The following is a 56,262-nucleotide window of genomic DNA, read 5'->3' as shown; positions in this document are numbered from 1 at the left end:
CGGCCCGCCGCGCGTCATCTCAACGAGACTTTTCTCTTAGGATGACTGCACCGGACAGGCCGAGTGAGTGCGCCCACGCACCCGCCGCCCCCTACCCCGAGGAGACGCCCATGCCCCCGAACGACGCCGCCGCCCAGCACCTGGGCAGCGCCTATGTGTTGGACGCACGCATCGGCGCGGGCGCGCAAGGGGATGTGTGGCTCGCCCACCGCAACGACGCCCCCGGTATTCCGTTGGCGGTCAAGCTGCTGCGCGCCGACCTGCTGGAGGACGCCGACGTCGTCGAGCGTTTCATCCGAGAGCGCGCCACCCTGATGCGGGTGTCTTCCCCCTACGTCGTGGGCGTGCAGGACATGGTGATCGAGGGCAGCCGCTTCGCCATCGTCATGGACTATGTGGGCGGCGGCACCCTGCGGGGTCTGCTCAATGAGCAAGGGGTGCTGCCACCCGCCGAGGTGGCTCGGGTTGGGGCTATGCTCGCGAGCGGACTGGCCGTCGTTCACGATGCCGGCATCGTCCACCGTGACATAAAGCCCGCCAACGTGCTGATCTCCCCACCGGGCGGGAGTGCCGATCCGGCCGACGGCGATGACACCGTGGTCGGGCAGGGCGCCTGGACGCCCCGACTCGCGGACTTCGGGGTCGCCCGCATCTGTGACACGGTCGCCTCCTCCCACGCCACCGGCGCCATCGGCACCCCGCTGTACATGGCCCCCGAGATCCTCGACCCCGCCGCCCCCACGCCGGCCGCCGACGTCTACTCCCTCGGCGTGCTGTTGTACGAGGCCGCCTGCGGCATCACCCCGTTCGTCGGTGCCCCCTCCCAGGTGCTCGCGCAGCACGCCCGCCGTGCCCCCGGCCGCCCCGACGGCGTGCCCGATGCCCTGTGGAGTGTGCTGGAGCGCATGCTCGCCAAGCAGCCGGCCGCCCGTCCCAGCGCCCGCGAGATCGCCGCCGCACTGCGAATGGCCGCTCCCGCGCTGGCGGGCTGCGCCCCCGCTCGCCGCCTGACTGTGCCCCCGCCGTCCGCTCCCGCGGCCGCGCCCTACCTGTGGGCTGACGACGCACTGCCCGGTTCGGCGACGGCTCCGACTGAGGCGGACCCGGTCGCGCCCGAGGCCGGGACTCCTCCCACCGCCTCGCTGGCGCTGCCGCCGACGGCGGTCGCCGCGGGCGAGCCCACACGCGTGTCCGCCGCACCCGCCGCAGCTGAGGCCGGTGCGCAGTCCCGGTTCTCCGGCGCCCCGCAGCCGCCCGCCCCGCCGGCCGACTGGGCGCCCCCGAATGTTGGAGCCGTGTCCCGACCGGAGCCACGCAGCCGCCGCACCAGGCGCGCACTTTTCGGTGCTATCGCCGCGGTCGTCGTGCTCGCCGTCGCCGTCGGCGGGGTGATCGTCTGGCGACACCGGACCGTGGGCGCGCCCGGTCCCACCGCCGTCGCCGCACTGCCCGCACAGGCCGACACGATCGAGCTGCAGCGAATCACCGATGTGGATGAGTACCGCCTTGCGCCCGATCACGGCGCCCTGGCGGCGGAGACCAGCTACAAGCACTGGTCGCTGTACGACCTTGACGCCGCAGGCCGGGCCCCGGTCTGGTCCGGCGACTGCGACTCGGCGGGCTTCTGGACCAGCGAGACCTTCCTGTGCGTCCAGGACGACGCCGGGCAGCTGATCGGCCTGGACGGCACCGAGACCGGCGGTGTCCTCGCGTTCGACGAGCGCAAGCAGCTGGGAACCACCGGAAGCGCCGCCATTGTGCTCGACGGCAGCTACTCCGGCTCGCTCGTGGCCATGGACGCAGACGGCGAGCAGGTGTGGCGCCGCGACGGAGGATTCCGTGAGGCACGCATAGGCGCGGGCTTCATCGTCACCTACGAGACCAGCTCCGAGCGGCTGCTCGTGCTCTCCGCGGAAACCGGGGAGGTACTCCTGTCCGAGGCGGCCGAGGACGCTCCCGACTTCGACTCCTACCTGCCCGGCGGCATCGGCATCGACGCGGGCACGCAGGCCTTCTACAAGGTCGATGGCGAGGCGGTGACCGTCTACGACGCCACCGGCACCGAGGTCGGTACCGTGGACGGGGCCGGTACCCGCTCGGATTGGGTGCTCTCCGATGCCGTGAGTGCCGAGCAGCTGGTGGAGCTGCTGCGCAGCGTTGCCGCTGACAGCTCGGTGCATGTGCGCGGCCGAAACGCCGAGGCCGGATTCACCCTCAATACGATCGCCTGTACCGTCACCGGCCCGGATGGGGCGAGCTATGACGTTCCGGAGCGCACCGACGGGGAGGCCTGCGTCATCACCCCGGAGGGGCTCATCGGCAAGGACGAAGGCGTGCTATTCACCATGGGGCAGCCCTCCTCGCGCACAGACGCCACCGGAGACAACGTGATCGCCTACGACCTCGACGACGGCGAGCAGCTCTGGCAGGCGGCCGGCACCCTGGCGGGCGTGCTCCCGGCGTCGGACAACGCCGCCGGCAAGGCCGCCGGGGCCCCGCGCATGCTGGTGGCCGAGGGAGACGACTTGGTCATCCACGCCGTCGTGGGCAAGTAAGCCGAGGCCGGCCGCCGCCGGCTAGGCCCGTGCCACCGGGATGTCGGTCAGGCGCGCGGCCAGATTCTTGCCGGGCAGGTCCAGGGTGACGGTATCGGCGCCGGGGTAGGGCCAGACGACGGGCAGGCGGGTGGCCTCACCGCTCACAATGGTGTACACGCTCCGATTTGTCACCGGGACGTACTCGCCATCGGCATCCAGGTAGTTGGCCGCCAGGTAGCGCGTACCGCCCTGCAGGAGCGTGGGATTGTGGACTCCGGTGAAGGACGCCGGCCAGTGCAGGATCTGCAGCTCGCTGGGCAGGGCGAACAGGCTCACGGTGATGCTGACGTCCTCCTGCGCGCTGAGCAGCAGTGCGCCGGTCACATAGTCGCCTACACGCGTCACCGACTCCATCGACAGGTGGACGGTCTGGTCATTGATGCGCACATCCACGCCGTCGGCGCCCGTGCCCACGGGGCCGACGGAACGGGGCATCTGCCCGGAAGTCGCCGTGGAGGCCTGGTCCGGCGGGGGAGTAGCCGCCGACAGGGCCGTGGCCTCTGCCGGGTTCTTCGGCGTCATCACCACCTCGACTCTGCGGTTGGCGGCGCGTGCCTCGTCGGAGGTTCCCTCCGCGCGGGGGTCGGACTCGCCCTTGCCGGTGACGGTGGTGTCCCAATTGGACAGATCCGTGAGTTCTCCGAGCCGGTCGGTGACCGCTTGGGCACGCTGCTCGGACAGGGTCTGGTTGTAGTCCTCCTCGTCGACGTCGTCGGTGTGCCCCGTAACCGACAGCTCCCCGCCGGACGGGTAGCGATTCAGCTGCTCGACCACCTTCGCCAGCACCTCGTCCGCCTGTGCCGACAGCTCGGTGGAGTCGGAGCCGAAGGTAACGTCGCCGGAGACCGTCACCGTCGTTGAGTCCTCGTCGGAATCGGTGTCATAGGAGCCGTCGGTGGCGACCAGTAGTGAGCTGAGCTGGTAGGGGCCCGGGTCGGCCTCACGGTCGATCTCCGCCACGCTGAGCAGCTCTCCCGCCTCGAAGCCGGCGCTATCGGGGCTGACCACGGGGACGCCCACCGCCACGCCGACGCTGGGGAGGAACAGCTCAACGGTCTCGACGCCGTCGTCGACCGCCTCAAAAACCGGGAACAGTTCCACCGTGGACGTTCGGGAAATGGTGTCGAACAACCCGTCCGAACGCTCGCCGAGCTCGGGGAACACGAGTGACTGGCGCAGTGAGAGCAGACGCATGCCGCGCATGGTGTAGTGGGAGGACCCGCCGAAGACGGAGGAGATAGTCAGCTCGTCGTCGGAGTCGGTGGACACTTCCACGCGCACCAGCGTGTATCCGTCCTGCACCGTGGCGGGACCGACCCGGAAGGTTGCCGCCACACCGTCGAGCGCGGACTCCAGGGCGACGGCGCCGGAGGCGTCGGGGGTCGGCACCGGGGGCGCACTGACCGCGGGGGAGGCTGCGGGATCGGCAGGATCGTCGGTTGACTTCACTACCCGTTGGAGCGGATTGCCGGAGCAGGCGGCCAAGCCGAGGCCGGCTGCGCCCAGCGGCAGGAGGGACAGCAGGGTGCGGCGTGGGAGGCGAGTGGTGCCGGGGGTTTGAGGACGGGATAGGGAGGTGCGCATGAGTGTGCCTTTCTGAGCGTCTTGCGATGCGTCTGTCTTGACGCGGAGACGCTATTGCTGCGTTCGCACGTAACGCGATGGGCAGAACTCAACGACTCCCCGGGTGTACCCGGGTGGCCCGCCGACCATGCCCGGGCGGGTGGGGACTGCTCCCCATGGCAGCTACGTGACGTGGTCGTTAAGTTCAAGGCATCCTGTTCCCGACTCGAAAGCGCATACCGTGCCCAAGCGCAGTCATCTCACCGTCCCGGCTCCAACGTGTCCGACGTCGAAGACGGACGCCCGCGCGAACGGTCGCGCTTCAGGGCAGATCCGGGGCGTATCCAGGGGCATGAGCCCCTGGGGAAAGGGGTCATTCCTGCCTAGCCTGACGGCGGGCGTGTGGATCTGCAGCCTCCCTGGGGCAGAACGCGCGTCCGGGGAGAGCACGCAACGAGCCTCCTCATATGTGCGTCGGAGGAAGGCATGGGACAGGACAACACGTTGTCGGCCGGCAACCTGGCAACGGTCGCGGCGCTTGGGACCGCAGGGATCACGGCACTTCCCCACCTACCCCTGCCGCTGGATGGATCGATTCACCTGGATTCGTTGCTTACCGTGCGGATCCTGCTGCTCGCGGACACGGCGTGGGCACTCGCCGCGAGCATTATCGGAGGGCTGCTGCTCGAACGGCGGGGCAGTGTTGAGCGTGGTCTCAGAGTTGCACACGTGGTTGCCTATGCATTCTTCATCCCGGCAGGAGTTGTCTGCGTACATGTGTTTGCGGGGTATGCCTTTGACGCTGCGCTGGCCCAGACACTCCTCGCGGTTGTCGTCGGGGTGCTGCTGTCCTTGCTGCGTGGCGGAAGCAACACGATGCCGCAGGGCGGCCGGAGCTGGGGTGACCGGGGCGAGAAGCTCGGCGGTGGTCTGCGCTACTGACATCCGCTTCGCGATGTGGCAACCATCTCGTGATTATTTCTTTACGTCCGGGCGGCTAAGCGGATACCGTGACTCACGTGTCCGTTGCGTAGCTGTGACATGGCACCTCGTTGTTCCCGCCCTAGCACACCCCGAGGGGGCCCGCCCGTGATTCTGGTTTCCGCCGTCGCCATCGGTGAACCGGCCGCCGAGAACTGTCGAGTGCTGTCATCGTTAGACGAATCCGTCGACGCGATCTCCGCAGGCGCGGGCGACACACTACTCGTATGCTCCCCCGAGGCAGCGGCCCGGCCATCGTTGATGGCGCGTGAAGTGTTGGCACGTGGCGACGTAGCTCTAGTCACGCTCGCGGGATCGCGCACGCAGCAGGCCCTCCTGGTGCGTGCCCTGAGCTTTCTTTCCCCTTCTTCCTACGGTGTGGCCGGGCCGGTTGTGGACACCGTGCGGGCACAGCTCAAGACCAGGGCGGCCATGTCCTCTGTTACGCGCCTGTCGCAGGCGCGACCGAGCCTGATGCAGCATATCCGTAGCTTCTTCCCGGGTGCCTCCTTCGACGTGGACCTGGTCGGCGGCGGCGTCGATTCCGTCAAACCAATCAAGTGGAACGTACAGGGTGCCGGGGATATCTGCTGGGCAGCGTGCTCGGACTTGGGTGACCTCGCTGTCTCTCTGGTGGGCGGACAGCCCACGATGCTGCTGCCGCCCGCGGACGACTCCCCTTACGGGGCCCGCAAGTGGGCCGAGGTGTCCACCATTGACGACCTGCGACTAGCAGTCAATCGCGCACTGACCGCTGTGCGCACAACGAGCTGCCGTAGCTGCGGCAGAACCATTCCGACGACTGGATGCCCGTTCTGCGGGACCTGGATCCGACCGAACACCCCTGCTTCAACCCCTACTGCTGAGAGGCGAATCCCATGAACCCACGTCAGCGACGCGGAGTACTGCTGCTTCTGGTCACTCTCCTAGGCGCGGCGCTCACCTTCATCGGCGTCGCGGCCTACGTCAGTTCGGTCTCCTCGCAGGTGGGGCCGATGACGCAGGTGCTCGAACTGACCACGGACGTCGAGGCCATGCACCAGATCACGGAGAGTGATGTGGAAGTGGTTGAGGTTCCGCAGCGGTGGGCGCCGGACAATGCGGTGTCCTCCTATGGGCAGGTCGAGGGCTTGGTCACGGTCGGGGCATACGCCACCGGGTCGGTCCTACAGACGGGAATGCTCACCGAACCGCCCGGGCTGGCCGAGGGCAACCGGGAGGTGGCCATCATGGTCGACGCCGAGACTGGCGTCGCCGGACGCATCTCCTCCGGCGACTACGTGGACATCATCGCCACGGTCGAGAACCAGGAGACCAAGGAGCGCACCGCACAGGTGGTGGTGCAGAACGCACTCATTATCAACGTGGGAGTAGCTACGACGGTTGAGTCGGAGGACTCCTCCGGAGCCTTCTCCGAGAGCCAGGCAGTGCCCGTCACCTTCGCACTGTCCACCACGGACAGCCTCAAGGTCGCCTACGCCGAGAGCTTCGCCGTCAAGCTCCGCCTGGCGCTGCGCGGAACCGGAGACAGCGCGCCTCTCACAGACGACCAGGCCACCTACTCCGACCCCGTATCCGCTCCAGCCCAGGCGGCGACGGACCCCAACACTTCAACGATTGAAGGAAACCAGTCATGACCCAGGCCCTACTGATCAGCTCGGACACGCAGACTCCGGCAGCGGTGACGGCCGTATTGGAGGAGCTGGACGGGTTCTCAACGCCAATCGTGCTCGTCTCCGTAGCCCAGGCCCGGTTGGAGTTCCAGCGCAGGGACATCGACCTGGTGCTGGTGGATGAGTCCGTAGAGGACGGACAGGGACTCGCGGCGGTCCGTGAGCTGGCGACACTTGAGCCGCTGATCCCGATCTGCCTGCTGACGACCCGAATGGACGCCGATTCGGTGCTACGCGCCGTCGATGCCGGCGTCAGGGCGGTGCTCCCGCTGCCCCCGTCGGTGGAACGCTATGCGGAACGACTGCGCTCGCTTTCGGCCTGGACCCGTGCCGCGCATGGATACGTGGAGCAGGAGCGCGAGTCACTGGGGCGTCCTGTTGGCCGTGTGGTGGCGCTTATCGGCGCCAAGGGCGGCGTGGGCACCTCCATGATCGCCCTGTCCGCCGCCAAAGCCGCCGCGGGCAGGGGCCGCACGGTCTTGCTGGACCTGGACCTGCGGGGAGGCGACCTCGCCTCCTACTGCGGCATCCGGGTGCGGCACTCGGTGGTGGACCTGGTCTCCGTCGCCGCAGAGCTCGGCGGCCGCGAAGTCTCCGAGGTCGCCTATCCGGTCAGATCCGGCATTGAGTTGCTACCCGCGCCCGAGCACGGCGAGATGGGCGAGGAGATGACCGAGGCCGCCGCCCGGCAGATCGTGCAGGCGCTGCGCTATCAATACGACCACGTGGTCATCGACTGCGGCTCCCGACTGGACGAGGGCACCGCGGGCGCCATGGAGCTGGCCGACACGATCGTGGTGGTGACCACTCCGGAGGTGCCGGCACTGCGCGCGGTACGCCGCTTCAAGGAAACACTCGAACGGCTGGAACTCGCTCGCAGCACACCGCTGCAGGTGGTGCTCAACCGGACCTCGCGTAACAACGAGATTCAGCCCGCCGGTGCCGCAAAGCTAATGGACGCGCCCTTGCTCGGAACCCTGCCGGAGAGCGCGCAGCGCCTGGAACCGGCACTGAACACGGGAACACTGCTGGACCTGGACCTGCCGGTTTTCACAGAGATCGGTCAGGCGGTCGCGGAATTGCTCAACCCGGTTGCCGTACTTGCGGCAGAACCGGTTGGCGCGGCTGCCGTACCCGATTCGCAAACCGGGGCTGCCGGGCTGCCACCGGCCTTCGCGCCCGGAGCGGCAGCTCCGCCGGCGGCTCCCCCACCGCCCTCGCCGTCGCCAGCAGCACCCGTGCCCCAGGGACGTCGCGCCAGGCGTGCGGCGGAGGAGAATGATCACGGTCGAGGCATGAGGCTGCCGTCCATCGGGGGGAGGCGTCGGAGTGCGGAACCCGAATCGGGGGAGCGGGGTGCTACCGCGGTGGAGTTCGCCGGTGCTTTCATCATCGCCCTGGGCGTGTTCTTCCTGTGCTTCGAGCTGCTGCTGTTCGGGGGCGTATCCCTCGTGGCACACAACTCCGCGCAGGAGGCGGCGCGCAACTACGCCGTCGGCATGTCGCATCAGCAGGTTATGGCGGCGGTATCGGAACGGATGCCGGGATCACTCGCCTCTGGGCTGAGCGTGTCCAGCTCGGGTTCCGATGTGCGAGTCAGCATCGAGATTCCCGGAATGATCCCCGGCATTGGCCCGGCAGTAGCAACCGCGCACGTGGAACGGGAGAGGTGAACGACGATGACAATGACAATGCCACGCTGGACCATGCAGATGATTCGGCGGTTGCGCAGGCGTGACGAGGGGCAGTCAGCCCTTGAGCTGGCTGCATTCATCCCAATTGTGTTGATCGTCCTGATCGTTCTCAGTCAGGGGATCGCGGCGATGATGGCGGCCTCGCACGTCCGTGACGCGGCCAGGGACGGCGCCCGCGCCGCTGAGCGGGGAGACTCCGTGTACGCCGCTGTAACCGCATCCATGCCGGACTCGATCGAGCTCGACTCGGTCAGCTCCTGCGGCCGAGGCTGCGTGAAAGTCGCGGGAAGGGCGCCGATCGGCATCCTAGGGGTAGTGGACATAACCCACATTAACCTCAGTTCCGAGGCCACCTTCCGCCAGCGGGAGGGATCGTCGTGGCGCTGAGAGACCGCGTGGCCCCCGAGGCCCTTACCGATGAGAACAACGAACTCGTCAAGCGCTTCCGTGCCCGGCTCCTCGAAGAGATCAACATCGAGGAGATCGCCAGTCTGGAGATGCCGCAGAAACGCGCGCGCCTGGAGCGCGTGTTGGCCCGCATTCTTTCGGTCGAGGGGCCGGTCATGTCCACCCGGAACCGTGCCCGCCTTATTCAGCGGATCGTCGATGACACGGTGGGCCTGGGTGTACTTGAGCCGTTGATCGCAGACGACTCGATTACGGAGATCATGGTCAACGGCGTCCACGACCTGTTCGTTGAACGGAACGGGCGCATTGAGCGGATTCCCGCGGCTTTTACCTCGGAGGAGGAGCTGTACCAGACCATTGACCGGATCGTCTCCACGGTCAACCGCCGGGTGGATGAGTCCAGCCCCATGGTGGATGCCCGCCTGGTCGGCGGTGAGCGCGTCAACGTGATCATTCCGCCGCTCGCGCTGGACGGCCCCACCATGACGATTCGTCGCTTCCCCCGCCCGTTCCGCATGCCCGACCTGGTGGCCCGGGCATCACTGCCGCAGGAGGCGGCAGAACTGCTGAACATGATGGTGCGGGCACGGCTGAATATCCTGGTGTCCGGCGGTACCGGCACGGGGAAGACCACCTTCCTCAACGCCCTTTCGGGCCTGATTCCGGACCGGGAGCGCATCATCACGATCGAGGATTCGGCCGAGCTGTCCCTCCAGCAGAGCCACGTGGTCAGGCTGGAGGCGCGCCCCGCCAACTCCGAGGGCAAGGGGCAGGTCACCATCCGTGACCTGGTACGCAACTCGTTGCGTATGCGTCCGGACCGGATTGTGGTTGGTGAGGTTCGTGGCGGTGAGACCATGGACATGCTCCAGGCCATGAACACCGGTCATGAGGGCTCACTTACCACCGTGCACGCCAACTCCGCACGCGATGCCTTGAGCCGTCTGGAGACGCTTGCCAGCATGTCTGACCTGGAGCTGCCCGTGGAAACGGTCAGGGACCAGATCAACAGCGCCATAGACGTGATCATCCAGCTGGAACGGGATACCACTGGGGCGCGCCGGGTGCGGCAGATAGAGGTGGTTACCTCCGAGCACCGCGACAATTACGCCACTCAGCCGATTATGCGTTACACCGAGACCCGCTCCCAGGGCGGCGTGTTCCGTTTCGAAGCACTGCCTGAGGAGACGGAGACACGCCTGTCGCTGTTGGGAGAACCCCTGCCCGAGGCCTTCGCCGGAGGCACCCTATGACACCGTCGGTACGCGTCATTCTGCTGGTGCTCGTAGCCACCCTGGTGTTTGGCGTCTGGGGAACCACCGTGCTCCTGGACGAGTCCGGGCGCCGCCGGGCCCTGTGGGAGGAAACGGTCGGTGCGCGCGCCACGGGTTCGGAACGGATCAAGCTGATCGAGCGTCGGCTGATCGCTCGTGGTCCGCTGGGGGCGCTGGCACGCAGTATGACAACGGCGGGTGTGAACTGGTCGCCCTTGCTCACGGTTTCCGCGATCGCCGGAGCGATGTTGGCAGTAATGATCGGTGGGCGCCCACTGCTGGGACGTGTTGCCAGCACCGTTCTGGCGCTCATGCTCCCCCTGCTGTTCTGGCAGTGGCTTAGCCGGCGGCGCGCCAAGCGTAAGGAGGACTTCATCGCACAGCTTCCCGAGTTGGCGCGAGTGGTTGCCAACGGCAACTCGGCGGGTCTATCCATCGGGCGCTGCCTGGCGATGGCCGGGCGGGAGCTCGCCGAGCCCGCCGGCGCGGAGATGCGTCAGGTCGCCCAGCGCCTGGACCTTGGCGTGAGCCTGGATCAGGCGTTGCACGAATTGGCTGAACGACTGCCGTCGCGGGAGATCGACGTGCTGGTGCGTACGATCGTGATCCAGTCCCGTACGGGCGGCGCGTTGAGCGCGGCACTGACTGACATCTCCCAGACCCTGGAGGATCGCAAGGAGTTGCGACGCGAGGTCAGCACCGTGATCCTGGGATCATCGGTAGCCGGATATGCGGTGATGGGGATCGGTGTGGGCGCAATTGTGCTGCTGAACATGATCCAACCCGGGCTCCTTGACGAAATGGCGGGGAGCATGGTGGGGCGCGTCATCATGCTGGTGGCGGCGGCCTTCTTCGCGGTGGGATTCGTGCTCATGCGAGCCGTATCGCGGGTGGAGGTATAGGCATGGCTGCGTTGTTTGGAATGCTCGCTGCCACGATGGTGCTGTTGGGAGCCCAAGGGATACGCATGGCGCGTGCGTCTTTGGTGGATGACTTGCTGGCCTCCGGCGAGCAGGCGTCAGCCGAGGTGGCACAGCGCACGGGGCCGTTCACCAGGACTGTGGACCTGTTGGGCCGCGTGACCCAGAGCCTACTGCTCGATTTGTACGGCACGGAGCGGATCAAGCGTTTGGCATGGCAGCTGCGCGCCGCCGGTCAGCCGGCAGATGTCACGGCGCAGACCTTCATTCAGCGCGAGGCCGGCTTCGCCAGCCTGGGCCTGGTGCTCATGGTGCTGGCCGTGCTGAATGGTCAGACATTCATTGGCGTGGTGCTAGGTACGCTGTTCGTATGCTGGATGCACACCTGGCTGCTGCTCACCTTGCGGCGCCGTCAGCAGCGGATTGAGCGTGACCTGCCCGATTTCCTGGATGTGTTCGCCGTGACCGTGTCGGCTGGCCTGCCCTTCCGCGTGGCGCTGCAGCGCGTGGCCGAACAGCACAGCGGGGCGCTGGCTGAGGAGATGCGTCTGACTCTGCGGGAGATGCAACTCGGGGTGCCCCGCCGGCAGGCGCTTGAGGGGCTACGTGACCGTACCCGCTCAGAGAACGTTGCCTCGTTCGTCACCGCACTGCTGCAGTCCGAGGAATTGGGCACGCCGCTAGAAGAGGCTTTGCGGCAAATCTCCCAAGAAGTGCGTCGCGAACGGGGACAGCAGGTACGCAGACAGGCGGCTAAGTCTCAGCCCAAGGTGTCCCTGGTGGTCACCATCTGCATCGTGCCAGGAGCCATTGTGCTTATCGTTGGGGGAATGCTCATCAGCAATATGGATTCGATTTCAGGACTGTTCAATGGGTGAGAATAAGCTGCTCGCCGAGGCGGCGTTGGCGCCTACTGTGCGTGTACTCAGCGATATCAGGTTGGTGTTGTTGCTACTAGTTGCGGCGGTCTGCGCACTGGACTGGACGGTTGTGGTGATCACCCTCTGTGCGGTGCCGTGCAGTTGCGCTCTCTTGTTCCGATGGGGGCGAACAACTAGGCGCATCGTAGGTAGCGTGTACTTCGTTGCATGGGATGGGATCACGGCACTCACGCTGCTGGTAGTTGGGTTCCAATATTCGGGTACACCTGCCGCACTCGCGCTTGGCTACTTACAGGTAACCGCATTCTTGATGGGAATGATCGCCGGTGATAGAGCGCTGGCGGCCTGGTGTGCGTTAGTTACTGTAGGTGCGACTGAGTTAATTCATTACATTCCCCAACTTATAATTATGACGGTCGTTGCCGCAGGTGCCGCTGTGGCGCTTGCCTTGCTGGGGCGCAGACAGACGCAGCAGGTCGGCAGGGTTGAGGCTCTGGCCGCGGACGCGGTGGAGGCGAGGTCTCGGCAGTCAGCTGCGGAGGAGCGCTTAGTACTAGCACGGGATCTGCATGACACGGTGGCGAAATCGGCTGCCGGGGTGCGTATGTTGGCTGAGGCGCTGGTCAATGACCTTGGAGTGGAGAACTCTGCCTATGCGCGCGACGCGAAAGACTTGTTCGACGCAGCAGATTCTTTGAGCTTGGAGGCCCGTTCGGTCCTCGACGAGCTCCGGTCGACGCCGGTGGGAGACATCCGGGAGCAACTGCGCCAGGATGCGGAGACTTGGGGCAAACGCGTCGGCACAGAAGTCTTGATAGATGTTTCTGGTTATGAGGTTGCCAGTGACGCTGAGTTGACTTGGCAGACCCAAAGGGTTCTGGGCGAGCTGCTGGCAAATGTGGAGAAGCATGCAGAGGCTACGAGGGTACACGTGCGGATCGTTGGCGGGGAATCACTTCATCTCACTGTTGACGATAACGGCGTTGGATTGCCCAGGAGGATACTAGAGGATCAATCCAACCTGCGAGGCTCGGGGCACTATGGGTTGTGCGGCGTACGCGAGCGTCTTGCTGCTCTCGGCGGTCGGCTGGAGTTGTCGGTGAGTCCAGATGGTGGCACACGCGCTATCGCGACAGTTCCCCGTGCCTCTGCGTCTAAGAAGATTGGATCGGTAGTAAGGATCTTAGCGTGAAGTTACTGGTCGTTGATGACAACACGATTGTCCGTTTGGGGCTGCGGCGTGTGCTAGAACACGTCGCAGGGGTCGATGAGGTAGCGGAAGCCTCAGACGGTTTGGAGGCTATCGAAAAGGCGCGCAGCTTTGGCCCCGACGTGGTGTTACTCGATGTGCGCATGCCGGGTATGGGTGGCCTGGAGGCTCTGCCCGAACTTGCTGAACGTGCCAGTGTGATCATGATGACCTCGGATGACGATGCCGAGACCATCGCCTCCGCGATAAAGGGAGGTGCCAAGGGGTACCTCATCCATGGAAACTTGGGCGTGGATGAGGTCGCGGGAGCGATTGCTACATGCAGCGGCGGTGGAACGGTGCTCGGGCCGGGCGTTGCCGACAAGCTGACCGTGCAAGTGGCAAGTGTGGGGGACAAGGCACGTCCAAATCCGCTGACTGCGCGTCTGACCGAGCGTGAGGCGGAGGTGCTGGATGCTGCCGCGCGAGGCATGAGCAACCAGGACATCGCCAAGGAGCAGTTCCTGTCGGCTCGAACGGTAAAGAACTATATGAACTCCGCGTATGCGAAGCTGGGGGTCCACAGTCGGGCGGAAGCGGTTCTGCTATGGAAGGAGGCGGAGGACTCATGAACTGGGGACGCAGGTAGGGGCAGTGTTCGGGGCATATGCCCCTATTCGAGGGGCGCCCAGCGCCCGTAGTGTTGACAACGTCAACGGGAACGAGTCCCGGAGTCAACGATCCGAGTTGATGCCTCGGTCTTCTTCAACAGGAGGATACATCATGTCGAATTCAGTTCTCGCCGCTCAGGTCCGTGCTCGTATGTGGCTCGATGATGTCAAGAGGCGTGTCGCGGAATCCGAGGTCGGACAGGGCGCGGCGGAGTACGCCGGAGTGATTGTCGTGGCAGTGATTCTGGTCACGGCTATCATTACTGCGCTGGACAACTACGATCTCGGAGAAAAGATCAAGGGGCAGCTCGACAAGATTTTCGAGGGCCGCTGAGGTCATGTCGACCTCCGGTCTTCTGGGCCGCATGTGTTTGGGCCTGCACGCAGCTGTCGCGCGTGTAGGCCCAAACGCGTGCGGGGTTGCCAGAGAATTAGTTAGTGGCCATGCGCGCGTGAGTGGATTATGTATGCGGTAGGTGGTAGTATTCATGATGGCGCAGTCAGCTAACGAGCGAAAGGGCCGATTGATGATAAAAACAAGTAGACGATTTGCTTTGTTGGCGCCGATCATGTTGGCTAGCCAAGCAGCTGTCTCCGCATGCTCGGACCAAGAATCCCCTGAATCGCGACCATCTACAGAGGCGGGTCAGGCTACAACGTCTACGCCAATTGGCTCTGAGAATAGCGTCGTCCTCAAGTGGGCATGGGAAGCAGTGTCGCTGATTGCTGAGGTGGGTCCTGCGGTGGTGCAGGATGGTTACACGGTGGTGCGATTGGTTGTCGGTACTGACTCTGACGAAAGTGTGCACATCGGGCGCGCGCTCGATGACGGCGGAAGATATACGTATTCGATGTCGGGGCTCAGGCTCATGGTTTTGGAAAGAGCTTTAGTCTTTCCCGAAGTGAATACGAGCACTAAGTTCAGTCACGTAGATATCGCAGAAGATGCCGACCTTGAGTTGTTTCCGGTGTTTGGGGGCGTGCCGGATGGTTTGAGTTCGGTGGATGTGTTTTTGCCGAATGTGGGTGTGGCGCTTGGGGTGCCGGTGGTTGGTGCGGATGAGGCTGGGTTTGATGTGGATGCGGCGTTGGCGGCCGCTGAGTTTGATGAGAGTGTTGAGTCTGGTCCGTTTGAGTTGAATTCGGTGGTTGTGGCGGCGGATGGTTCGTCGGATACGGCCAGTGATGATGTGTCGACGACGGTGAATGTGTCGGGTGACGTGTTGTTTGCGGACGATTCGGCGGAGTTGTCCGATGAGGCGGATGAGGTGCTTGGGGCTGTGGTGGAGCAGCTGGAGCTCTACCCCTCGGGCGGATCGCTGGCGATTACGGGTCATACGGATGATGTGAACACCGATGAGCACAATCAGGATTTGTCGGAGCGGCGGGCGCAGTCGGTGTCGGATCGTCTGGGTGGGCTGGCGGACTTGTCTGGTTGGGATGTGTCGGTGTCGGGTAAGGGTGAGTCTGAGCCGCGGGTGCCGAATGACTCGGATGAGAATCGGCAGTTGAACCGGCGGGTGGAGGTGCTGCTGACTCCCGCCGACCCCGACGAGGCGACCGGTGTGGCTGGTGGTTCGTCTGCCGACTCGGGTGACATGCCGGAGGCGGCCGGGCCGGTTGGTCGTGGTCCGGACGGGGTGGATATCGAGGTTGACGGGGTGCCGGCCCGTATCTCCCTGGACAGCGTCACCAGGGTCGGCGAATACCTGGTCGGTAACGTCGTTTTGAGCGCATCAGAGGGGCTGACCGCTAAGGCACACCGGTTCGTACTGCCGCGCGAGCTCCAGTCTGTTCGTTGGCAAGCGTTGTGGCAGGGTGCGTACAATTTGACTCTGTTGGATGGAGACAAACGCTATCTTCTGGTCGATTACCTTAGTTCGAGTAGCGAGTATTTTACTCCCTTGACTGTCCCAATCGTGTATGACTTAGTCGCTGGTGACTCGAGGTCACTTCCTGTGGTATGGCCCGACTGTGGGGGAGACAAGGTTGTGCTTGATGTGCCCGGAGAAAACGTCCGAGTACGTCTAACGGACATTCCGGTGGTTGACGCGTGATCTGCGAGGGTGTTTATATGCTCGTAGGCTATCGTATGGATGCCTTCCATTTAAATGCGCGAAGATTCGTGTCATGTTTGCGCTGTCGTTTGCGTCGAAACGAATGTGGCGCGATTAATGTTTTCCTAGTAGGTGCACTGGCCGTGATGCTCGCCGTCGGTATGATTATCATCATTCCGCTGGGTGATGCGATTGCGGACCGCCGGAATGCCAATACTGCATCAGACGCGGCGGCGCTGGCGGCGGCCGGTTACTGCGCGGACCGGATCGAAGCTACTTATGAGGATGCACTGCTCGCCACGGATGCGGAAACGTTCTGGAGCTACTTCGGCAAACCGGTCTTTTCCTACTGCTCGGGTGCTTCCACGCAGGCGAGCCAGTACGCGAGCAGCAACGATGCCACCTTGACGTCCTATAACCAGTTGTCAGGTCTGCGTTTCCAGGCATCGGTGCGCATGGACGACGAGATCGCCGAGACCGGCCTGCAGTCCACCTCTACCGCCACCGCCGAGATGAACTTCGAGCAGGGCGTATGCGTGTCTGGAGGCTTACTGGGTGTGTCGTTCGATGGCGCCTGCTACACCCGGCCTGGCGTGGGCTTCGGACTGGACACGAACACTCCGAAAGAGACAGCGGATTCTGAGGACGACGAGGACACTGACGAGGATTCCTTCGACCTGACCGACGACCTGGTCGATTCGGCCGTAGTCAGCACCAAGCTCGTTTCGTCGAGATGAAGCGCCTTCTGCCCAAGCTCCCCAAACATATACGTGCCGAGCGCGGCCTTGGCGGGTACCGGGGAATGATCGCCGTCGTCGCCTTGATCGGCCTCGTTGCGATACTTGCGACAACCGGCACGCTGCAGCGTGGACTGTGCGTGATCGATTCCGATACGTGTAAGACCGTGCCATCCGGCGATGCTACCCCGTCATTTTTCGACACCGGCGCGCTCCCCGCCGCATCTGACGAACGCGCCGTGTTTTTGGGTGCCGGGCTCGATTCGGTCCCGCCCGGCAGCCATAATAGCGTCGCGGGCAGAACAGCGGCGGTTCCGGCGGGTTCATCGCAGTCGCTGACACAGCTTTGGTCGACCTCGGCCGATACTGCGCAGAGTGGGTTCAGCGACGATTCCATGCTGATTGCGCTCGACGACCTTCCATGCGGCACGTCCACTTCCGGACCCTGCGACGTCTGGGAAGGACTGCAGAGCGACTCCACGGCCGATCGGACCCAGGGGGCCGAGCGGCTGTCACTGCTCGGGCTGGACCCCTTCGTCGGAATCGAGTCCGAAACCAGAACACTCGACCTGACATTGTCTAACAGCTTCCTTGCACAGGACGAATCAAGCGACGCCCCGATCTTCTACCGCCACTCGCAGCGCCTGCGCGATGGGGCCACAAGCGAATCCTGGGCGTGGCAGCAGTCCACGGACACCGTTGCCCGCGTGAGCGTCGAGCGCTCTCGAGGCGGTCTCCTCCACTCCGTCACTATCATCGGTGCGAGTTCGGAGAGCGACGACCAAGTCAAGTGGACCACGATCAGTATCCCTGTCACCGACTCCAGCCGGGAAGCGCTGGACCAGTGGGTCTCCACCTTCACCGTCGACGGCCCGAGTCTTCCCGACGAGTTGTGGGAGAGCACCGCATCGGTGGACGCGGATGACGAGATCTTGCTCCGCCTGGTGCACACCACGGGCCAGGTGACGCGTGAGACTCTCTCCGCCGGAGGGGAATTCTCGGGCGTCACCCCGCAGCTTCTCCGCGACGACCCGGAGCATACCGACGCCGACTTGACGGTCACCGCCACCGAGAGGCTCGGTGACCTTGATGCACTTGGGCGCCGTGAGTTCGTGTCCAAGGAGGAACGGTGAACAGACACTCCACGCAGGGGCTCCTGGCGCAACTCGCCGGCATTGTCATCGTGACCACGCCGCTGAGCGCGTGCTCTGGTGGCGGCACCGCCCTGCCGGATACGACTCCCGTCCCCGTGGAGACGGTGCTGACCCAGACTGCGAACGCGAACGGCGTCGCCTTGCAACTCCCCAGTACGTGGGTGACCCACTCACACGCCGAGGATATGACGGACGACGGCACCGACGATGATCCCTGGGCACTCCACATGACCGATCCCGACGGAGACGCCGAGCCGGTTCTGGCCATTAGCGACGCCCTCCCCACCACCAGCGCCGAGCAGGCCTACCAAGCAGGTTCGGCGCTGCTGTCCTCCAGCATCACGGGCTATCAACCGACCGGAGCGTTTACCTTCCCCGAGTCCATAAACTCCGCCGAACCGCAGGATCCGGGCACGCCCGGGGCGGAGGCGACGCCGGAGGAAGACGCAGCAACATCCGCGCCGACGATCGACCAGGCGAGCACGATTGCGGGCACGATCGCACGGATCACCTTCACCTACGAACGAGCGGACGCTGACGCCAGCGGGGCCGCCTGGATCGTGCCCGGGAGCGGCGGTTACATCGTCGTCGTGCTCCTCGCCGACGACGATGCGATCCGTGCCGCAGTAGAGGCATCGCTGACAGAGGACGACGCATGAACCGCTCCTCGCATACCCCTGGATTCAGCCGCCGCCACGCCGTCGGGCTGTTTGCGATGGCGCCGCTGATCGGGATGACCGCATGCTCGGGTTCCTCGGTGATGCCCTCAGGCTGGGAACGTGCCGTCGTCTCCGGAGCCTATGTTCCGGTGCGCAAGAACTGGCAGCACACAGCGGTCCCCAAAGGCATCGGCCTGTTCTCCGACATGTGGCAGGAAACGGCGGCACCCGCACACGTTCTCGCCGTCGGCGTGCCGTCAGCCGGGCTTGATCCACAGGGACTGATGGCCGAGGCCGAATCTGCGCTACGCAGTGGCCTGCCCGGCTTCCGGGTGACCAGCCAACCAGCATCGGCCGAACGCGACGGCACGCAGATACTGTACGAGGACTTTGCCACCACTTTCAGCGGCGCAACCACAGGAAGAATCTGGTTACTGACGGATGAACGGACCTCCGTCGCCGTAATGCTTACGGCGGAGACCCTCGATAAGAGCTACCGCGACGTGGTGGATACCGAGCTTTCGCTACTCCCCAACGACTTGCCCGCCGTCGACAGCGGTTGGGCCAGGGTGGGACGGGGCGCTACGAGTTTCGCCGTGCCGGGCAGCTGGAAGGTTACCGGAGCCCCAGCCGGATCTACGCGCTGGACCGACAGCTGGGCCGATGCCGACCTGGATGGTGCCGCACGAGTGCGGGTGCTACTCGCGTCCGACACGGGCGAGCCCGGCGTGGTCGATGCGCTCGCCCAAATCGAGTCCGACGCGGTAGCGGGTGCGCTGCCTAGATACGCGCGGCTGTCGGAGCCCGTGGAACTTGCCCTCGACGGCCAGGAGGACGCCTCCGGTACTCGCGTGGACTTCGCCTACGGTAACGGCAGAAACTCCCGCGGAAGTCTTTGGGTACTGAAAGTTGCGGATACGGTCAGTGCGATTCAACTGGCTTTCTCAGGGGCCGCCGATGAAAGCATCGTCGCCGGGATGGAGCGGAGCATATGGCTGAACGCAGACTGACGGCCTTTTGCCTGCCACGACGACGGCTGCTCCACGTAGTCGGCGCAGCTGCCTTCGGGGCTGCAGGAACGCTTGCCTCGTGCTCGCCGGATCCTTCATCAGAAGAATCAGGTGGAGGAGTCCGCCTCGCCCAGGCCGGCGATACAAGCTCCGCAGACGCGCCAGGCGTCACCGCCGCGCCCATGACGGTTTCTGGCCAGACGGTAGAACCCGTGACCGGTATACAGCTGACGCTGCCCGGGGAAGCGCAGGCCCTGAAGCCCGAGCGGGTAGGTGACGGTCGAGCCCAGGTCACCTACGTGTGGACAGGCGAGGACGACTGGGGCTATCTGGTGGTCGAGGGACCGCACTCATTTGGCGCCGACGACCAATCAGCCGCGAAGAATGCGGCCAATGCCGAGCGGCAGCGTCTGATAGCGGCGCTCATCACGCCATCCGAGCCGAAGACGCTCGAATGGGACGGCATCACCCAATGCGTGCAGATGACCTGGAACCAGCGCACCGTGCCTCCGGGCTGGTCGCAGGAAACGTCGGTGGACGCAATCGCCCTGTTCTGTGTGGCGGAAGAAGACCGGGCGTACACGGTGGTGGCGTACGGGGCGAGGGGAGCGTTGGAGAACGCGTACGCCTATGCGGCGCTGTGCAGCGCAATGGTGCTGGGGCGCGATGAGGGCTCGGAGGGCTAGGTTGGGGCGTAGACGGGGCGTTCGCCCCTAGTTGTGTGGCATGCAAGAACGTAGCCTGTCTTCCAGTTACATGAATCAACCATGTAAGGGAGTAAAATGACCCCGTTGCGTCGAAAACTAAGAAAAGCATCAGAATTAGGGGCCACGACCGCGGAGTATGCCGGGGTCATAGTTGCGGCCGTGACATTGGTGCTCGCATTGATTGTAGCTGCGACCCCTATTGGGGAGAAACTCACATGTGAGATCGGGTCCGCTCTCGACAAAGTCGTCGGCGGTGAAGGCTATGCCTGCGAGAGTGCTTCAGGTGCGAACAGCCAATACGAAGTTGATCCGTCGGAAATCGCGAAGAGTAGTACTGAAAGAACTAAATCAACAAAAGCTGGTGCGGCGGGAAAGGTCGGGCCTGGTGAGCTAAGTGTCGAGGGAACAGATAGTGTATCCGCAACCAAGACTGAGTACTACGACGGTACGGGCTCGCGCTCTATGCGTACGAGTCAGGAACTCAGTGGCGAATATAGCCTAGGTACCGGTTCGGGAAGCGGTGATGGTGACGCGGGTGATGATCCGTTCTCCGCAGAGGTAGAGCTCAATGGCGGAATTGCCGTGAGTCGAACCGAAGAAAAGACATGGAACTGCGGAGGCGAGGGTGAGCGTTCATGTGAAGACTTTGATGATGCCAACGCGGATGCGGTCGAGGATCAGCTAAACAATCAAGGTATCAGTCGGCTAGGGAATCACGGCAGAGAGATCGACGAAGACCCCGATGCCACGTCTACGTCGTGGAACGTCAAATTGACTTTGGGAGGCAAGGCGTCTGCAACCGCTGACGGGGTTGGCGCTAGCGTGGATATATCCGGTGAAGTAGCGTATACGCGTACGGATTCCGTTGAGAAGGACGGAGACGGCGAGGGGGACGACGCGCATGAAACCTCACATCGCTTCGCATACAAAGGCGAGTATGGTGCGGGGCTTGACGTGGAAAGTGCCTTCGGATTGTCTAACGGAGAAAGCAATAGCTATGCGGGCAGCTATGAGGTCACTTATGATGAAGACGGAAAGCTGAAGACTATTACTTTCACTAGTATTGTTGAAGGGACGCGATCCGGAGGTGTGAGCGCGGAGGATAGTGGGATTAGCGCGGGCGCTGATGGGGAGGCTACGCAAACGTCGACCGTGACTACCACGTTGGATGTCTCGTCCTTGAGTGAATCGGATCGGAAGATTGCTGAGGAGTATGCGAGTTCATCGTTAACGAACGGGGCACTGACGGTGCCGGAGTCGGCCTTGAATCCGAGTCAACCGTCGGATAACGATTTCGATAATCTTCTTTACGAACGTGCAAAAGTGACCCGAATTACCGAGGAAGGGGCAAAGATTACGGAAAGTGGTGGCTTCGACCTTTGGGTGGTAAACTACGAGCGGTCGGAAGAGATCAGTGCAAGCAACACGACGCGCGTCGAAGTCCTTGGTGAGCCGGGGGCTGACGGGGCTCGAAACTACAAGGAGAGTGAACTTCCATGATGGGATGCGCAAGGCGACAAGTCTGTCGCTCGGCGGCTGTTGTGTCAATGATTGCGCCCATGATGCTTGCTGCTACTAGTTGTTCGCCGGGAAACAGTAGTGAGTCCACTGTCGAAGCGAATGCGAGTGCGACGGTGTCTGCGACTGAAACTACGGAAGCGGATGGTGTAAGCGTTGCGGTCGCCGAGGCGGCCCCGGGCCTGACGATCGAGATAGCCGCGGACGCATACACTGCGCCACCGGACACGTATAGTGACGGTCGTCGCGGAGTTACTTATCATGTGGATAATGAAGCCGTGTCTTACACGGTGATAGTGGAGCATTATGAGCCGGGAGGTAAAACTGCCAGTGAGGTTTTGGAGTCTGAGCTTGGTGCATTCGAGTTGCAGGGCGCATCTGCTGGCGTGACACAGAGTGATGTTGCAGTTGAAGGTAGCGAAGCGGCGTATCGACTCGATTGGACGCAAAGTGCGGAGGTGCCTTGGTCCGCGGAGGATGACACAGAGATTGATGTACAGTGTTCCGGTGTGATATTCGACGGACAGGATGGCTATAGCTATGCCGTGTACGTCTATGCAGAAGTTTCTGACGAGGCATCGCTAGCCGCAGTTGCCGACGTCATCGACTCGATCGAAGTGACTCAGCCGTGAAGCGTCGTGCAGCGATTCTCGGGGGCGTGCTGCCGGCCGCGCTCATGCTGTCGGCGTGCGGCAGTAATGGCGGGGGAGGCGCGGCGAGCTCAGCGACTCCCGTGGAAGACGTTCCGCAGCCCGCCAAGCCCATGGCAGGACCTACTGACGACCCCTCGGCCTGGACCGGCATCGAGGCTGCCGACGGCCTGAGCCTTGCAATTCCCGTCGCGTTTGAGGGGCCGGTCACGCACGACGATTGGGGCTCATACACCGACTCCTACGACCTGAACGACGCTTCGGGTACGATGCTTCAGCGGGTGATGCTCGGCGTCGTTGGCGAGGCGACGAGTGCCGACGGCATACGGCAAATGGCTACGTTTACCAACAAGTTTTTGATCGCCGACTATGAGGAGATCAACCGAATCAGCTGGCAGCAGGACGAGAACACGGCGATAGATCGGGTCACCTTCAGATGGGGTGATGACGCCAGCGGCGCCGGCACCTGCTGGTTGGTCGCCAGCAAAGGCATCGTGGCGTTCGTGACGTTATACGGGGAATACTTCGATGACGGGCTGCGTAACGGCATTGAGGAGTCCCTTACCTTTGCTCAGGAGGAATCATGAGCCGGTTGGTTGGGCGCCGTGGCGGTTTGAAGGTCATGGGTGTGGGGGGAGTCGTAACACTGCTGGCTGCCTGCTCCAAGAATGAAAGTGATGCCATGCAGGGATGGGAAACCACCGACGTAGACGGGCTGTCGTTGTTGGTGCGCTCCGACTGGACTCGTGGAGACGTCGAAGGTGAGGTCTGGACGGCGCGCTGGGATAGCGAGGATGGGCAGAATCGACTCCTGGTCGCCAGCGACTTAGAGGCGGACGACGCCTATGCGGCCATCGAGATTGCAATGGATGCGGCTCGCTCCGCCACCCGGGGCTACGCTCCCGTCGGGACTCGTACCGCTGAACGCGTCGGTGATTTGGTCGTCGTCCGTCAGGACTATCGGACCACTTGGCCCCTTGACGGGGACGGGACCGTCTGGTGCATCAGCTCGGGGAACCGGCATGCGTTGGTGGATCTGGCCGGGTCCGGCGTGTCCGCGGAAGAGCGCGACGGCGTCGGCGCGAGTTTTTCGGTCAGTGACTCGTTCGCGCAGGAAGCGAGTGCCGCACCGACGTCGGCGGCGCTGCAGGACGCTCCCGAAGGCACGGCACTGCTGGAGCGCTCGGGCGTGAGACTGGCGGTGCCCGTGGGCTGGTACGACACCGATGGCATTGAGGGCTCCGAGCGGTGGACAGTGGGTTGGGCAATGATCGACGACGATGAGATCATCCAGGCGCGCTTGTTGGTCGCCCCGAGCATGCCGCAAGACTCGGTTTCACTGGCCCTGGCGCAGATCGAAGTCGATCATCAAGCCGGATCCCTGGACGGGTACACCATGCGTTCGCGCACGCCGTTGACGCTCACCGGTATGACAGAGGCGGTGCGCACTGACTTCGTCTCGGGTGATGCTGGCGAGGACCAGGGGTGCCTGTGGGTCTTCACGGATGGGACGACTGTTGCCGCCGTCCAGTACAACTGCCTGGGGCAACTTGACACCTCGGTCCGCGACGCCGTCGAAAGCACATTGGCGTTCGTGACCGCGTGAGAGCGCGCAAACGAGTGGTGTTGTAGGGACGCTGCTGTCGCAATCAGCGACGACGCTCGGTGCCGACGACGGTTCCGCGCCTAATGTTGAGCTTCGCGGCCATGCCTGCCGGCAACTCGACGGTGGCGTGCGCGGTCAGACGGGGCAGGCAGAGTCGGCGCGGTGGTGTGGTGGTGACAGCAACAACGCGCCCGTGGCGCCCCACGTATACCAGGTCCAGGGCGTAACGCATGCCGAAGGTGTGCACCCAGTTGCACGCTCTGAGCCACAGCGCACCATCGAGGCTATCCGTGCCTAGCAGGCCGGTGTTGCGTTCCTTGCGGTTACTGGCAACCCAGGTCTGCGTGGGTGTTGTATCCCCGTCCACCGTCAGCACGTGCTTGGGGGTGTTGGTGGCCCAGACGGGATGAGATGAAGTCATGCGGTTACGGTCTCATAACCGCCGGGTGTTGTCATGCTCCGGCTTCAAACGCGTGACTGGGGTCAGAGGTGTCGAGGGCAGGCGGTGCCCGGGTATACCCGGTTAGTCGCGTTGGGCTCCCCAAGGCGTAGGGGTGATCATCTTGTTACGCTTGACGGGTTCCGGATCGGCGAAGGCTTCGGCTTGCGGTTTGTAGGAGTGGTGTTCGTGATGCTGTGTCGGCGTGAGGTGTTGACTGGTTCTGCGTCGTTGGCGGTGGCGGCGGTGCTCGCCGCCTGCGCAGGAGGCAGTGGTGGAGGTGGCGGGGCGGTTTCGTCTACCTTCCCAGCCGACACGGAAAGCGCATCGACGGCGCCCGTGAACTCAGACCCGGTGGTGCTGAAGTCGGTGTGGAAGGGTGAGTCTTTGACGACGCGTGTGGGGCCGGCGGTGGTGCAGGGCGGCTACACGGTGGTTAGAGTGAACATTTCCGCGGATTCTTCTGGGAGTGTTTCTATCGGTTCGATGTTTGGTGCCGGGGTGGATATGTTCACGATGGCTGCGGCCAGGTTAACTTCGCTTCGAGATAAAGTGGCGTATGTTGATGTTCAGCCTTACGTAGATGGACTCACTCGCAGTATTGAGGCGGGGTCTTCCCATGAGTTGTACGCGGTGTTTGGTGCTGTGCCGGATGGTATGGAGTCGGTCGAGTTGTTCTTGCCGAATGTGGGTGTGGCTTTGGGCGTGCCGGTGGTGGATGCGGCTTCCGCTGGCTTTGATGTTGAGGGTGCGTTGGCGGGCGCGAAGATTGATGAGGGTATTCATTCGGGTCCGTTTGAGTTGAAGTCATTGGTGGTGGCTGCGGATGGTTCGTCAGATACGGAGTCGGATGATGCGTCGACGACAGTGAATGTGTCGGGGGACGTGTTGTTCGCGACGGATTCGGCGGATCTGAGCGACGCGGCTGATGAGGTGTTGGTGTCGGTGGTGGAGCAGTTGGAACTCTACCCCTCGGGCGGATCGCTGGCGGTTACGGGGCATACGGATGATGTGAACACCGATGAGCATAATCAGGATTTGTCTGAGCGACGGGCCAAGGCCGTGTCGGATCGTCTGGGAGAACTGGCCGACCTGTCGGGCTGGGAGGTGTCCGTAGCGGGGAAGGGTGAGTTGGAGCCGCGGGTCGATAATGATTCGGACGAGAATCGACAGTTGAACCGGCGGGTGGAGATCCTGATGACACCCTCTGACCCGGACGAGGTCACTGCCGCAGACACCACTTCGGCAGGTGGGGCGGGTGATATGCCTGAGCCCAAGGGGCCGGTTGGGCGGGGTCCGGACGGCGTGGACATTGAAATCGATGGCGTACCCGCCCGTATCTCCCTTGAGAGTGTCGCCAGGCATGAGGGATACCTGATCGGTACGGTCAAGATCTCATCTGAGCAAGAGGTGAGCGTTCCAGTGTTCTTGATGCAGATTCCTGATGATTTGCGTATGCTCAGGATGTGGTCGTCTTATGCGACTTCAGGCTGCACGCTTTTGAAGGGCGGCTCCCGGTATCTGGTTGTCGACTTCACGGACTCCAAAGAAGAAAACAGGGTGTTGGGCGGCATGCTCCAGGACAACTTGTCTGAGGATGATGTGCGCAGTATTCCGGTGGTATGGCCGGACACGGGTGAGGATACGGTGACCATGGACATGATTGGTGAGGATGACGCCTTCGGCCAGCATCTGGCGGTGCGCTTGACCGACATCCCCGTCGTCGACGCCTGAGCGGGTCGGCGCCTGCCACGTTCGGCGTCGGCGTGACCAAGAGCACCGTGGGCCATCGTCGTCGGGCTTGCGGCGCGTGGGGTGGCGGCGTGTATTGTCAACTCCGCCAAAGACCGCAGGTCTCCCGCGCAAGCGGGGCCAAGTCCGCGCCACGCGGAGCCAGCGCAGGTGAGAACGAGCCCAACGGCTATCGGTGCACTCCGAGTGCCGTGACGAGCCCCGTGCCCACCGGCGCGGGGCTTTTTCAGTGCCGGAACCTGTGGCAGACCACGGAAGGAGGGCCCATGGCAAGGCCTGAGAAGGACGCGGCTGTTGCACAGCTGGCGGACAAGTTCCGTGAGGCCAACGCCGTTCTGCTCACCGAGTACCGTGGGCTGAGCGTCGCCGACCTCAAGGAACTGCGCCGCTCGCTCGCCGGCAACGCCGAATACACCGTGGCGAAGAACACGCTGGCATCCATCGCCGCCCGTCGCGTCGGACTGGAAGCGATTGTGGACGATCTGAAGGGCCCCACTGCCCTGACGTTCGTGACCGGGGAGCCGGTTGAGGCCGCCAAAGCCCTGCGTGACTTCGCCAAGGACAACAAGAACCTCATCATCAAGTCCGGCGTCATGGACGGCAACGCCCTGACCGCCGACGAGATCGACCGGCTCGCTTCGCTCGAGTCCCGCGAGGTCCTGCTGGCCAAGGCTGCGGGCGCTATCAAGGCGTCCCTGTCCAAGGCCGCGTACCTGTTCGCTGCGCCCGCCTCCAAGGCGGTCCGCACCGTCGACGCCCTGCGCGAGAAGCAGGAATCCGCGGCCTGAGCCGCGTCCACCACCAACCCAAAACCGCCCTGCGCACAGACACGGCGCAGGACCCCTTTTCCAGGAAGGAACGCCCATCATGGCGAAGCTGACCACCGACGAGCTCATCGAGGCCTTCAAGGAGCTCTCCCTCATCGAGCTGTCCGATTTCGTTAAGGCCTTCGAGGAGACCTTCGACGTTACCGCCGCTGCCCCGGCCGCTGCCGTCGTTGCTGCCGCCCCCGGTGCCGCTGCCGGCGGTGCCGCCGAGGAGGAGAAGACCGAGTTCGACGTCATCCTCGAGTCCGCTGGCGACAAGAAGATCCAGGTCATCAAGGAGGTGCGCGCCCTGACCTCCCTCGGCCTGAAGGAGGCCAAGGACCTCGTCGAGGCCGCCCCCAAGGCCATCCTCGAGGGCGCCGCCAAGGACGCTGCCGAGAAGGCCAAGGCTCAGCTCGAGGACGCCGGCGCCACCGTCACCCTCAAGTGAGCTCGTCCCCGACGGCGTCGGCACCTCGCCGACGCCGGGGGATCACATAAACACCGGCGTCGCCCCGACCACCCATTCGTGGTCGGGGCGACGCCGTATCACGCCCGCGACGGGCCTGGCAGTGCAGCTGCTGCGGCTGGTTTGCGGGGCCGTAGGCAGGGTCGGTGCTGGGAGAGCTGTGCCGCCGGGGGAGTGGGGCAGTATGCGGGATTGTGGCGGGAATCGCAAGAAGGAACGCCGCCTCGGCGTGGATTGGCGCGGCGTGACCGTGTAGGCTAGCTCTTCGCGTACCTTGTGTGTACTGGCCTCAGTGGTACTGCCCACGAGCCGGCCCGACCAGCCGGCGGACCCGAGAGGGGAACGTGGGGGAGCTGTCGGGGCCGCACGCAGGCGTGCGCAGAGTGATCCCCGAGATGAGGGAAGGATCCCCTTTGGCTGCCTCGCGCACCTCTGCACCAACCGCCGCTGACATCGCTGCGCGTACCGCGTCGCGTCGAATCAATTTCGCCAAGATTGCCGAGCCGATGCAGGCTCCGAATCTTCTGGGCCTGCAGACCGAGAGCTTTGACTGGCTCGTGGGCAACGAGAAGTGGCGTGCCCGAGTGGACGCCGCCAACGCCGCCCAGCCGGGCTCGCTGCCGGAAACCTCCGGGCTGGAAGAGATCTTCGACGAGATCTCGCCGATTGAGGACTTCGGCGAGACCATGGCCCTGTCCTTCCACGACCACCGCTTCGAAGAGCCGAAGTACACGGCCGAGGAATGTCAGGAGAAGGACCTGACCTACTCCGCCCCGCTGTACGTGGTGGCGGACTTCGAGAACTTCACCACCGGCGAGATCAAGTCTCAGACGGTCTTCATGGGCGACTTCCCGCTCATGACCGACAAGGGCACCTTCATCGTCAATGGCTCGGAGCGCGTCGTCGTCTCCCAGCTGGTCCGCTCCCCGGGCGTGTACTTCGAGCGCACCACCGAGAAGGCCTCGGACAAGTACGTCTACAACGTCAAGTTCATCCCCTCGCGCGGCGCCTGGCTGGAGTTCGAGGTCGACAAGAACGACCGCGTCGCCGTGCGCATCGACCGCAAGCGCAAGCAGGACATCGCCGTCTTCCTGCTGGCCCTGGGCCTGGACGAGGCCGAGATCCGCGAGGAGTTCAAGGACTACCCGGCGCTGACCACCGCCCTGGATGAGGACCGCAAGGTCACCACCCAGGACGAGGCCCTACTGGACATCTACAAGAAGATCCGTCCCGGTGAGCCGCCCAGCGTCGAGGCCGGCCGTACCCTGCTGGAGAACTTCTACTTCAACGCCAAGCGCTACGACCTGGCCAAGGTCGGCCGTTACAAGATCAACAAGAAGCTCGGCCTGACCGCGGACCTGAACGAGTCCGTGCTGCGCATCGAGGACATCGTCGCCGCCATCAAGTACCTGCTCGCGCTGCACGCCGGCGCCGAGACGGTCGAGGGTGTGCGCGACGGGGAGATCGTGGACATCGCCGTCGAGTACGACGACATCGACCACCTCGGCAACCGCCGCATCCGCGCCGTCGGCGAGCTCATCCAGTCGCAGGTGCGCACCGGCATGAGCCGCATGGAGCGGCAGGTGCGCGAGCGCATGACTACTCAGGACGTCGAGGCCATCACCCCGAATACCCTGATCAACATTCGGCCCGTCACGGCCGCGATCAAGGAGTTCTTCGGCACCAGCCAGCTGTCCCAGTTCATGGACCAGAACAACCCGCTGGCCGGCCTGACCCACAAGCGGCGTCTGTCCGCGCTCGGCCCCGGCGGTCTGTCCCGGGAGCGCGCCTCCATGGAGGTGCGCGACGTGCACACCTCCCACTACGGGCGCATGTGCCCCATCGAGTCTCCCGAGGGTCCGAACATCGGTCTGATCGGCTCGCTGGCCACCTTCGGACGCATCAACCCCTTCGGCTTCATCGAGACCCCCTACCGGGTGGTGCGCGACGGCCAGGTCACCGATGAGATCCACTACCTCACCGCCGACGACGAGGACCGCCACGTCATCGCCCAGGCGAACGTGGAGCTCACCGCCGACGAGCACTTCGCCGAGGACCACGTGCTGTGCCGCGTGACCGGTGGCGAGCCGGCCCTGGTGCCGGCCTCCCAGGTGGACCTCATGGACGTGTCCCCGCGGCAGATGGTCTCCGTGGGTACTTCGCTGATCCCGTTCCTCGAGCACGACGACGCCAACCGCGCCCTCATGGGCGCCAACATGCAGCGCCAGGCCGTGCCGCTGATCCGCCCCGACGCCCCGCTGGTGGGCACCGGCATGGAACGGCGCACCGCCGTCGACGCCGGTGATGTACTGGTCGCCTCCAAGGGCGGCGTGGTCACCGAGGTGTGCGCCGACTTCGTGCGCGTGGCCAACGACGACGGCACCGAGACCGTCTACAAGGTCGCCAAGTTCCGCCGCTCCAACCAGGGCAACTGCTACAACCAGCGCGTGGTCGCCTCCGAGGGCGAGCGCGTGGAGGTCGGCAGCGTGCTCGCGGACGGCCCCGCCACCGACGACGGCGACCTGGCCCTGGGCCAGAACCTCCTGGTCGCCTTCATGACCTGGGAGGGCCTGAACTACGAGGACGCCATCATCGTCTCCCAGCGCGTGGTCGCCGAGGACCTGCTCACCTCGATCCACATCGAGGAGCACGAGGTCGACGCGCGCGACACCAAGCTGGGCGCCGAGGAGATCACCCGCGACATCCCCAACGTCTCCGAGGAGGCGCTGGCCAACCTGGACGAGCGCGGTATTATCCGCATCGGTGCCGAGGTCCGCAGTGGCGACATCCTGGTCGGCAAGGTCACCCCGAAGGGTGAGACCGAGCTGACCAGTGAGGAGCGGCTGCTGCGCGCCATCTTCGGTGAGAAGGCCCGCGAGGTGCGCGACACCTCCCTGCGTGTGCCCCACGGCGAGTACGGCATCGTCACCGGCGTGCGCGAGTTCGACGCCTCCTCCGAGGACGCCGAACTGCCCGCCGGCGTGAACCGGATGGTGCGCGTGTACATCGCTCAGCGCCGCAAGATCACCGTCGGTGACAAGCTCTCGGGCCGCCACGGCAACAAGGGCGTCATCTCGAAGATCCTGCCCGTGGAGGACATGCCCTTCCTCGCCGACGGCACCCCGGTGGACGTCATCCTCAACCCGCTGGGCGTGCCCAGCCGTATGAACGTCGGTCAGGTCCTCGAGCTGCACCTGGGCTGGGTCGCCTCCCGCGGCTGGGACGCCTCCGCCGCCCGCGAGGCCGGCGAGGCCTGGGCCGAGCGCCTGCCCGAGAACGGCGTGTCCGCCGAGCCCGGTACGCCCGTGGCCACCCCGGTGTTCGACGGTGTGCGCGACGACGAGATCATGGGTCTGCTCGACTCCACCCTGCCCAACCGGGACGGCCTCCAGCTGGTTCAGCCCGACGGCAAGGCGCGGCTGTTCGACGGCCGCTCCGGAGAGCCCTTCCCGTACCCGGTGTCGGTCGGCTACATGTACATCCTCAAGCTGCACCACCTGGTGGACGACAAGATTCACGCCCGCTCCACCGGCCCGTACTCGATGATCACCCAGCAGCCGCTGGGCGGTAAGGCGCAGTTCGGTGGCCAGCGCTTCGGCGAGATGGAGGTGTGGGCCATGGAGGCGTACGGCGCCGCCCACGCCCTCCAGGAGCTGCTGACCGTCAAGTCCGATGACGTCAACGGGCGCGTGAAGGTCTACGAGGCCATCGTCAAAGGCGAGGACATCCCCGAGCCCGGCATCCCCGAGTCCTTCAAGGTGCTCATGAAGGAGATGCAGTCGCTGTGCCTGAACGTTGAGGCCCTGGACGCCGCCGGCAATGTCATCGGCCTGGATGACACCGACGACGACGGCCGGCGCGCCTCCGAGGAGCTCGGCTTCGACCTGGGTCGCCGTCCTGGCGGAAGCGCCATGGCGGTGGACGAGATCTAACCCCAACGCCCCGGGAGGGCGGGCGCCCAGCGCGCCGGCCTCCCGGGCCAACGGGCCCGGTGCCGCCGTGGAAACGCGGCACCGGGAACCCTTAAGACTTTTGAGCTGACCACTCTGAATCGGAAGTAGGAACTGTGCTCGACGCCAACGTGTTCGACAGGATCCAGCTCGGCCTTGCCACCGCCGAGGACATCAAGTCCTGGTCGCATGGCGAGGTCAAGAAGCCCGAGACCATCAACTACCGCACCCTCAAGCCGGAGAAGGACGGACTCTTCTGCGAGAAGATCTTCGGCCCCACCCGTGACTGGGAGTGCGCCTGCGGCAAGTACAAGCGCGTGCGCTACAAGGGCATCGTCTGCGAGCGCTGTGGAGTTGAGGTGACTCGCTCCAAGGTGCGCCGCGAGCGCATGGCCCACATCAAGCTGGCCGCGCCCGTCACCCACATCTGGTACTTCAAGGGCGTCCCCTCGCGCCTGGGATACCTGCTCAACCTGGCACCCAAGGACCTGGAGAAGGTCATCTACTTCGCTGCCCACATGGTCACCGAGGTGGATGAGGAGGCCCGCCACGACGACCTGCCCTCGCTGCGCAACGAGTTCGAGGTCAAGAAGCAGCACGTGGAGGAGGCCGGCCAGGCCGACATCGAGGCCCGCCAGCGGCGTCTGGAGGAGGACCTCGCCCAGCTCGAGGCGGAGGGCGCCGAGCAGGCGCAGCGGGACAAGGCCCGCAAGACCGCCGAGCGCGAGATGGCCTCCCTGCGCCGCAAGAACACCCGCACCCTGGAGCACATGGACAAGGTGTGGGACCGCTTCGTGTCCCTCAAGGTCGGCGACCTCGAGGGCGACGAGGTCCTGTACCGGGACATGGCCGCCGACTACGGCATCTACTTCAAGGGCGCCATGGGCGCAGAGGCCATCCAGGACCGCCTGCGCAACTTCGACCTGGAGGCGGAGGCCGCCGCCCTGAACGAGATTGTCGACAGCGGCACCGGCCAGCGTAAGACCCGCGCCATCAAGCGGCTGAAGGTCATTAACGCCTTCCGCATGACCGGCACCGCCCCCGAGGCCATGGTGCTGGACAACATCCCGGTGATTCCCCCGGACCTGCGCCCCATGGTGCAGCTGGACGGTGGCCGCTTCGCGACCTCCGACCTCAACGACCTGTACCGCCGCGTCATCAACCGCAACAACCGCCTCAAGCGGCTGATGGACCTGGGCGCCCCGACGATCATCGTCAACAACGAGAAGCGCATGCTGCAGGACGCCGTCGACGCCCTGTTCGACAACGGCCGCCGCGGCCGCCCCGTCACCGGTGTGGGCAACCGCCCGCTGAAGTCTCTGTCCGACATGCTTAAGGGCAAGCAGGGGCGCTTCCGTCAGAACCTGCTGGGCAAGCGTGTGGACTACTCGGGCCGCTCCGTCATCGTCGTCGGCCCGCAGCTGAAGCTGCACCAGTGTGGTCTTCCCAGCCAGATGGCCCTTGAGCTGTTCAAGCCCTTCGTCATGAAGCGGCTGGTGGAGCTCAAGGAGGCGCAGAACGTCAAGGCCGCCAAGCGGATGGTTGAGCGCGCCAACCCGAAGGTCTGGGACGTGCTGGCCGAGGTCATCCGCGAGCACCCGGTCCTGCTCAACCGCGCCCCCACGCTGCACCGCCTGGGCATCCAGGCCTTCGAGCCGCAGCTGATCGAGGGCAAGGCCATCCAGCTGCACCCGCTGGTGTGCGGTGCCTTCAACGCCGACTTTGACGGCGACCAGATGGCCGTGCACCTGCCGCTGGGCGCCGAGGCGCAGGCCGAGGCCCGCATCCTGATGCTCTCGAGCAACAACATCCTCAAGCCCTCGGACGGTCGCCCCGTGACCATGCCCTCCCAGGACATGATCATCGGCACCTACTACCTCACCCAGGAGCCGGACCCGGCCGTGGCGGTGGAGACCGACGAGCACGGCGAGCCGATCGTCCCGGCCTTCTCCTCCTACGCGGAGGCGGTCATGGCCTACGACTTCGGCAAGCTGGATGTGAACGCCACCTGCGACATCCGCTTCGAGGAGGGCATCACCGCTCCCGAGGGCTGGCAGCCGCCCGAGAACTGGAGCGAGGGCGACCCGATCACCCTGCGCACCTCCTTCGGCCGCGCCCTGTTCAACACCGCCCTGCCCGAGTCCTTCCCCTACGTCAACTACACCGTTGACAAGAAGAAGCTGGGCAACATCATCAACACGCTGGCGGAGTCCTACCCGCGCGTGGAGGTGGCCGCCTGCCTGGACGAGTTGAAGGCCAACGGCTTCCACTGGTCCACCTGGTCCGGCATCACCGTGGCCTTCGCCGACGTGGTCTCGCCGCCCTCCAAGCCGGAGATCCTCGCCCGCTACGAGGCCGAGGCCGCCGAGATCGAGGAGCAGTTCGAGCTCGGTGCCCTCACCGAGGACGACCGCTACAAGTCGTTGATCGACATCTGGACCAAGGCCACCGACGAGGTCGCCGAGGCCATGCGCGCCAACTTCCCCGAGCGCAACACCGTCTACCAGATGGTGGCGTCCGGTGGCCGCGGTAACTGGGACCAGATTCGCCAGCTGGCCGGCATGCGCGGCCTGGTGGCAGACCCCAAGCAGCGCCTCATCGAGCGGCCGATCGAGTCCAACTACCGGGAGGGCCTGTCCGTCCTGGAGTACTTCATCGCCACCCACGGCGCCCGCAAGGGTCTGGCCGACACGGCTCTGCGCACCGCCGACTCCGGCTACCTGACCCGGCGTCTGGTCGACGTCTCCCAGGACGTGATCGTCCGCGAGGACGACTGCGGCACCCGCAAGGGTCTGACCAAGCGGCTGTTCACCTGGAAGGAGGTCGACGGCGAGCGCGTCAAGGAGGTCTCCGACATCCTGGAGACCACCGTGTTCGGCACCACGCTCGCCCGCGACGCCGTGGACGCCGACGGCAACGTCGTGATCGAGGCCGGTACCGACCTGGGCGACGCCAACATCCGCGCGGCCATCGACGCCGGCATCGAGCAGGTCGTGTGCCGCTCCGTGCTGACCTGCGACTCCGCCGTCGGCACCTGTGCCGCCTGCTACGGTCGCTCCCTGGCCACCGGCAAGCGCGTCGACATCGGTGAGGCGGTCGGCATCATCGCCGCCCAGTCCATCGGTGAGCCCGGCACGCAGCTGACCATGCGTACCTTCCACACCGGTGGTGCGGCCGGCGCCGCCGACATCACCCAGGGTCTGCCCCGTGTTCAGGAGCTCTTCGAGGCCCGCACCCCCAAGGGTGAGGCCGCGGTGGCCGAGGCCGCCGGCACCCTCAAGATTGAGGACGACGCCGACGGCAAGCGGCTGGTCATCACCCGCGACGACGGCGAGGAGGACCTGGTGGTCCCCGTCTCCCGCCGCCAGCGGCTACTGATTACCGACGGCGACCACGTGGAGCCGGGCGACGCCCTCACCGAGGGGCCGATCGACCCCAAGAAGCTGCTGCGCCTGCGCAGCGTCGGCGCCACCCAGCGCCACCTGGTGGACGAGGTGCAGGAGGTCTACCGCTCCCAGGGCGTGGACATCCACTCCAAGCACATCGAGGTCATCGTGCGGCAGATGCTGCGTCGCGTGACCGTGCTGGACGCCGGTGACACCAACCTGCTGCAGGGCGACCTGGTGGACGTCTCGCGCTACCGCGAGGAGAACCGCCGGGTCATGGCGGAGGGCGGCAAGACCGCCTCCGCGCGCACCGAGCTGATGGGTATCACCAAGGCATCGCTGGCCACCGACTCCTGGCTGAGCGCCGCCTCCTTCCAGGAGACCACGCGTGTGCTCACCGAGGCCGCCATGAGCGGCAAGTCGGACCCGCTGCTGGGTCTGAAGGAGAACGTCATCCTGGGCAAGCTGATCCCCGCCGGCACCGGTCTGGCCCGCTACTCGGACATCGAGGTGGAGCCGACCGAGGAGGTCAAGGCGGAGGTCTTCTCCCGGGCCGGCTACGCCGGCGGCGACGGCTTCTCCGCGGGCGACTCGGTGGCGCTGGACGACTTCTCCTTCGGCGGTGACTTCCGCGCGGACTTCTCCGACGACTTCCGCACCGGATTCAACACCTCCTCGGAGGACATTCAGTTCTGACGCGTGGCGGTCGCCTTCCGGCCGCGCAGCGCTGACCGACTACGACGGCGGCCCGCACCCTCCACTCCGGAGGGTGCGGGCCGTCTCGCTCTTCGCACGTCAATTGCGATGCGCATCACGTCGTGGCAAGGTGTGCGGCGTCCAGCCCTCCCTATTCCCAAAGGGATGCCATGAGCGACCAACACAATCTACCGAGTCCCGGCCCACATCCTGAGAGCGGCCCCGGTGGGGTAGCGCCTGCTGCGAAAACCTCCAGCTCACCTGCGGGCGCTCCGCCGCCGGTTGCGCCCAGCCCAACTGGCCTTGAAGCCGGCCCGCAGCCGGACGCCACGATGCCGTTCCCGGCGCCCCCGGTAGCCGCACAGGATGCGCCCGTGCCATCTCAGCCGGCGCCGGCCCCGACCCAGCCGGTACCCGGGCAGCCGGACGTGCCGGTGCAGTCGACGGCCACCGTGTGGCCCGCTCAGGGAATGCTGCCGCCGCCGGCGCCTAATCCCGCAACTCCCAGCCCGGTGGCAGCCGCCATGCACACGCTCACCCGCAAGCCCGCGCTCACGACGGTAGGCCTCACCCTCGCAGTGGTGTTCGGAGTTGCGCTGGGCTCGGCGATACTGCTCATGACCTCGCTGGAGCTGCTCGGGCAGCACAACGTGCCGACTTCCTTCGGGTTGTTCGTGGTCGCCATGGGCTTCAGCCTCGGGGGAGGCCTGCAGGCGACGATCTCCCCGCAGCTGCTGGGGAGTGACGCATATGTATCTGCCAACGTGGGGCTCACGGCACTGCCGCTGGGAACACTGCTGGCAATCGCCGTCGGCGTGTATTTGCTGGCCCGGCGGCGCGCGCCCGTAGACGAGTCCGCGGCGCCCCTCGGCGCGATGGCGCTACGTGCCGCCGTCGAGGCGGCCGTGGCCGCACTCTTGGCATGCCTGCTCACCGCCCTGGGCTCCTACGACCCGGCGGGAACGGGCGAAGCGGTTGTGCGCGCGTCGGCCGCTTCATCCCTACTGATGACTTGGGTGATCGTCTTTGCCGCGCTGATGCTCGCACGTGCGGGGGTACAGCTCACCTCCCGGGTCCCGGCCCGGTTGCGCCAGGTACTGCGCGAACTCGGCGCGCTGGCAACGATTATCGGCGTGGTGCTCGGCGTGGTCAGCATCGTTGTCGCTGTGTTTGCGGCGTTCAAGAACGACGCCGGCGGTGCTATTCCCCTGCTGCCCGTTCTGGTCGGCAACCTGATCGTCTACGCCCTCACCCTCGGCACCCTGGGTGGCATCGCCGGCTCCTTCTCTGCTCCTTTCCTGCAGGAATTCGGCGTCGGTGACGTTCCCTACCCGTCGGGCAGCGCCTCTGCCTGGGACATCATGGGCTCCTGGTCGATCCTGCTGTACGTCGCCGTGCTGTTGGTTGTCGTGGCCGGCGCGGCGCGTGTCGGAGTGCGCCGGCCGCGGCTGGCTGCGGCGGACCCGGCCCGGACCTGGCAGCTGCCGGTCGCCACGCTGGCAGCAGGACTGATCGTGCTGCACCTGCTCGCGCCAGTACGCCTCTCGGGGCGTCTGCTGGGGCAACAGGCCACGGCCAGTTTCGGTCCGGCCTGGTGGTCGAGCCTGACGCTAGCGCTCTTCGCGCTGATCGTCTCGGCGCTGGCGGAAGTACTGCCGACCTGGCTGTACGCCAACGCCAACTCCTTCCTGCGGCTGTGTGCAGGCGCTCCGGCGGTCGGATACTGGGTGACCGGCCAGGCGCAGCCGGCCCCGAAGCAGTCATTCGCGGCGTCTACCGCCGTCCCGCCTGCGCCTGCATTTACGCCGGCGCCCGCCCCGGCGCCGGATGAATACGTCGCCCTCTACGCCGCGCAGCCCCACGCGACTTCGGCACCGACGTCGGCCCCTGCTGCGCCCGCACCCCCTGCGGCATACGCGCCATCGGCCCCAGCGGCGTCGGCCGCATCTGCGCCCGCGGCCATGTCGGCCAATGCGGCGGGAACCCCCGCGCCGCCACTGCCCGCACCGCAACCGATGGACCCGGCGGCCAGGCGACGGTTGAAGCGTGTGGCCGGCGCGGTGGTCGCCTGCCTGGTTCTCGTCGGCGCGGGCGCTATCGCGGTGCACGTGGTCAACGCGCGGCGCGGGCCGGAGCAGGCGGTCGAGGCGTACCTGGCGCTGCTCGCCGACGGCCACGCCGACGCGGCTACCGCCATGGTGGATCCTGGCGTCCCGAACAACCAGCGGCTGCTGCTGACCGACGAAGTACTCGGCGCCGCAACCTCCCGCATCGAGGTGGTGGATGTGGCGGCGCCGTCGGATACCGATACCTACACGAGCGCGGGAACGCGGGACTCGGTCACCGTGACCGCAACGCTCTCCCTGGACGGCAAGCGCCTCGACGTGCCCATCGTGGTCAAGGCCGGCGACAAGGAGTACGGGGTGCTGAACACCTGGAGGATCGACACCCCGCTCGTTCAGGAAGTCACGCTGTCCTCCTATACGCTCGGCGCCGTCACCGTCGGCGGCACGGAGGTGCCGCTGGAGGCCAGCGAGTACGGGGACGGCTCCGCCACTCAGTACATCTACCTCGGCATCTACGACGTCGGGGTCGGCACAGACATATCTGAGTACCTCACGGCCGACACCACCGAGCTGAACATCAACTCCACGTCCAGCAGCGCTATCCAGGTGGAGGGCGAGGCTACCGAGACGCTGGAGAACCTGGTGCTCGACGCAGTCAACTCGCAGGCGACCGAGTGCGTCACTCCGCCCGGCAACCTGGAGGATGTCTGCCCCTACCCGCTGCAGTCCACCAGGCTGGACTCCCTGGAGGTGACCACCGAGGCGACGGAGGCGACGGTGAACGGCACCTCGTTCGAGAGCGGGCCGGTCACGTTCACCACGCGTGACGATCCGAGCGACTGGAATGAGGACCCGGACTTCGAGGACTGGGAGTACACCTTCTCGGGCTCCCTCGAATGGCCCGATGACGGCGGTGAGCCGACGATCGCCATCACCGGATCGAGCGCGTACTGGTACTGAGCGGAGCGTGTCTAAACGCACCCTCGCGACGACGCTGCGGATCGGTACCGTTTTGGGTGTACCTGTCCGCAGCGTCATCGCTAAGGAGAGCCGCCCGTGACCACGCCATCCGCACCCGAGTACCCGCCCGATCCGTCTTCATCACACAGCGCGACTAGGCGCGTAAGCGCGTTTGGGCGCAACGGCAGGGACGACCGGCTGGACCGCGACGCCGTCGACGCTCGGTGGCAGGATGCCCAGCCCACGCAGGCAGTCAACACCACCACCGGTCTGGGCGACGGCGTCCCCACCACCGCCCTACCCGAGTCGTATGCACCCGCCGACTACGACTACGCAGACACCGACTATGCGCCCTACGACGCGGAACCCGCCCCGACCATGGCGCTGCCGACCGGTGCAGGCCATGCGGCGTCGCCAACGCAGCCCGCGTATGCGCCCGCCTCGGCGTACGCGCAACCGGGCGCACCCATGCGGCTGCCGGCGGCTCCAGTCCGACGACACACGGCGGCCACCCCACTGGGGACGATCCTGGTGCTGCTCGCCTCTGCGCTGCTCGGCTGGGGCATTTACACGCTGCTCACCTCCGTGGACGTCATCGCCGTAGCACAGAGCATGGGCAGCCCCATCGACACCACCGCTGCCGGCGCCTTCGCGGTTGGGGGAGTGCTGGCTTTCATCGCCTTCATCGTCGCCATCGTGGCCGTGGTCCGGGCGCGCCCGAAGACGGCCGCGGTGCTCCTGCTGCTGGCGTCCGTGGTGCTGCCCACGGCGGCGACGGTGGGCGGCGCCTATTACGGGGCGAAGGTGCTGGAACAGCAGATCGCGGCACAGGCGCAGGCCTATGCCGAGTCGGTGGACGTTGACCAGATAGACGTGCTCATCAACGAGGTCGAGTCCCTGGGGGTGGATATTCCCGGCAAGGGCGAGGTCCTGGACATCCTCCGTTCCGCCAAGGGCGAGTAGTGGGAGCGCTCAGGTGGGGCGGGGATCGCGGATGTGGAAATAGGTTGTATGAGGCCTTGTCTCTCAAAATAAAAAGATGTCATTATTAACGCATGGCTACGATCACTCGCGAAGGCGTCCAGGTGCACACCGCCGGCATACTCCCCGCCGTGGGCGCCAAGGCTCCGGACTTCGAGCTGGTGGGCGCGGACCTGAGTCCGGTCACGTCGGCGCAGTTCGCCGGCCGCCGCGTGGTGCTGAACATCTTCCCGTCGGTGGACACCGGCATCTGCGCCACCTCGGTGCGCCAGTTCAATCAGCTCGCCGCCGGCCTGGAGAACACCACTGTCGTGTGCGTTTCGGCTGACCTGCCCTATGCGGCCGCACGCTTCTGCGGCGCCGAGGGCCTGGACCAGGTCGTGACGGGTTCCACGTTCCGCTCCAGCTTCGGCGATGACTACGGAGTCGTGCTGGTAGATGGCCCTACGGCCGGATTGATGTCCCGTGCCGTCGTGGTGATCGACACCGACGGCACCGTCCTGTACACCGAGCAGGTGCCGGAGATTCGGCAGGAGCCCGACTACGACGCCGCCATCGCTGCGCTCGTATAGCCCTGCGAGCCGCGGTATATAGCCCAGCCAGCCGGTATGCGTGTGTGGGGCAGGCGGCGGCCCGGCATGCGGCTGGCTGTGCCGAGGCCGGGGGAGTTCTCTCTGCTACGCCATTTCGGTGTTGGGTACGCCCCTTAGGGGTTTGCTGAAGGCTTTTGAGGCGTTCAGCAGACCGTTAAGGGGCGTTGTGGACGGTGAACTGGCGTAGTAAACGGGTTCTTTGTGTTTGTGGGTGTGGTGGTTCGGGCCGGCGGTCGCGGTGTGGAGGTCGTATTCAGGCGCGGGAGGACGACGTCGGGATGGCGAGGTCGTTCTCGGGTAAGCGAGGACGTGTTCGGGCGTGGGAGGTCGTGTTTGGGAGGTCGTTGTCGGGCTGATTAGGTCGTGTTCGGGTTGACAAGGTCGTTCTCGGCAGGTGCCGGTTTGCCGAATACGTCCTCGTCGTCCCCAAACCCTCCACATTCGGGAGGGTTTCGGGCTGACGAGGACGTATTGGCCGGACACAGGACGTTCTCGGGTTGATGAGGTCGTGTTCGGGTTGATGAGGACGTCGTCGGCGCCGTTGCGCGTGCGGACGGTTCGTGCGTTTGGGTGACGGTTCGTCAGGTAGCAGCAACGGTTCGGCATGAACGGCGACGGTTCGTGCATCTACCCCACGAAGCGTCGCAGGAAGTGCCGAATCGTCGACCGTAACGCACGAACCGTCAGGCAAACACACGAACCGTCGGGTGAAGGCGCGCGCCGCATCACCGGAACCCGCACGCATCGCCCTTCACCCGGCGAACCGCCACCTGTCGGCCCGCCACGTCCCCAAACTTGAAGAGCCGGTCATAGCGACCGGTCTCGTTGGGGTGTACGTGGCCAGGAACACCCCGACGCCGTCTGGCGTGCGGTGTCATGCCCGGGTAATGTGCCCCACTGGTGCCCGCGTGCGGGCCACCGTTCTCCATTCCGTTCCCAGCCACTCGGAGCTCAGGCTCCGGTCGGTGACGCGGGTCTGCCGCGGCGGGAACCGACGGGCCCCGTCACGGGGCTCCGGACGCATCGCCGTCGGCCGGGCCGACGCCGAGCGGGCCGGCCCTCACCGTGGCGCAGTGCGCCGTCGCGGGGGAGCGGGTCGGCACGTGGGCAGCGACAGCCCGCAAGCACTTCAAGATGGAGAATCAGTAGTGCCCACGATTCAGCAGCTGGTCCGCAAGGGCCGCTCGACCAAGCGCGCGGCGTCCAAGACGCCGGCGCTCAAGTCCAGTCCGCAGCGCCGTGGCGTATGCACCCGTGTGTACACCACGACCCCGAAGAAGCCGAACTCCGCCCTGCGTAAGGTCGCCCGTGTGCGCCTTTCCACCGGTATCGAGGTTACGGCCTACATCCCCGGTGAGGGGCACAACCTCCAGGAGCACTCGATCGTGCTCGTCCGCGGTGGTCGTGTGAAGGACCTTCCCGGTGTCCGCTACCACATCGTGCGCGGCTCCCTCGACACCCAGGGTGTCAAGGGCCGCCAGCAGGCACGCTCCAAGTACGGCGCCAAGAAGGAGAAGAACTAATGCCTCGTAAGGGTCCCGCACCCCGGCGCCCGCTGGCCGTCGACCCGGTCTACGGCTCGCCCGTCGTCACCCAGCTCGTCAACCGCGTCCTGCTTGACGGCAAGAAGGCGACCGCCGAGCGCATCGTCTACGGCGCCCTCGAGGGCGTGCGTTCCAAGACCGACCAGGATCCGGTTTCGGTGCTCAAGCGCGCCCTGGACAACATTCGCCCGTCCCTGGAGGTCCGTTCCCGCCGCGTCGGTGGTGCGACCTACCAGGTCCCGGTTGAGGTTCGCCCCAACCGCGCCACCACCCTCGCCCTGCGCTGGCTCGTGGACTTCTCCCGCCAGCGGCGCGAGAACACCATGACCGAGCGGCTCATGAACGAGATCCTGGACGCCTCCAACGGTCTCGGCGCCGCCGTCAAGCGGCGCGAGGACATGCACCGAATGGCCGAGTCCAACAAGGCCTTCGCTCACTACCGCTGGTAATCAACCGCACGCCCCCGGGCCCCAGGGCCCGGGCGGCGCCCAACTCCCGCACCACAAGAACGAAGGACATCACTAGTGGCACTAGACGTGCTGACTGACCTCACCAAGGTCCGCAACATCGGCATCATGGCTCACATCGATGCCGGCAAGACGACCGTGACGGAGCGCATCCTGTTCTACACGGGCATCAACTACAAGATCGGCGAGACGCACGACGGCGCCTCGACGATGGACTGGATGGAACAGGAGCAGGAGCGCGGTATCACCATTACCTCCGCGGCCACCACCTGCTTCTGGAAGGACAACCAGATCAACATCATCGACACCCCCGGCCACGTCGACTTCACGGTCGAGGTCGAGCGCTCCCTGCGTGTGCTCGACGGCGCGGTCGCCGTCTTCGACGGCAAGGAGGGCGTCGAGCCCCAGTCCGAGACGGTGTGGCGCCAGGCGGACAAGTACAACGTGCCCCGCATCTGCTACATCAACAAGATGGACAAGCTGGGTGCGAACTTCGACTTCTCCGTGCAGACGATTCGCGACCGGCTTCACGCCACCCCGATCGTCATCAACTTCCCCATCGGTGCCGAGAACGAGTTCTCCGGCGTCGTCGACGTGCTGGAGATGCGGGCCATCCGCTTCCCCGAGAAGGACGCCGACGGCAAGGACACCCGCGGCAGCGTCGTCGTTTACGAGGACATCCCGGCCGAGCTGGTCTCCCGCGCCGAGGAGCTGCGCAACGAGCTCATCGAGACGGTCGCCGAGGCCGACGACGAGCTGATGGAGAAGTACCTGGAGGGCGAGGAGCTGTCGGTCGCCGAGCTCAAGCGCGGCATCCGCAAGCTCACCATCGCCGGCGAGGCCTTCCCGGTCTTCGCCGGGTCCGCCTTCAAGAACAAGGGCATTCAGCCCGTGCTCGACGGCGTGCTCGACTACCTGCCCTCCCCGCTGGACGTGCCCGACGTCGAGGGGCACGTCCCCGGAGACGAGTCCAAGGTCATCACCCGCAAGGCCGATGAGCACGAGCCCTTCTCCGCGCTGGCCTTCAAGGTCGCCACGCACCCGTTCTACGGCAAGCTCGTGTACGTGCGCGTGTACTCCGGCAAGGTCTCCCAGGGCGACACGATCCTGAACGCCACCAAGGGCCGCAAGGAGCGCGTCGGCAAGCTCTTCCAGATGCACTCCAACAAGGAGAACCCGGTGGAGGAGGCCCACGCCGGCCACATCTACGCGTTCATCGGGCTGAAGGACGTCACCACCGGTGACACCCTGTCTGCCCAGGGCGACCCGATCATCCTGGAGTCGATGACCTTCCCGGACCCGGTGATCCACGTGGCCATCGAGCCCAAGACCAAGGGCGACCAGGAGAAGCTCGGCGTCGCCATTCAGAAGCTCTCCGAGGAGGACCCGACCTTCACGGTCGAGCTCGACGAGGAGACCGGCCAGACCGTCATCGGCGGTATGGGCGAGCTGCACCTGGACGTCTTCGTCGACCGTATGCGGCGCGAGTTCAAGGTGGAGGCGAACGTCGGTAACCCGATGGTCGCCTACCGCGAGACCATCCGCAAGAAGGTCGACAAGGTCGAGTACACGCACAAGAAGCAGACCGGTGGCTCCGGCCAGTTCGCGAAGGTGCTCATGTCCTTCGAGCCGCTGACTCACGACGACGCGGACGAGGAGGGCGAGAACAAGCACTACGAGTTCGTCAACGCCGTCACCGGCGGCCGCGTGCCCCGTGAGTTCATCCCCAGCGTCGACGCCGGCGTGCAGGAGGCCATGACCACGGGTGTGCTGGCCGGCTACCCGATGGTGGACGTCAAGGCGACTCTGGTCGACGGCGGCTACCACGAGGTCGACTCCTCCGAGATGGCCTTCAAGATCGCCGGCTCCATGGCCTTCAAGGAGGGCGCCAAGCGTGCCAAGCCGGTTCTGCTGGAGCCGGTCATGGCCGTCGAGGTGCGCACCCCCGAGGAGTACATGGGCGACGTCATCGGCGACCTGAACTCCCGGCGCGGCATGGTCCAGTCGATGGAGGACGCGCAGGGCGTGAAGGTCATCAAGGCCAACGTCCCGCTGTCGGAGATGTTCGGGTACGTGGGCGACCTGCGTTCCAAGACCCAGGGTCGTGCCGTGTACTCCATGGAGTTCGACTCCTACGCCGAGGTTCCCAAGAACGTCGCGGACGAGGTCATCGCCAAGGCCAAGGGCGAGTGACCCAGACCGCACCGGTGCCGGGGCGCGGCGGCGAGAGTCGTCCGCCCCGGCCCCACCCGGCCCCGGAATTGCCTCCGGGGCAACTCATCCAAGTAAGATTTCCAACAATTCATCAGTAGACACTCTCGCAGTCGGTACGGCTACCATGTGCTAGTCGATCCCCGACGAAGAGAACTACCCGAGTCCCAGGAGGACACCAGTGGCCAAGGCCAAGTTCGAGCGGACCAAGCCGCACGTCAACATCGGAACGATCGGTCACGTCGACCACGGCAAGACGACGCTGACCGCAGCGATCTCCAAGGTCCTGCACGACGAGTACCCGGACCTGAACCCCTTCACTCCCTTCGACGAGATCGACAAGGCTCCCGAGGAGCGCCAGCGCGGTATCACCATCAACATCGCGCACGTCGAGTACGAGACCGCCAAGCGTCACTACGCTCACGTCGACGCCCCCGGTCACGCCGACTACATCAAGAACATGATCACCGGTGCCGCGCAGATGGACGGCGCCATCCTGGTGGTCGCCGCCACCGACGGCCCCATGGCCCAGACCCGCGAGCACGTTCTGCTCGCCCGTCAGGTCGGCGTCCCCGCCCTGCTGGTCGCCCTGAACAAGGCCGACATGGTCGACGACGAGGAGCTCCTCGAGCTGGTCGAGATGGAGGTCCGCGAGCTGCTGTCCTCCCAGGACTACGACGGCGACAACGCCCCCGTGATCCGCGTGTCCGCGCTCAAGGCCCTCGAGGGCGACCCCGAGTGGACCGCCAAGATCAAGGAGCTCATGGACGCGGTCGACGAGTACATCCCGACCCCCGAGCGTGACATGGACAAGCCGTTCCTCATGCCCATCGAGGACGTCTTCACCATCACCGGTCGCGGCACCGTCGTCACCGGTCGCGTCGAGCGCGGCAAGCTGCCGATCAACTCCGAGGTCGAGATCCTCGGTATCCGCGAGCCGCAGAAGACCACCGTCACCGGCATCGAGATGTTCCACAAGTCCATGGACGAGGCGTGGGCCGGTGAGAACTGCGGTCTGCTGCTGCGTGGTACCCGTCGTGAGGACGTCGAGCGCGGACAGGTTGTCTGCAAGCCCGGCTCCATCACCCCGCACACCCAGTTCGAGGGCCACGTCTACATCCTGACCAAGGACGAGGGCGGTCGCCACAACCCCTTCTACTCGAACTACCGTCCGCAGTTCTACTTCCGCACCACGGACGTCACCGGCGTCATCACGCTGCCCGAGGGCACCGAGATGGTCATGCCCGGCGACACCACCGAGATGTCGGTTGAGCTGATCCAGCCCATCGCCATGGAGGAGGGCCTCGGCTTCGCCATCCGCGAGGGTGGCCGCACCGTCGGCTCCGGCCGCGTCACCAAGATCATCAAGTGACCAGGCCGCGGCGCTCCATGCGCTGACGCAGCTGCGGGCCGCGGCTCGCAGTGAGGCTTCGCGGGAGGCCCGCCACCCACACCGGGTGGCGGGCCTCCCGCCGTTGCGGCTGCGTGTCGCGGACTGCGACACGCCCGAGCGCGGGTGTCGGGTGGGCAGACTCACAGGTCCAGCGTGCCCATCCGGCTGTCGCAGGTGGGGCCGGCGCTGATAACGTAGGCCAGCCGGCGGGCCGACGCCCGCTCCGGCCGCACCGGGGGCCCACCCCGGAATCCAGTCTGACGGACCCGATCGCCATCGGGATTCCGTGTGTCCAGACCGGCTCACCAGCCCTTGACCGGGCCGAGGTGCGCGTCGCATTGCGACACGCCCGAGCGCGTGGACCGGTCACCGAAAGCAAGAGAGGTTAGGCGCCATGGCGGGACAGAAGATCCGCATCCGGCTCAAGTCCTACGACCACGAGGTCATCGACTCCTCGGCGCGCAAGATCGTCGACGTCGTGACCCGCGCGGGCGCGACGGTCGTGGGCCCAGTGCCGCTGCCGACCGAGAAGAACGTGTTCTGCGTCATCCGGTCGCCCCACAAGGACAAGGACAGCCGCGAGCACTTCGAGATGCGTACACACAAGCGGCTGATCGACATCGTCGACCCGACGCCGAAGGCCGTCGACTCGCTCATGCGTCTCGACCTGCCGGCCGACGTCAACATTGAGATCAAGCTCTGAGGACTGAAGCCATGACTACCAACCAGCGGTCCGCCGCGCCCGTCAAGGCGCTGCTCGGCACCAAGCTCGGCATGACTCAGGTCTGGGACGAGAACGGCGCCCTGCGTCCGGTCACGGTCGTGCGCGTCGACCCCAACGTCGTCACCCAGATCCGCACTGTCGAGAACGACGGCTACGAGGCCGTCCAGCTCGCCTTCGGCGAGATCGACGAGCGCAAGGTAACCAAGCCGCTCGCCGGCCACTTCGCCAAGGCCGGCGTCACCCCCCGTCGCCACGTCGCCGAGGTGCGCACCTCGCTCGCCGGCGAGTTCGCGCCCGGCCAGGAGCTCGCGGCCGACACCTTTGAAGTCGGCCAGCTGGTCGACGTCACCGGCACCTCGAAGGGTAAGGGCTTCGCCGGCACCATGAAGCGCCACGGCTTCTCCGGCGTCGGCGCCTCCCACGGTGCCCACCGCAACCACCGCAAGCCCGGCTCCGTCGGCGCCTGCGCCACCCCGGGCCGCATCTTCAAGGGCCTGCGCATGGCCGGCCGCATGGGCCACGCGACCACGACCGTCCAGAACCTCAAGGTCCGCGGCGTCGACACCGAGAAGGGCGTGCTGCTCATGGGCGGCGCCATCCCCGGCCCCAAGGGCTCCGTGGTCGTCATCCGCACCGCCGTGAAGGGAGCCTGACACCATGGCAGACACCATCATCGTCGACGTCGTCGACTCCACCGGAGCCAAGACCGGCACCGTGGAGCTGCCCGGCGAGATCTTCGACGCCGAGCTCAACATCCCCCTGATGCACCAGGTCGTCGTGGCCCAGCTGGCCGCGGCCCGGCAGGGCACCCACGCCACCAAGACCCGCGGCATGGTCCGCGGCGGTGGCCGCAAGCCCTACCGGCAGAAGGGCACCGGCCGCGCCCGCCAGGGCTCCATCCGTGCCCCCCAGTTCACCGGCGGCGGCACCGTGCACGGCCCGCAGCCGCGCGACTACTCCCAGCGCACCCCGAAGAAGATGAAGGCCGCCGCCCTGCGCTCGGCCCTGTCCGACCGGGCCCGCAACGGCCGTATCCACGTCATCACCGAGTTTGTCACCTCCGAGAAGCCGTCCACCAAGTCGGCCCTCGCCGCCCTGCGCAACCTCACGGACCGCCCCAAGTCCCTGGTGGTCGCCACCGGCACCGACGAACTCACCCGACTCAGCCTGCGCAACGCCCCCGAGGCGCACGTGCTCAAGGCCGATCAGCTGAACACCTACGACGTCCTCAACTCCGACGACGTCGTCTTCACCGCCGCCGCCCTGGACGACTTCCTCGGCAAGGGTGAGGAGGAGTCCAAGTGAGCTTCGTAAAGAGCAAGAACCCCCGCGACGTGATTATTGCGCCGGTCGTCTCCGAGAAGTCGTACACCTGCATGGATCGCGGGCAGTACACCTTCGTCGTGGCCCCCGACGCCAACAAGACCGAGATCAAGATCGCCATCGAGTCCATCTTCGATGTCAAGGTCGCCTCGGTGAACACGCTCAATCGCCGCGGCAAGACCCGCCGCACCCGCACGGGCATCGGCAAGTCGAAGGACACCAAGCGCGCGATCGTAACTCTGCGCGAGGGCACCATCGACATCTTCGGCGACGTGACGGACTGACACGGAAGGTAGAAGATCGAGATGGCAATCCGTAAGTACAAGCCGACGACCCCCGGTCGCCGCGGCTCGTCGGTCGCCGACTTCAGCGAGCTGACCCGCAACCGCCCCGAGAAGTCGCTGGTCCGGCCGCTGAGCAAGACCGGTGGCCGCAACTCCTCCGGGCGCATCACCACCCGTCACAAGGGTGGCGGTCACAAGCGCGCCTACCGGCTGATCGACTTCCGCCGGCACGACAAGGACGGCGTGCCCGCCAAGGTCGCGCACATCGAGTACGACCCGAACCGCACCGCCCGCATCGCCCTGCTGCACTACGCCGACGGCGAGAAGCGCTACATCCTGGCCCCCAACGGCCTGCGCCAGGGTGACCGGATCGAGGCCGGCCCCGAGGCCGACATCAAGCCGGGCAACTGCCTGCCGCTGCGCAACATCCCCACCGGTACCGTGGTGCACGCCGTTGAGCTGCGCCCCGGCGGTGGCGCCAAGATCGCCCGCAGCGCCGGCACCTCGGTGCAGCTGGTCGCCAAGGAGGGCAAGTACGCGCAGCTGCGCATGCCCTCCGGCGAGATCCGCAACGTCGAGGCCGCCTGCCGGGCGACCATCGGCGAGGTCGGCAACGCCGAGCAGTCCAACATCAACTGGGGCAAGGCCGGCCGCATGCGCTGGAAGGGCGTCCGCCCGACCGTGCGCGGTGTGGTCATGAACCCGGTGGACCACCCCCACGGTGGTGGTGAGGGCCGCACCTCCGGTGGCCGCCACCCCGTCTCGCCCTGGGGCAAGCCTGAGGGCCGTACCCGTCGTCCCAACAAGTCCAGTGACCGGCTCATCGTGCGCCGTCGCCGGACCGGCAAGAAGCGCTGATAGGAGCCAGTCATGTCGCGAAGCCTTAAGAAGGGCCCCTTCGTCGACGACCACCTGCAGAAGAAGGTGGACGCCCAGAACGAGCAGGGCACCAAGAACGTCATCAAGACCTGGTCCCGGCGTTCGATGATCACGCCGGACTTCATCGGGCACACCTTCGCCGTCCACGACGGCCGCAAGCACGTCCCGGTGTTCGTTACCGAGTCCATGGTGGGCCACAAGCTCGGTGAGTTCGCTCCCACCCGTACCTTCCGTGGGCACGTCAAGGACGACCGCAAGGCGCGTCGCTGACGGGCGCCGGAGAGTTTGAGAGGCTAAGAATCATGGAAGCCAAGGCGCAGGCCAAGTACGTGCGCTGCACGCCGATGAAGGCACGCCGGGTCGTGGACCAGGTCCGCGGCAAGCGCGCCGTCGACGCCGTGGGCGTGCTGCGTTTCGCACCGCAGTCCGCTGCAGTGCCCGTCCGCAAGGTCATCGAGTCCGCTATCGCCAACGCCCGGTACAAGGCCGAGCGCGACGGCGAGCGCTTCAACGAGAACGACCTGTTCATCACCGAGGTGTACGCCGACGAGGGCCCGACCCTCAAGCGGTTCCGCCCGCGCGCCCAGGGACGCGCGGCCCGAATCCTCAAGCGCACCAGTCACATCACCGTCGTCGTCGGCGACCGCGCCGACACCGCCAAGCAGGAAGGAGCCCGGTAATGGGGCAGAAGGTCAACCCGACCGGTTTCCGCCTGGGCATCACCACGGACCACCGCTCCCGCTGGTTCGCCGACTCCACCAAGCCCGGTCAGCGCTACCGCGACTTCGTGGACGAGGACGTCAAGATCCGGCGCCTCATGGAGAACGGCATGGAGCGTGCCGGCATCTCCAAGGTCGACATTGAGCGCACCCGCGACCGGGTCCGCGTCGACCTGCACACCGCCCGCCCCGGCATCGTCATCGGGCGTCGCGGCGTGGAGGCCGAGCGCCTGCGCGGCCAGCTGGAGAAGCTGACCGGTAAGCAGGTTCAGCTCAACATCCTCGAGGTCCGCAACCCCGACCTGGACGCCCAGCTGGTCGCCCAGGGCATCGCCGAGCAGCTCGCCAGCCGCGTCTCCTTCCGTCGCGCCATGCGCCGCGGACTGCAGTCGGCCATGCGCGCCGGCGCCAAGGGCGTGCGCGTGCAGTGCTCCGGCCGCCTCGGCGGCGCGGAGATGAGCCGCAGCGAGTTCTACCGCGAGGGACGCGTTCCGCTGCACACCCTGCGGGCCAACATCGACTACGGCTTCTACGAGGCCAAGACCACCTTCGGCCGCATCGGCGTGAAGGTGTGGATCTACAAGGGCGACATGACCGAGCGCGAGTTCGCCCGCCAGCAGGCCGAGTCCGCCCCGCGCGGCCGCGGCCGTGGTGAGCGCCGCGGCGGCCGCCGTGGTGAGCGCGCCCCGCGCCAGAACGAGCAGCAGGTCGAGCAGGCGCCGGCCACCGAGAACGCTGCCCCCGATCAGGGAACGGAGGCCTGAGCCGTGCTCATCCCCCGCCGGACCAAGTACCGCAAGCAGCACCGCCCGCACCGTTCGGGCATGTCCAAGGGCGGCAACCAGATCGCCTTCGGCGACTACGGCATTCAGGCTCTCGAGCCCGCCTACGTCACCAACCGGCAGATCGAGGCGGCCCGTATCGCCATGACCCGCCACATCAAGCGCGGCGGCAAGGTGTGGATCAACATCTTCCCGGACCGCCCGCTGACCAAGAAGCCCGCCGAGACCCGTATGGGTTCCGGTAAGGGCGCCCCGGAGTGGTGGATCGCCAACGTCAAGCCCGGACGCATCATGTTCGAGCTCGGCGGCGTCGACGTCGACCTGGCCCGCGAGGCCATGCGTCGCGCTCAGGCGAAGCTGCCGATGAAGACCCGTTTCGTGACCCGTGAGGGTGGTGACATCTGATGGCTATCGGTTCCAAGGGGCTCAGCCCCGCAGACCTCGACGCCATGGACGACGAGCGCCTCGCTGAGGAGCTGTCCAAGGCCAAGACGGAGCTGTTCAACCTCCGGTTCGCGTCCGCGACCGGGCAGCTGGAGGACCACGGCCGCATGAAGGCCGTGCGTCGCGACATCGCCCGCATCTACACCATTGTGCGCGAGCGCGAGCTCGGCATCCGCACCGCTCCGAGCACTCAGGAGGAGGACGCCAAGTGAGCGAACAGACCACTGACAACGTGAACGCCGGCGAGCAGGCCGGTACCGACGCCCCCCAGCGCAACCACCGTAAGGTGCGCCGTGGCTACGTCGTGTCCGACAAGATGCAGAAGACCATCGTCGTCGAGGTGGAGGAGCGCTACAAGCACTCCCTGTACGGCAAGGTTCTGCGCCGCTCGAAGAAGTTCAAGGTCCACGACGAGCACAACGACGCCCACCCCGGCGACCTCGTGCTGATCATGGAGACCCGTCCGCTGAGCGCCACCAAGCGCTGGCGACTGGTGGAGATCCTCGAGAAGGCCAAGTGATTCGTTGCTGGGACCGGTAGGCCATCGGGTCGCGGTCCCGCACCGGCTTCACCGCACAACGACGACGCCGCAGCCTCCGGGGCAACCCGGGCTGCGGCGTCGTCGTTCACCCGGGTCGGTCCCAACGTCCGTGGTGAGCAAAGGCACAGGCCCGGATTTCCGGCCGGACTACCGGCGATTCCCTGCGTTGCACTAGGGTTGGGGAGTTGCGCGCGCCCTCGGTGCGCCCGGCAGAGACCTCGCGCTCCTGCGCCTGTGTCTGTCGGGGCCTGCGTACCGGGACTCGTCCGCCGTCGGCGGGCAGCGTGCACCACCAGAAGGAACGTTCGGCCAGGCTCGCGCCGCCATGCGTGGCGGGAGAACCGGCTCGACGACAGGAGAACATTCAATGATCCAGCAGGAGTCGCGACTAAAGGTCGCCGACAACACCGGTGCCAAGGAGATCCTGTGCATCCGTGTGCTCGGCGGCTCGGGTCGGCGCTATGCGGGCATCGGCGACCAGATCGTCGCTACCGTGAAGGACGCCATCCCCGGCGGCAACGTCAAGAAGGGCGAGGTCGTCAGGGCGGTCGTCGTGCGCGCCACCAAGGAACGTCGCCGCCCGGACGGCTCGTACATTCGTTTCGACGAGAACGCCGCCGTCATCATCAGGGACAAGGATGGCGAGCCCCGCGGCACGCGCATCTTCGGCCCCGTCGGCCGTGAGCTTCGCGAGAAGAAGTTCATGCGCATCGTTTCGCTCGCACCGGAGGTGATCTGACCCATGGCACGCATCAAGAAGGGCGACCAGGTCATCGTCATCGCCGGCAAGGACAAGGGCAAGACCGGCCGCGTGCTTCGGGTCATCCCGAAGGAGGACCGCGTCGTCGTCGAGGGCGTGCAGCGCGTAACCAAGCACACGCGCCCGCGGCAGACCGCCCAGGGAGCCCGTGCCGGCGGCATCGAGACCGTCGAGGCCCCCATCCACATCTCAAACGTCATGCCGATCGACCCCAAGACGGGCCAGCGCACTCGCGTCGGCTTCCGGGTCGAGGAGGGCGTGCGCCCCAACGGCCGTAAGCGCACCGTTCGCGTGCGCTACGCCAAGAAGTCCGGGGAGGATCTGTGACCATGGCTGAGAACACGGCTGAGACCACGGCGACCGCCGTCGCCCCCCGGCTGAAGGCCAAGTACGACGACCAGGTGCGTCCCGCCCTGATGGAGGAGTTCAAGCACTCCAACGTCATGCAGGTCGGGCGCGTTGCCAAGGTCGTCGTCAACATGGGTGTGGGCGAGGCCGCCCACGACTCGAAGCTGATCGAGGGCGCCGTCCGCGACCTCGCAGCCATCACCGGCCAGAAGCCGCAGGTGACTCGGGCACGCAAGTCGATTGCCCAGTTCAAGCTGCGCGCCGGACAGCCCATCGGCGCCCACGTCACGCTGCGTGGCGACCGCATGTGGGAGTTCCTCGACCGGCTGATCTCCATCTCGCTGCCCCGCATCCGCGACTTCCGCGGCCTGAGCCCGAAGCAGTTCGACGGCAACGGCAACTACACCTTCGGACTGACCGAGCAGGCGGTGTTCCACGAGATCGACCCCGACGCCATCGACCGCGTGCGCGGCATGGACATCACCGTGGTGACCACGGCCAAGACCGACGAGGAGGCCCGCTCGCTGCTCAAGCAGCTCGGCTTCCCCTTCAAGGAGAAGTGACATGGCTAAGACCTCTTTGAAAGTCAAGGCGAACCGCAAGCCGAAGTTCGGCGTCCGTGCCTACACGCGCTGCCAGCGCTGCGGCCGGCCCCGCTCGGTGTACCGCAAGTTCGGCCTGTGCCGCATCTGCCTGCGCGAGATGGCCCTCAACGGCCAGCTCCCCGGCGTGAGCAAGTCCAGCTGGTAAGAACTTACGTCGCAGGTCCGAGAAGGAAACCGCGACGAGGAAGGGCGCAGGCCCACTCATGACAATGACAGACCCAATCGCAGACATGCTGACTCGTCTGCGCAATGCCAACAACGCATACCACGAGACCGTGTCCATGCCCTCCAGCAAGCTGAAGGTGAATATCGCCAAGATGCTGAAGAACGAGGGCTACATCGACGGCTACGAGGTGACCGACGCCCAGGTCGGCAAGACGCTCACGCTGACCCTGAAGTACGGTGCCAACCGGCAGCGTGCCATCCAGGGGCTCAAGCGCGTGTCGAAGCCCGGTCTGCGCGTGTACGCAAAGTCCACGAACCTGCCCAAGGTCCTCGGCGGCCTGGGGGTGGCCATTCTGTCCACCTCCTCCGGCCTGCTCACCGACCGGCAGGCGGAGGCCCGGGGCGTAGGCGGCGAAGTGCTCGCCTACGTCTGGTGAGAGAAGGAGCGGAGAAGAACCATGTCTCGTATTGGACGCCTTCCCGTTCCGGTTCCCGCCGGAGTGGATGTAACCATTGAAGGAAATGACGTGACGGTCAAGGGCCCCAAGGGCACCCTGACCCGCACCATCGCCGAGCCGCTGACGGTCGCCCGCCAGGAGGACGGCTCCATCCTGGTGTCCCGGCCCGACGACGAGCGCCGCTCGCGCTCGCTGCACGGCCTGTCCCGCACGCTGATCAACAACATGGTCATCGGCGTGACGGAGGGCTACTCCAAGGAGCTGGAGATCGTCGGCACCGGTTACCGTGCGGCCCAGAAGGGCACCGGCATCGAGCTGTCGCTCGGCTTCTCCCACACCGTCGTCGTCGACGCCCCCGAGGGCATCGAGTTGAAGGTGGACGGTCCCGCCAAGGTGATCGTCTCGGGTATCTCCAAGGAGCAGGTCGGCGAGGTCGCCGCGAATATTCGCAAGATCCGCCCGCCGGAGCCCTACAAGGGCAAGGGTGTGCGCTACGCCGGCGAGAACGTGCGCCGCAAGGTCGGAAAGGCTGGTAAGTGACCATGGCTTACGCGATCAAGAGGGACAAGACCAAGGCTGTCGCCCGCAAGATCCGCCACCAGCGCGTGCGCAAGCACGTGTCCGGCACCGCCGAGCGCCCCCGGCTGGTGGTCAGCCGTTCCAACCGCCACATGGTGGCGCAGGTTATCGACGACACCATCGGCCACACGCTCTGCGCCGCCTCCACCCACGAGGCGGCGGCCCAGGGCGTCGAGGGCCACAAGGTCGGCGCGGCTCACCGCGTGGGCGAGCTGATTGCCGAGCGCGCCAAGGCGCTGGGCATTGAGAAGGTCGTGTTCGACCGTGGCGGCTACAAGTACCACGGTCGCGTCGCGGCCGTCGCCGAGGGCGCCCGCGAGGGCGGCCTGGAGTTCTGAGCCAGACGACGAGAAAGCTAAGGAGTTTCTGATGGCTGCACCGCAGCGAGACAGGTCCGCGTCGTCCGACGGCTCGGCCCGGCGTGAGAGCGACCGCGGCGAGGGCCGCGGCCGCCGTGACCGCAACAATGACCGCCGCGACCGGGGCACCGGCCGGGGCAACGACGACAAGTACATCGAGCGCGTCGTCACCATCAACCGCGTGTCCAAGGTCGTCAAGGGCGGCCGCCGCTTCACCTTCACGGCGCTGGTCGTCGTCGGTGACGGTGAGGGCACGGTGGGCGTCGGCTACGGCAAGGCGAAGGAAGTTCCCGCCGCCATTGCCAAGGCCGTCGAGGCGGCGAAGAAGGAGTTCTTCCACGTCCCGATGATCCGTCGCACCATCCCGCACGTGGTCCAGGGGGAGGACGCCGCCGGCATCGTGCTGCTGCGGCCCGCCTCGCCCGGTACCGGTGTTATCGCCGGCGGCCCGGTGCGCGCCGTCCTGGAGTGCGCCGGCGTCCACGACATCCTGTCGAAGTCGCTCGGCTCCTCGAACGCGATCAACATCGTCCACGCGACGGTGGCCGCGCTCAAGCAGCTCGAGCAGCCGGAGTCGGTCGCGGTTCGCCGTGGCCTGCCCCTGGAGGAGGTCGCGCCGCAGTCCATGCTGCGCGCCCGCGCCGAGGGTGAGGCCGCCAAGCGCGCCGAGGCCGAGAAGAAGGAGGCCGAAAAGGCCGCTGAAGGAGTGGGTGTGTGATGGCTGACGCCGCAACCGCTAAGACACAGCAGGACGCCCGGCAGATCAAGGTGACCCAGGTCCGCTCCGGCATCGGGGGTACCCGCCGCCAGCGCGAGACCCTGAAGGCCCTCGGCCTGCACCGGATCCGCCAGTCCGTGGTCCGCGAGGACAACCCGTCCGTGCGCGGCATGATCGCCAGGGTGGCGCACCTCGTCACCGTTGAGGAGGCCTGAGATGGCTGACACGAAGAAGCACGAGGAGGCCGGGCAGGTCGTTCGCCTGCATGACCTCCGCCCCGCTCCGGGCGCCAAGAAGGCCAAGACCCGCGTGGGTCGCGGTGAGGCGTCCAAGGGTAAGACCGCCGGCCGCGGTACCAAGGGCACCAAGGCGCGGTACCAGGTTCGCCCCGGCTTCGAGGGCGGCCAGATGCCGCTGCACATGCGCCTGCCCAAGCTGCGCGGCTTCCGCAACCCGAACCGGGTCGAGTACCAGCCCGTCAACGTCGGGCGCATCGCCGAGCTGTTCCCCGAGGGTGGCCAGGTCGGCGTCGATGACCTGGTAGCCAAGGGCGCGGTGCGCAAGGGTCGCCTGGTCAAGGTGCTGGGTGGCGGCGACGTCGCGGTCAGGCTCGACATCACCGCCGACGCCTGGTCCGACTCCGCCAAGGAGAAGGTCGAGGCCGCGGGCGGCACACTGGTCGCGCGCTGACCACGTGTCGGCCGCCGCCGCGGCGGCAGCCGACACGCGCAGCAAATGTCACGGCTCCGGCCGGGCCGGGGGAGACCCCGGCCCGGCCGGAGCCGTTCTGCTGCCCCCCCCCGACGTCCTACGCGTACGCCTCTGCCTCTCACGTACGTGTTTTGGAGGTTTCTTCGCGGCTAGTGGTCTGTTATGTCTCAGGACATCGGTGACAGTTCTGCCTCAGGACAT

Annotated in this window: 57 protein-coding genes; 55 read left to right on the top strand and 2 right to left on the bottom strand. The window is 65.9% G+C overall.

Annotation, left to right across the window (positions count from 1 at the left end):
* Positions 1 to 110: 110 nt before the first annotated feature.
* Positions 111 to 2,555, top strand: coding sequence for a serine/threonine-protein kinase (locus BN1056_RS02510; protein ID WP_210578785.1), 2,445 nt, complete (start codon positions 111 to 113; stop codon positions 2,553 to 2,555).
* Positions 2,556 to 2,576: 21 nt separating this feature from the next.
* On the opposite strand, the gene BN1056_RS02505 is transcribed toward BN1056_RS02510, so the two are convergent.
* Positions 2,577 to 4,181, bottom strand: coding sequence for an OmpA family protein (locus BN1056_RS02505; RefSeq protein WP_210578784.1), 1,605 nt, complete (start codon positions 4,179 to 4,181; stop codon positions 2,577 to 2,579).
* Between the two features lie 465 nt (positions 4,182 to 4,646).
* Between BN1056_RS02505 and BN1056_RS02500 the strand changes: the two genes are divergently transcribed.
* The 21 genes from BN1056_RS02500 (at position 4,647) to BN1056_RS02400 (ending at position 23,949) form a co-directional block, all read left to right on the top strand.
* The gene (locus tag BN1056_RS02500) at positions 4,647 to 5,102 is read left to right on the top strand and encodes a hypothetical protein (protein WP_210578783.1); all 456 of its coding nucleotides are present in this window, start codon (positions 4,647 to 4,649) and stop codon (positions 5,100 to 5,102) included.
* A gap of 147 nt (positions 5,103 to 5,249) precedes the next feature.
* Positions 5,250 to 6,023 (top strand): hypothetical protein, encoded by a 774-nt coding sequence (locus BN1056_RS02495; RefSeq protein ID WP_210578780.1) that lies wholly within the window; start codon positions 5,250 to 5,252, stop codon positions 6,021 to 6,023.
* Complete coding sequence (gene cpaB, locus BN1056_RS02490; RefSeq protein WP_210578777.1) at positions 6,020 to 6,778, top strand: Flp pilus assembly protein CpaB; 759 nt, start codon at positions 6,020 to 6,022, stop codon at positions 6,776 to 6,778. The genes BN1056_RS02495 and cpaB overlap by 4 nt, the downstream gene beginning before the upstream one ends.
* Positions 6,775 to 8,487 (top strand): CpaE/TadZ family protein, encoded by a 1,713-nt coding sequence (locus BN1056_RS02485; RefSeq protein ID WP_210578775.1) that lies wholly within the window; start codon positions 6,775 to 6,777, stop codon positions 8,485 to 8,487. Before cpaB ends, BN1056_RS02485 begins: the two co-directional genes overlap by 4 nt.
* Positions 8,488 to 8,493: 6 nt before the next feature.
* On the top strand, positions 8,494 to 8,895 hold the full coding sequence (locus BN1056_RS02480; RefSeq protein ID WP_210578773.1) for a TadE/TadG family type IV pilus assembly protein: 402 nt from the start codon (positions 8,494 to 8,496) through the stop codon (positions 8,893 to 8,895).
* Positions 8,886 to 10,169 carry a TadA family conjugal transfer-associated ATPase gene (locus BN1056_RS02475; protein WP_244671462.1) on the top strand — a complete coding sequence of 428 codons (1,284 nt, stop codon included), beginning with the start codon at positions 8,886 to 8,888 and terminating at the stop codon, positions 10,167 to 10,169. Before BN1056_RS02480 ends, BN1056_RS02475 begins: the two co-directional genes overlap by 10 nt.
* Positions 10,166 to 11,092 (top strand): type II secretion system F family protein, encoded by a 927-nt coding sequence (locus BN1056_RS02470; RefSeq protein ID WP_244671461.1) that lies wholly within the window; start codon positions 10,166 to 10,168, stop codon positions 11,090 to 11,092. The genes BN1056_RS02475 and BN1056_RS02470 overlap by 4 nt, the downstream gene beginning before the upstream one ends.
* Before the next feature lie 2 nt (positions 11,093 to 11,094).
* The gene (locus tag BN1056_RS02465; protein ID WP_210578771.1) at positions 11,095 to 11,988 is read left to right on the top strand and encodes a type II secretion system F family protein; all 894 of its coding nucleotides are present in this window, start codon (positions 11,095 to 11,097) and stop codon (positions 11,986 to 11,988) included.
* The gene (locus tag BN1056_RS02460; RefSeq protein WP_210578768.1) at positions 11,981 to 13,183 is read left to right on the top strand and encodes a sensor histidine kinase; all 1,203 of its coding nucleotides are present in this window, start codon (positions 11,981 to 11,983) and stop codon (positions 13,181 to 13,183) included. The genes BN1056_RS02465 and BN1056_RS02460 overlap by 8 nt, the downstream gene beginning before the upstream one ends.
* Positions 13,180 to 13,812: a response regulator transcription factor gene (locus tag BN1056_RS02455; RefSeq protein WP_210578765.1), complete on the top strand. Its 633-nt coding sequence runs from the start codon at positions 13,180 to 13,182 to the stop codon at positions 13,810 to 13,812. The genes BN1056_RS02460 and BN1056_RS02455 overlap by 4 nt, the downstream gene beginning before the upstream one ends.
* A 151-nt stretch (positions 13,813 to 13,963) precedes the next feature.
* Positions 13,964 to 14,185: a hypothetical protein gene (locus tag BN1056_RS02450; RefSeq protein ID WP_210578762.1), complete on the top strand. Its 222-nt coding sequence runs from the start codon at positions 13,964 to 13,966 to the stop codon at positions 14,183 to 14,185.
* 379 nt (positions 14,186 to 14,564) lie between these two features.
* Positions 14,565 to 15,908 carry an OmpA family protein gene (locus BN1056_RS02445; RefSeq protein ID WP_244671460.1) on the top strand — a complete coding sequence of 448 codons (1,344 nt, stop codon included), beginning with the start codon at positions 14,565 to 14,567 and terminating at the stop codon, positions 15,906 to 15,908.
* 17 nt (positions 15,909 to 15,925) lie between these two features.
* Positions 15,926 to 16,645: a pilus assembly protein TadG-related protein gene (locus tag BN1056_RS02440; protein ID WP_342343928.1), complete on the top strand. Its 720-nt coding sequence runs from the start codon at positions 15,926 to 15,928 to the stop codon at positions 16,643 to 16,645.
* 65 nt (positions 16,646 to 16,710) lie between these two features.
* Positions 16,711 to 17,778 carry a hypothetical protein gene (locus BN1056_RS02435; protein WP_210578757.1) on the top strand — a complete coding sequence of 356 codons (1,068 nt, stop codon included), beginning with the start codon at positions 16,711 to 16,713 and terminating at the stop codon, positions 17,776 to 17,778.
* Positions 17,775 to 18,458, top strand: coding sequence for a hypothetical protein (locus BN1056_RS02430; protein WP_210578754.1), 684 nt, complete (start codon positions 17,775 to 17,777; stop codon positions 18,456 to 18,458). Before BN1056_RS02435 ends, BN1056_RS02430 begins: the two co-directional genes overlap by 4 nt.
* Entirely contained in the window at positions 18,455 to 19,468 is a 1,014-nt protein-coding gene (locus BN1056_RS02425) for a hypothetical protein (protein ID WP_210578752.1), read from the top strand. The genes BN1056_RS02430 and BN1056_RS02425 overlap by 4 nt, the downstream gene beginning before the upstream one ends.
* A gap of 212 nt (positions 19,469 to 19,680) precedes the next feature.
* Entirely contained in the window at positions 19,681 to 20,154 is a 474-nt protein-coding gene (locus BN1056_RS02420; RefSeq protein ID WP_210578750.1) for a hypothetical protein, read from the top strand.
* 180 nt (positions 20,155 to 20,334) lie between these two features.
* The gene (locus BN1056_RS02415; protein ID WP_210578748.1) at positions 20,335 to 21,675 is read left to right on the top strand and encodes a hypothetical protein; all 1,341 of its coding nucleotides are present in this window, start codon (positions 20,335 to 20,337) and stop codon (positions 21,673 to 21,675) included.
* A gap of 59 nt (positions 21,676 to 21,734) precedes the next feature.
* Positions 21,735 to 22,325 carry a hypothetical protein gene (locus BN1056_RS02410; protein ID WP_210578747.1) on the top strand — a complete coding sequence of 197 codons (591 nt, stop codon included), beginning with the start codon at positions 21,735 to 21,737 and terminating at the stop codon, positions 22,323 to 22,325.
* Positions 22,322 to 22,930 carry a hypothetical protein gene (locus BN1056_RS02405; protein ID WP_210578746.1) on the top strand — a complete coding sequence of 203 codons (609 nt, stop codon included), beginning with the start codon at positions 22,322 to 22,324 and terminating at the stop codon, positions 22,928 to 22,930. Before BN1056_RS02410 ends, BN1056_RS02405 begins: the two co-directional genes overlap by 4 nt.
* Positions 22,927 to 23,949 (top strand): hypothetical protein, encoded by a 1,023-nt coding sequence (locus BN1056_RS02400; protein WP_210578744.1) that lies wholly within the window; start codon positions 22,927 to 22,929, stop codon positions 23,947 to 23,949. The genes BN1056_RS02405 and BN1056_RS02400 overlap by 4 nt, the downstream gene beginning before the upstream one ends.
* 43 nt (positions 23,950 to 23,992) lie before the next feature.
* On the opposite strand, the gene BN1056_RS02395 is transcribed toward BN1056_RS02400, so the two are convergent.
* The gene (locus BN1056_RS02395; protein WP_210578742.1) at positions 23,993 to 24,370 is read right to left on the bottom strand and encodes a DUF192 domain-containing protein; all 378 of its coding nucleotides are present in this window, start codon (positions 24,368 to 24,370) and stop codon (positions 23,993 to 23,995) included.
* Positions 24,371 to 24,580: 210 nt separating this feature from the next.
* Between BN1056_RS02395 and BN1056_RS02390 the strand changes: the two genes are divergently transcribed.
* From BN1056_RS02390 to rplO, 33 genes are all read left to right on the top strand, one after another.
* Complete coding sequence (locus tag BN1056_RS02390; protein ID WP_244671469.1) at positions 24,581 to 26,122, top strand: OmpA family protein; 1,542 nt, start codon at positions 24,581 to 24,583, stop codon at positions 26,120 to 26,122.
* A gap of 284 nt (positions 26,123 to 26,406) precedes the next feature.
* Positions 26,407 to 26,928 carry a 50S ribosomal protein L10 gene (rplJ, locus tag BN1056_RS02385; protein ID WP_073327571.1) on the top strand — a complete coding sequence of 174 codons (522 nt, stop codon included), beginning with the start codon at positions 26,407 to 26,409 and terminating at the stop codon, positions 26,926 to 26,928.
* A 79-nt stretch (positions 26,929 to 27,007) separates the two neighbouring features.
* Positions 27,008 to 27,397: a 50S ribosomal protein L7/L12 gene (rplL, locus tag BN1056_RS02380; RefSeq protein WP_210578741.1), complete on the top strand. Its 390-nt coding sequence runs from the start codon at positions 27,008 to 27,010 to the stop codon at positions 27,395 to 27,397.
* Positions 27,398 to 27,828: 431 nt separating this feature from the next.
* The gene (gene rpoB, locus BN1056_RS02375; protein WP_210578740.1) at positions 27,829 to 31,347 is read left to right on the top strand and encodes a DNA-directed RNA polymerase subunit beta; all 3,519 of its coding nucleotides are present in this window, start codon (positions 27,829 to 27,831) and stop codon (positions 31,345 to 31,347) included.
* A 134-nt stretch (positions 31,348 to 31,481) separates the two neighbouring features.
* The gene (locus tag BN1056_RS02370; RefSeq protein WP_210578739.1) at positions 31,482 to 35,447 is read left to right on the top strand and encodes a DNA-directed RNA polymerase subunit beta'; all 3,966 of its coding nucleotides are present in this window, start codon (positions 31,482 to 31,484) and stop codon (positions 35,445 to 35,447) included.
* 374 nt (positions 35,448 to 35,821) lie between these two features.
* On the top strand, positions 35,822 to 38,473 hold the full coding sequence (locus tag BN1056_RS02365; RefSeq protein WP_210578738.1) for a hypothetical protein: 2,652 nt from the start codon (positions 35,822 to 35,824) through the stop codon (positions 38,471 to 38,473).
* A 96-nt stretch (positions 38,474 to 38,569) separates the two neighbouring features.
* Positions 38,570 to 39,436 (top strand): hypothetical protein, encoded by an 867-nt coding sequence (locus BN1056_RS02360; protein WP_210578735.1) that lies wholly within the window; start codon positions 38,570 to 38,572, stop codon positions 39,434 to 39,436.
* Positions 39,437 to 39,528: 92 nt separating this feature from the next.
* Positions 39,529 to 40,026 (top strand): thiol peroxidase, encoded by a 498-nt coding sequence (gene tpx, locus BN1056_RS02355; protein ID WP_210578733.1) that lies wholly within the window; start codon positions 39,529 to 39,531, stop codon positions 40,024 to 40,026.
* A 1,169-nt stretch (positions 40,027 to 41,195) separates the two neighbouring features.
* Positions 41,196 to 41,570, top strand: coding sequence for a 30S ribosomal protein S12 (rpsL, locus tag BN1056_RS02350; protein ID WP_073327562.1), 375 nt, complete (start codon positions 41,196 to 41,198; stop codon positions 41,568 to 41,570).
* The gene (gene rpsG, locus BN1056_RS02345) at positions 41,570 to 42,040 is read left to right on the top strand and encodes a 30S ribosomal protein S7 (protein WP_073327560.1); all 471 of its coding nucleotides are present in this window, start codon (positions 41,570 to 41,572) and stop codon (positions 42,038 to 42,040) included. The genes rpsL and rpsG overlap by 1 nt, the downstream gene beginning before the upstream one ends.
* 75 nt (positions 42,041 to 42,115) lie before the next feature.
* Positions 42,116 to 44,251: an elongation factor G gene (gene fusA / locus BN1056_RS02340; protein WP_210578730.1), complete on the top strand. Its 2,136-nt coding sequence runs from the start codon at positions 42,116 to 42,118 to the stop codon at positions 44,249 to 44,251.
* 199 nt (positions 44,252 to 44,450) lie between these two features.
* The gene (gene tuf, locus BN1056_RS02335; RefSeq protein WP_086614094.1) at positions 44,451 to 45,641 is read left to right on the top strand and encodes an elongation factor Tu; all 1,191 of its coding nucleotides are present in this window, start codon (positions 44,451 to 44,453) and stop codon (positions 45,639 to 45,641) included.
* A 415-nt stretch (positions 45,642 to 46,056) separates the two neighbouring features.
* A complete protein-coding gene (gene rpsJ, locus BN1056_RS02330; RefSeq protein ID WP_070511604.1) occupies positions 46,057 to 46,365 on the top strand; it encodes a 30S ribosomal protein S10 in 309 nt (102 codons plus the stop codon).
* Between the two features lie 11 nt (positions 46,366 to 46,376).
* Complete coding sequence (gene rplC / locus BN1056_RS02325; protein ID WP_210578727.1) at positions 46,377 to 47,039, top strand: 50S ribosomal protein L3; 663 nt, start codon at positions 46,377 to 46,379, stop codon at positions 47,037 to 47,039.
* Between the two features lie 4 nt (positions 47,040 to 47,043).
* Positions 47,044 to 47,691 (top strand): 50S ribosomal protein L4, encoded by a 648-nt coding sequence (gene rplD / locus BN1056_RS02320; RefSeq protein ID WP_210578725.1) that lies wholly within the window; start codon positions 47,044 to 47,046, stop codon positions 47,689 to 47,691.
* Positions 47,688 to 47,993 carry a 50S ribosomal protein L23 gene (rplW, locus tag BN1056_RS02315; protein ID WP_073327552.1) on the top strand — a complete coding sequence of 102 codons (306 nt, stop codon included), beginning with the start codon at positions 47,688 to 47,690 and terminating at the stop codon, positions 47,991 to 47,993. Before rplD ends, rplW begins: the two co-directional genes overlap by 4 nt.
* 21 nt (positions 47,994 to 48,014) lie before the next feature.
* Complete coding sequence (gene rplB / locus BN1056_RS02310; RefSeq protein WP_073327550.1) at positions 48,015 to 48,851, top strand: 50S ribosomal protein L2; 837 nt, start codon at positions 48,015 to 48,017, stop codon at positions 48,849 to 48,851.
* A 12-nt stretch (positions 48,852 to 48,863) separates the two neighbouring features.
* Positions 48,864 to 49,142 (top strand): 30S ribosomal protein S19, encoded by a 279-nt coding sequence (rpsS, locus tag BN1056_RS02305; protein WP_073327549.1) that lies wholly within the window; start codon positions 48,864 to 48,866, stop codon positions 49,140 to 49,142.
* A 32-nt stretch (positions 49,143 to 49,174) separates the two neighbouring features.
* On the top strand, positions 49,175 to 49,552 hold the full coding sequence (rplV, locus tag BN1056_RS02300; RefSeq protein WP_210578722.1) for a 50S ribosomal protein L22: 378 nt from the start codon (positions 49,175 to 49,177) through the stop codon (positions 49,550 to 49,552).
* Entirely contained in the window at positions 49,552 to 50,355 is an 804-nt protein-coding gene (gene rpsC / locus BN1056_RS02295; RefSeq protein WP_210578720.1) for a 30S ribosomal protein S3, read from the top strand. The genes rplV and rpsC overlap by 1 nt, the downstream gene beginning before the upstream one ends.
* 3 nt (positions 50,356 to 50,358) lie before the next feature.
* On the top strand, positions 50,359 to 50,778 hold the full coding sequence (gene rplP, locus BN1056_RS02290) for a 50S ribosomal protein L16 (RefSeq protein WP_073327544.1): 420 nt from the start codon (positions 50,359 to 50,361) through the stop codon (positions 50,776 to 50,778).
* The gene (gene rpmC, locus BN1056_RS02285) at positions 50,778 to 51,029 is read left to right on the top strand and encodes a 50S ribosomal protein L29 (RefSeq protein ID WP_210578718.1); all 252 of its coding nucleotides are present in this window, start codon (positions 50,778 to 50,780) and stop codon (positions 51,027 to 51,029) included. The genes rplP and rpmC overlap by 1 nt, the downstream gene beginning before the upstream one ends.
* Before the next feature lie 20 nt (positions 51,030 to 51,049).
* On the top strand, positions 51,050 to 51,337 hold the full coding sequence (rpsQ, locus tag BN1056_RS02280) for a 30S ribosomal protein S17 (protein WP_244671468.1): 288 nt from the start codon (positions 51,050 to 51,052) through the stop codon (positions 51,335 to 51,337).
* A gap of 388 nt (positions 51,338 to 51,725) precedes the next feature.
* Positions 51,726 to 52,097, top strand: coding sequence for a 50S ribosomal protein L14 (gene rplN, locus BN1056_RS02275; RefSeq protein WP_073327539.1), 372 nt, complete (start codon positions 51,726 to 51,728; stop codon positions 52,095 to 52,097).
* 3 nt (positions 52,098 to 52,100) lie between these two features.
* On the top strand, positions 52,101 to 52,445 hold the full coding sequence (gene rplX, locus BN1056_RS02270; protein ID WP_073327537.1) for a 50S ribosomal protein L24: 345 nt from the start codon (positions 52,101 to 52,103) through the stop codon (positions 52,443 to 52,445).
* 2 nt (positions 52,446 to 52,447) lie between these two features.
* Positions 52,448 to 53,029 (top strand): 50S ribosomal protein L5, encoded by a 582-nt coding sequence (gene rplE, locus BN1056_RS02265; protein ID WP_073327536.1) that lies wholly within the window; start codon positions 52,448 to 52,450, stop codon positions 53,027 to 53,029.
* A gap of 1 nt (position 53,030) precedes the next feature.
* A complete protein-coding gene (locus BN1056_RS02260) occupies positions 53,031 to 53,216 on the top strand; it encodes a type Z 30S ribosomal protein S14 (RefSeq protein WP_073327534.1) in 186 nt (61 codons plus the stop codon).
* Between the two features lie 58 nt (positions 53,217 to 53,274).
* Positions 53,275 to 53,673: a 30S ribosomal protein S8 gene (rpsH, locus tag BN1056_RS02255; protein ID WP_073327533.1), complete on the top strand. Its 399-nt coding sequence runs from the start codon at positions 53,275 to 53,277 to the stop codon at positions 53,671 to 53,673.
* 21 nt (positions 53,674 to 53,694) lie between these two features.
* Entirely contained in the window at positions 53,695 to 54,234 is a 540-nt protein-coding gene (gene rplF / locus BN1056_RS02250; RefSeq protein WP_073327531.1) for a 50S ribosomal protein L6, read from the top strand.
* A 2-nt stretch (positions 54,235 to 54,236) separates the two neighbouring features.
* Positions 54,237 to 54,611, top strand: a complete 375-nt coding sequence (gene rplR / locus BN1056_RS02245; RefSeq protein WP_108969510.1) for a 50S ribosomal protein L18 — start codon at positions 54,237 to 54,239, stop codon at positions 54,609 to 54,611.
* Positions 54,612 to 54,642: 31 nt separating this feature from the next.
* Entirely contained in the window at positions 54,643 to 55,350 is a 708-nt protein-coding gene (gene rpsE, locus BN1056_RS02240) for a 30S ribosomal protein S5 (protein ID WP_073327530.1), read from the top strand.
* On the top strand, positions 55,350 to 55,565 hold the full coding sequence (gene rpmD / locus BN1056_RS02235) for a 50S ribosomal protein L30 (RefSeq protein ID WP_073327528.1): 216 nt from the start codon (positions 55,350 to 55,352) through the stop codon (positions 55,563 to 55,565). The genes rpsE and rpmD overlap by 1 nt, the downstream gene beginning before the upstream one ends.
* 1 nt (position 55,566) lies before the next feature.
* Positions 55,567 to 56,040, top strand: a complete 474-nt coding sequence (rplO, locus tag BN1056_RS02230; protein WP_210578716.1) for a 50S ribosomal protein L15 — start codon at positions 55,567 to 55,569, stop codon at positions 56,038 to 56,040.
* The last annotated feature ends 222 nt before the right edge of the window (positions 56,041 to 56,262 follow it).

This window comes from Actinomyces succiniciruminis (assembly GCF_900002405.1).
Taxonomy (GTDB): domain Bacteria; phylum Actinomycetota; class Actinomycetes; order Actinomycetales; family Actinomycetaceae; genus Actinomyces; species Actinomyces succiniciruminis.
This window is presented reverse-complemented; position numbering and strand designations above follow the sequence as displayed.

What these genes read in the sequence shown, in the direction of transcription:
- BN1056_RS02510 (WP_210578785.1), top strand. Translation starts at nt 111, where the DNA reads ATGCCCCCGAACGACGCCGCCGCCCAGCACCTGGGCAGCGCCTATGTG.
- BN1056_RS02505 (WP_210578784.1), bottom strand. Translation starts at nt 4,181, where the DNA reads ATGCGCACCTCCCTATCCCGTCCTCAAACCCCCGGCACCACTCGCCTC.
- BN1056_RS02500 (WP_210578783.1), top strand. Translation starts at nt 4,647, where the DNA reads ATGGGACAGGACAACACGTTGTCGGCCGGCAACCTGGCAACGGTCGCG.
- cpaB (WP_210578777.1), top strand. Translation starts at nt 6,020, where the DNA reads ATGAACCCACGTCAGCGACGCGGAGTACTGCTGCTTCTGGTCACTCTC.
- BN1056_RS02485 (WP_210578775.1), top strand. Translation starts at nt 6,775, where the DNA reads ATGACCCAGGCCCTACTGATCAGCTCGGACACGCAGACTCCGGCAGCG.
- BN1056_RS02480 (WP_210578773.1), top strand. Translation starts at nt 8,494, where the DNA reads ATGACAATGACAATGCCACGCTGGACCATGCAGATGATTCGGCGGTTG.
- BN1056_RS02470 (WP_244671461.1), top strand. Translation starts at nt 10,166, where the DNA reads ATGACACCGTCGGTACGCGTCATTCTGCTGGTGCTCGTAGCCACCCTG.
- BN1056_RS02465 (WP_210578771.1), top strand. Translation starts at nt 11,095, where the DNA reads ATGGCTGCGTTGTTTGGAATGCTCGCTGCCACGATGGTGCTGTTGGGA.
- BN1056_RS02460 (WP_210578768.1), top strand. Translation starts at nt 11,981, where the DNA reads ATGGGTGAGAATAAGCTGCTCGCCGAGGCGGCGTTGGCGCCTACTGTG.
- BN1056_RS02450 (WP_210578762.1), top strand. Translation starts at nt 13,964, where the DNA reads ATGTCGAATTCAGTTCTCGCCGCTCAGGTCCGTGCTCGTATGTGGCTC.
- BN1056_RS02440 (WP_342343928.1), top strand. Translation starts at nt 15,926, where the DNA reads ATGCTCGTAGGCTATCGTATGGATGCCTTCCATTTAAATGCGCGAAGA.
- BN1056_RS02435 (WP_210578757.1), top strand. Translation starts at nt 16,711, where the DNA reads ATGATCGCCGTCGTCGCCTTGATCGGCCTCGTTGCGATACTTGCGACA.
- BN1056_RS02425 (WP_210578752.1), top strand. Translation starts at nt 18,455, where the DNA reads ATGAACCGCTCCTCGCATACCCCTGGATTCAGCCGCCGCCACGCCGTC.
- BN1056_RS02410 (WP_210578747.1), top strand. Translation starts at nt 21,735, where the DNA reads ATGATGCTTGCTGCTACTAGTTGTTCGCCGGGAAACAGTAGTGAGTCC.
- BN1056_RS02400 (WP_210578744.1), top strand. Translation starts at nt 22,927, where the DNA reads ATGAGCCGGTTGGTTGGGCGCCGTGGCGGTTTGAAGGTCATGGGTGTG.
- BN1056_RS02395 (WP_210578742.1), bottom strand. Translation starts at nt 24,370, where the DNA reads ATGACTTCATCTCATCCCGTCTGGGCCACCAACACCCCCAAGCACGTG.
- BN1056_RS02390 (WP_244671469.1), top strand. Translation starts at nt 24,581, where the DNA reads ATGCTGTGTCGGCGTGAGGTGTTGACTGGTTCTGCGTCGTTGGCGGTG.
- rplJ (WP_073327571.1), top strand. Translation starts at nt 26,407, where the DNA reads ATGGCAAGGCCTGAGAAGGACGCGGCTGTTGCACAGCTGGCGGACAAG.
- rplL (WP_210578741.1), top strand. Translation starts at nt 27,008, where the DNA reads ATGGCGAAGCTGACCACCGACGAGCTCATCGAGGCCTTCAAGGAGCTC.
- tpx (WP_210578733.1), top strand. Translation starts at nt 39,529, where the DNA reads ATGGCTACGATCACTCGCGAAGGCGTCCAGGTGCACACCGCCGGCATA.
- rpsG (WP_073327560.1), top strand. Translation starts at nt 41,570, where the DNA reads ATGCCTCGTAAGGGTCCCGCACCCCGGCGCCCGCTGGCCGTCGACCCG.
- rpsJ (WP_070511604.1), top strand. Translation starts at nt 46,057, where the DNA reads ATGGCGGGACAGAAGATCCGCATCCGGCTCAAGTCCTACGACCACGAG.
- rplC (WP_210578727.1), top strand. Translation starts at nt 46,377, where the DNA reads ATGACTACCAACCAGCGGTCCGCCGCGCCCGTCAAGGCGCTGCTCGGC.
- rplD (WP_210578725.1), top strand. Translation starts at nt 47,044, where the DNA reads ATGGCAGACACCATCATCGTCGACGTCGTCGACTCCACCGGAGCCAAG.
- rplB (WP_073327550.1), top strand. Translation starts at nt 48,015, where the DNA reads ATGGCAATCCGTAAGTACAAGCCGACGACCCCCGGTCGCCGCGGCTCG.
- rpsS (WP_073327549.1), top strand. Translation starts at nt 48,864, where the DNA reads ATGTCGCGAAGCCTTAAGAAGGGCCCCTTCGTCGACGACCACCTGCAG.
- rplV (WP_210578722.1), top strand. Translation starts at nt 49,175, where the DNA reads ATGGAAGCCAAGGCGCAGGCCAAGTACGTGCGCTGCACGCCGATGAAG.
- rpsC (WP_210578720.1), top strand. Translation starts at nt 49,552, where the DNA reads ATGGGGCAGAAGGTCAACCCGACCGGTTTCCGCCTGGGCATCACCACG.
- rpmC (WP_210578718.1), top strand. Translation starts at nt 50,778, where the DNA reads ATGGCTATCGGTTCCAAGGGGCTCAGCCCCGCAGACCTCGACGCCATG.
- rplN (WP_073327539.1), top strand. Translation starts at nt 51,726, where the DNA reads ATGATCCAGCAGGAGTCGCGACTAAAGGTCGCCGACAACACCGGTGCC.
- rplX (WP_073327537.1), top strand. Translation starts at nt 52,101, where the DNA reads ATGGCACGCATCAAGAAGGGCGACCAGGTCATCGTCATCGCCGGCAAG.
- rplE (WP_073327536.1), top strand. Translation starts at nt 52,448, where the DNA reads ATGGCTGAGAACACGGCTGAGACCACGGCGACCGCCGTCGCCCCCCGG.
- BN1056_RS02260 (WP_073327534.1), top strand. Translation starts at nt 53,031, where the DNA reads ATGGCTAAGACCTCTTTGAAAGTCAAGGCGAACCGCAAGCCGAAGTTC.
- rpsH (WP_073327533.1), top strand. Translation starts at nt 53,275, where the DNA reads ATGACAATGACAGACCCAATCGCAGACATGCTGACTCGTCTGCGCAAT.
- rplF (WP_073327531.1), top strand. Translation starts at nt 53,695, where the DNA reads ATGTCTCGTATTGGACGCCTTCCCGTTCCGGTTCCCGCCGGAGTGGAT.
- rplR (WP_108969510.1), top strand. Translation starts at nt 54,237, where the DNA reads ATGGCTTACGCGATCAAGAGGGACAAGACCAAGGCTGTCGCCCGCAAG.
- rpsE (WP_073327530.1), top strand. Translation starts at nt 54,643, where the DNA reads ATGGCTGCACCGCAGCGAGACAGGTCCGCGTCGTCCGACGGCTCGGCC.
- rpmD (WP_073327528.1), top strand. Translation starts at nt 55,350, where the DNA reads ATGGCTGACGCCGCAACCGCTAAGACACAGCAGGACGCCCGGCAGATC.
- rplO (WP_210578716.1), top strand. Translation starts at nt 55,567, where the DNA reads ATGGCTGACACGAAGAAGCACGAGGAGGCCGGGCAGGTCGTTCGCCTG.